Genomic DNA, 55,280 nt, shown 5'->3' on the forward strand with positions numbered 1-55,280 from the left:
GGGGTCGCCTTTTCTTTGCTTACTTTCTTTTGGCGAAGCAAAAGAAAGTGAGTCGCCCGCCGGGGCGAGTCCCGGCCTCGGGAAGCAAAACGACCACCATCCCAAGTCACCCAAAACAACTACATTGCACACAATTCAATTGCGAACTACAATTCACCCCATGCCAACGAAACCCAACACAGACGACCTGCTCAAGCTAGACAACCAGCTCTGCTTCGCCGTCTACTCCGCCTCCTTGGCAATGACCCGCCTCTACAAGCCGCTGCTAGAAAAGCTCCAGCTCACGTATCCCCAATACCTCGTGATGCTCGCCCTCTGGGAGCAAGACGGCCCCACCGTCTCCGCCCTCGGCGAACGTCTCTCGCTGGATTCCGGCACCCTCACCCCGCTCCTCAAGCGCCTCGAAGCCAACGGCTACGTAGCCCGAGTCCGCGACGTCGCAGACGAGCGCCGCGTCCACATCACGCTCACCGCCGCAGGCCGCAAGCTCAAGTCCCGTGCCGCCAACGTCCCCGAGTGCCTCATGGCCGCCGCCGAATGTTCCGTCCCCGAGCTGATCGCCCTCACGCAGCAGATCCAGACCCTGCGCGACCGCATCCGCAAAGCCGCCTGACACACAAATCAGCCAGAGTTAGTTCCCCGGCCTCCCCAGGAAGCCCTTTCACCACCCCCAAGCCCAAAGGAAATCACCATGACCACCAAGCTCGACAAAGTTCTCTACACCGCAGAAGCCCACACCATCGGCGGCCGTGACGGCGCCGGCAAGTCCAGCGACGGCGCCATCGACGTCAAGCTGAGCTCGCCCGGCTCGGGCAAGCCCGGCACCAACCCCGAGCAGCTGTTCGCGGTCGGCTACGCCGCCTGCTTCATCGGCGCCATGAAGGCCGTCGGCCCGAAGATCAGTGTCAAGGTGCCGGAAGAAGTCGCCATCGACTCGAAGGTCTCCCTCGGCCCGACGAACGGCGGCGCGGCCTACGGCATCTCGGTGCAACTGGCGATCTCGCTGCCCGGCCTGGACGACGCACAGAAGAAGCTGCTGGTCGACACCGCCCACCAGGTCTGTCCGTACTCGAACGCCACCCGCGGCAACATCGACGTGGAACTGACGATCGTCTGATTCCGCCCTGACGGTTTCACGAAAAAAAGCGCCCCGGCCCCAAGCCCGGGCGCTTTTTTCATGTCTGTCTCACGGGTGACGCCGAAACGCACGCCGAGATAGCGCCTTTCACCAAGCTTGGCTAATGTGGCCGCACGTCTCGCCCGTCCCGCCACCCGTCTTCAACACACATCCGTGGAGATCGACCCCATGAGCACCACCCACCTCCTGATCCGCAAAGACCAGCTGGCCACCACGCGCCTGCACACCGACACCTCCGACCGGCCGCTGGCCGACGGCCAGGTGCGCGTGCGCATCGACAGCTTTGCGCTCACCTCCAACAACATCACCTACGCCGCCTTCGGCGATGCGATGAGCTACTGGCAGTTCTTTCCCTCCGAGGAAGACGGCTGGGGCAGCATCCCGGTGTGGGGCTTCGCCAGCGTGGTGCAGTCGCAGCACCCGGGCGTGGCCGTGGGTGAACGGATCTACGGCTACTGGCCGATGTCCACGAGCGCGGTGCTCAGCCCCGACCGGCTCTCGCCCTCGCGCTTCACCGACGCGGCGGCGCACCGCGCCGAGCTGCCCGCGGTCTACAACCAGTACTTTCGCTGCAACGCCGACCCGCTGTACACCACCGACACCGAAGACCTGCAGGCGCTGCTGCGCCCGCTGTTCATCACCTCGTGGCTGATCGACGACTTCATGGCCGACAACGATTTCTTCGGCGCCACCACCATGCTGCTGTCGAGCGCCTCGAGCAAGACGGCCTACGGCACGGCCTTCCAGCTGCACCAGCGCGACGGCATCGAGGTGGTCGGCCTCACCTCGCCCGCCAACGTGGCGTTCTGCCAGAGCCTGGGCTGCTACGACCGCGTGGTGACCTACGACGCGCTCGACACCATCGCGGCGGACACGCCCTGCGTGTACATCGACTTCGCCGGCAACGGCGAGCTGCGCACCGCGATCCACGAGCGCTTCACGAACCTCAAGTACAGCAGCTCGATCGGCGGCACGCACGTGGAGCAGCTCGCCGCCAAGGGCGCGGGCAAGAGCCTGACCGGCCCGCGCGCCACGCTGTTCTTCGCGCCGGCGCAGATCAAGAAGCGCACCACCGAATGGGGCGCCGACGAGTTCGGCCGGCGCATGGTGGCCGCGTGGCACCGCTTCCTGGCCACGGTGACCGACGCCAGCAACCCCTGGCTGCACACCGAGCACCACCACGGCGGCGAGGCGGTGCAGGCCGCCTACGCGCAGGTGCTGGCGGGCAAGGGCGACCCGCGCACCGGCCATATCCTTTCGCTTTACAAACAAGCGGGCGCTCGCTGACCCGCACGGGGCCCATGTGGCGACAATCGCCGCATGACCCCTTCTTCTGTCGCGCCCGCGAACACCCATCCTTACGAGAGCCTCACGCCTGACGTGGTGCTCGACGCGCTCGCGACACTCGGCCTGCACGGCGACGGCCGGCTCACCGGCCTGAATTCCTATGAGAACCGGGTCTACCAGGTCTACCTGGAAGACCCGGTGCCGCACCCGGCCGTGGTGCTCAAGTTCTACCGCCCCGGCCGCTGGAGCGAGGCCGAGATCCTCGAAGAGCACGCCTTCTCGCTCGAACTGGCCGCCGGCGAGGTGCCGGCCGTGCCGCCGCTGGCCTTCGACGGCAAGACGCTGCACCACCATGCCGGCTTTGCCTTCAGCGTGAGCCCCTACCGTGGCGGCCGCGCGCCCGAGCTGGACAACTTCGAGGTGCTCGAATGGGTGGGCCGCTTCCTGGCGCGCATCCACACCGTAGGCAGCGCCAAGCCCTTCGAGGCCCGCCCCGCGCTCGACCTGCAGACCTTCGGCCTCGATTCGCGCGACTGGCTGCTGGAGAACGACAAGATCCCGCTCGACATGCAGCGCGACTGGGAAAAAGTCTGCAACGAAGCGCTGGACATGGTCCGCGCCACCGCCCTGGCGCTGCAGCCGCCGGCCTCCGACTTCAAGCCCCGCAAGCTGCGCCTGCACGGCGACGTGCACCCCGGCAACATCCTGTGGACGCCCACCGACCGCCCCGGCGGCGGTCCGCACTTCGTCGACCTGGACGACGCGCGCACGGGCTTCGCGGTGCAAGACCTGTGGATGCTGCTGTCGGGCGACCGCGCGCAACGCACGGCGCAGCTGTCGGGCCTGCTCGACGGCTACGAGCAGTTCCGCGAATTCGACCGCCGCGAGCTGGCGCTCATCGAGCCGCTGCGCACGCTGCGGCTCATCCACTACAGCGCCTGGCTGGCGCGGCGCTGGGAAGACCCGATCTTCCCGATCAACTTCCCGTGGTTCGGCTCCAGCGACTACTGGAAGGGCCAGATCCTCGTGCTGGAAGACCAGTGCGAGCAGATGGCCGAGGAACCGCTCTACGCGTGATCACTGAGCGGCGTTCGCGGCCAGGCTCTGCGCCACGCCGTCGAGCAGCCGCTCGACCAGCACATTGACCGGCCCGGCGCGCCACACGCCGTAAGCCTCCGACTGCGCCACCGCGCGATCGAGCGGGCGGAACACCGCGCCGCGCAGCGCCGAATGCCGCATCGCCTGCGGCACCAGCGCCACGCCCATGCCCTGCGACACCAGCGACACCACGGCCAGCCAGTGCCGCACCTCGTGGCGCACCTCGGGCAGGAAGCCCGCGTCGGCGCAGATCGACAGGATGCGCTCGTGGTAATCGGGTGAGGCTTCGCGCGAGAACAGCACGAAGGGCTGATCACGCAGGTCGGCCGGCGCCAGCACGCGCTTGCGCGCCAGCGCATGGCCCGCGGGCAGGCAGGCCACGAAGGGCTCCGACAGCAGCAGCCGGTGCTGCAGCTCGGCCGGCATGCGGCTGGCGTGAACGAAACCCAGGTCCAGCCGGTCGTGCAGCAGCTCGGCGATCTGCACGCCCGAATTGAGTTCGCTCAGCGTGATGCGCACCGCCGGATGCCGCGCCTGGAACGCGCGCAGCGCGGGCGGCAGGCCGCGGTAGAGCATGGCGCCCACGAAGCCGATGCGCAGCCGGCCCGCCGAGCCGGTGGCCACGTCGCGCGCCTCCAGCGCGGCCTCCTCGGCCTGCAGCAGCACGCGCCGCGCCGACACGCGCAGCGCCTCGCCCGCGGGCGTGAGCCGCACTTCCTTGCTGTTGCGCTCGAACAGGCGCGCGCCCACCGAGTCTTCGAGCTGGCGGATCGCCACCGACAGCGGCGGCTGCGAAATGGCCAGCCGGCGCGCGGCGCGCCCGAAGTGCAGCTCTTCGGCGAGCACGGAGAAGTAGCGCAGGTGCCGCAGTTCCATGAATAGTTAAATCAAATCGTACAAGACCAAATCAATATTAGACACGGATCGTTGCCAACTCAACAATGCGGCGAACCAGGAGACGCCCGCATGCCCACACCCGCTGCTTCCGCTGCCACAGCCGCCGCGCACCCGATCCCCGATCGCCACGGCCAGAACCTCTTCACCACCGACACCGAGCTGCACACGCTGCTCGCGCTGTACCTGCCCGAGGCCCTGCGCACCCACATGCGCCCGCACTTCGAGCGCCTGGGCGGCCTGGCGGGCGGCCTGCTGGACGACCTGGCCGGCACCGCCGACCGCAACCCGCCCACGCTGAAGCAGCGCACGCGCACCGGCATCGACGAGCAGAAGGTCATCAAGCACCCGGCCTATGTCGAGATGGAGCGCCTGGCGCTCAGCGAGTTCGGCCTGGCCGCCATCTCGCACCGCGACGAGACGCTGGGCTGGAGCGGCAAGATGCCGCCGCTGGTCAAGTACGTGCTGACCTACCTGTTCGTGCAGGCCGAGTTCGGCCTGTGCTGCCCGGTTTCGATGACCGACTCGCTCACGCGCACGCTGAAGAAGTTCGGCGCGCCCGAGCTGGTCGCCAAGTACCTGCCGCGCCTGACCTCGCTCGACTTCGACGAGCTGGCGCAAGGCGCGATGTTCATGACCGAGCAGGCCGCCGGCTCCGACATCGCCGCCACCGCCACCACCGCGCAGCGCCAGGCCGACGGCAGCTGGCGCCTGGCCGGCGACAAGTGGTTCTGCTCCAACCCCGACGCCGGCTTTGCGATGGTGCTGGCGCGCGCCGACGACGCGCCCGCGGGCATGAAGGGCGTGTCGCTGTTCCTGCTGCCGCGCGAACTCGACGACGGCAGCCTCAACCACTACCGCATCATCCGGCTGAAGGACAAGCTGGGCACGCGCTCGATGGCCAGCGGCGAGATCCGCCTCGAAGGCGCGGTGGCCTACCTCGTGGGCGAGGAAGGCCGCGGCTTCCAGCAGATGGCCGACATGGTCAACAACTCGCGCCTGTCGAACGGCGTGCGCTCCGCCGGCCTGATGCGCCGCGCGGTGGCCGAGGCCGAGTACATCGCTTCCGAGCGCCGCGCCTTCGGCCGTGCGCTCGAGCAGATGCCGCTGATGCAGCGCCAGCTCGACAAGCTGCGCGTGCCGTCCGAGCAGGCCCGCACCATGGTCTGCCAGACCGCGCAGGCGCTGGCGCGCTCCGACGCCGGCGAGCCCGATGCGTATGCGCTGCTGCGCATCCTCACGCCGCTCATCAAGTTCCGCGCCTGCCGCGACGCGCGCCAGGTCACGGGCGACGCGATGGAAGTGCGCGGCGGCTGCGGCTACATCGAGGAGTGGAGCGACCCGCGCCTCGTGCGCGACGCGCACCTGGGCTCGATCTGGGAAGGCACCAGCAACATCGTGGCACTGGACGTGATCCGCGCCGTGAAGCGCGAAGGCTCGCTGCCCGTGCTGCGCGCGCACGTCGAGTCACTGATCAGCAACGCCACCGAACTCACGCCGGCCTTCGCCGCCGCGCTGCGCGACACCATGGCGCGCGCCTGCGCCCTGGCCGAGACCGCCGCGCGCGAAGGCGGTGACGTGCTCGCGCGCCAGGCCGCCTCGGCGCTGTACCACTGCACGAGTGCCGCCGCGATGGCCTGGGAGGCCTCGGCCGGGGGTTCCGCCGCGCGCCTGCGCTGGGCGCAGCTGGTGCTGCTGCACCGCGTGCTGCCGCGCGATCCGCTGGCGCCCGACGCACTGCCCGCCGACTGGCACGCCGCCCTGGTGCGCACGGCCGCCTGAGCCCCCTTTTCGAGAACAACGGAGACAACCACCCATGCGACAACGACTCAGCCTCATCCTCGGCACCGCCTGCGCCGCGCTGCTGCTGGCAGCCACGCCCGCCGCGCAGGCCCAACCCGGCGCCTTCCCGACCAAGCCCATGACGCTGGTCGTGCCCTTCCCGCCCGGCGGCCCGACCGACGCGATGGCGCGCACGCTCGCCGCCGAGCTGCGCGACAAACTCGGCCAGCCCATGATCGTGGAGAACCGCGCGGGCGCGGGCGGCAACATCGGTGCCGACTACGTGGCACGCGCCGAGGCCGACGGCCACACGTTGCTGTTCGGCACCTCGGGCCCGCTGGCCATCAACGTGAGCCTGTACCGCAAGATCAGCTACGACCCGACCAGGAGCTTCGCGCCCGTGATCCAGGTCGGCTACCTGCCGAACATCCTGGTGGTGAACCCGGCCCTGCCGGTGAAGAACGTGGCCGAGCTGGTCGCCTACGCCAAGGCCAACCCGGGCAAGCTCAGCTACGCCTCGTCGGGCAACGGCGCCTCGTCGCACCTGGCGGGCGTGCTGTTCAACTCGGTGGCCGGCACCGACCTGCTGCACGTGCCCTACAAGGGCACGGGCCCGGCGCTCAACGACCTGCTGGGCAACCAGGTCAGCATGACCTTCACCGACATCCTCACCGCGCTGCCCTACGTCAAGGCCGGCAAGCTGCGCGCGCTGGGCGTGGCCACCTCGGCCCGCTCGCAGGCGCTGCCCGAGGTGCCCACCATCACCGAGCAGCTGCACAAGCCCTACGACGTGAGCGTGTTCTTCGGCATCGTCGCGCCGGCCGGCACGCCGCCTGACCGCGTGACCAAGCTCAACCACGCATTCGCCGAGGTGCTCAACTCGCCGAAGGTCAAGCAGATGTTCGCCGCGCAGGGCCTGGAAGCCACGGCGGACACCTCGCCGCAAAAACTCGCGCAGTTCATCGGCAGCGAAACGGCCAAGTGGAAGGACGTGGTGAAGAAGTCCGGCGCGCAGCTCGACTGACCGCCACGACGCACAAGAAAAAAACAAGGAGACAAGAAGATGAAAACGCAACGGCTGTCACGCCTGCTCGCCCTCGCCGCGCTGTTCACCGCGGCCGGCGCCGCCACCGCGGAGACCTACCCGCAACGCCCCGTCACGCTGATCGTTCCGTATGCCGCGGGCGGGCCCACCGACCAGCACCTGCGCGCCGTCGCCGACGAGGCCGGCAAGGCCCTCGGCCAGCCCGTGGTGCTCGACAACCGCCCCGGCGCGAGCGGCACCAACGGCGCCGCCGCGCTGGTGCGCGCCGCGCCCGACGGCTACACGCTGGCCGTGCTGCCGGCCTCGGTGTACCGCGAGCCCTTCATCAACAAGGTGGCCTTCGACCCCGCGCGCAGCTTCTCGTACGTGGTGATGCTGTCCGACTACACCTTCGGCCTCGCCGTGAAGGCCGACGCGCCGTGGAAGACCTGGCAGGACTTCGCGGCCGATGCCGCACGCCGCCCGGGCAAGCTCAACGTGGGCGCCACCGGCGCCGTGGGCACGCCGCGCATCGTGATGGACGAAGCCGCCGAGATGGCGAAGGTCCAGCTCAACATGGTGCCCTTCAAGGGCGACGCCGAAGTGACCAACGCCATCCTCGGCGGCCACATCGACGCCGCACCGTTGTCGGGCGTGGCCGTGCCGCACATCGACGCCGGCAAGATGCGCTACCTCGTGATGCTCACGCCGCAGCGCGTCAAGCGCTACCCGCAGGTGCCCACGCTGCGCGAACAGGGCGTGGACGCGGTCATCGATTCGCCCTACGGCATCGCCGGCCCGGCCGGCATGGACCCGGCGCGCGTGAAGACCGTGCACGACGCCTTCCGCAAGGCGCTGGCGTCGCCCGCCGGCCTGCGCGTGCTGGAGCAACTGAACCAGCAGGCCAATGCGATGGACCCCGAGCAGTACCGCCGCTATGCACTGGCCACGACCGCGCGCGAGAAGGAGCGCGTGGCGCGCCTGCGCCAGCGCGGCCTGCTCGACTGACCACGGAGTGCGCCGCATGCAGGACCCCGCTTTCATCGACGAGCCCGCCGGCGTGCTGTTCGGCCTGCCCATGCCGATGGCACGCGCCTTCGCGCTGCGCGGCGAAGCCATCGGCGACGAACGTGCGCGCGTGCGCATGCCCTACAGCGCCGACCACACCAACAGCCGCGGCGACGTGCACGGCGGCGCGATCGCCGTGCTGTTCGACTGCGCGCTCTCCAGCGCCGTGCGTTCGCATGCGCCCACGGCCTTCGGCGTGGTCACCGTCGACATCACGGTGCACTACACCGCGCCCTGCGCCGGCGACGTGATCGCCAGCGCCGTGTGCGAGCGGCGCGGCCGTGCGATGTGCTTCGCGCGCGGCGAGGCGCGCAACGCCGACGGCGAGCTGCTCGCGCTGGCCACCGGCACCTTCAAGCTGGTGCCGCGCACCGCTTCTCCTTCTTCCGAGTCCACCCCATGACCACCGCCCCTTCTTCGACCGGCGCCCTCGCGGGCATCCGCGTGCTCGACATCTCGCGCATCCTCGGCGGCCCCTACTGCGGCCAGATCCTCGGCGACCACGGCGCCGACGTGCTCAAGGTCGAGCCGCCGCAGGGCGACGACACGCGCACCTGGGGCCCGCCCTTCAAGGAAGGCGTGGCCTCGTACTACCACGGACTGAACCGCAACAAGCGCGTGCAGCACCTGGACTTCTCGACCGAGGAAGGCCGCGAGGCGCTGCTGGCGCTGGTGGCCGAGGCCGACGTGCTGATCGAGAACTTCAAGACCGGCACGATGGAGCGCTGGGGCATCGGCTACGAGACGCTGTCGCAGCGCTTTCCGCGCCTGGTGTGGTGCCGTGTGTCGGGCTTCGGCGCCGACGGCCCGCTGGGCGCGCTGCCGGGCTACGACGCCGCCGTGCAGGCCATGACCGGCATCATGAGCATCAACGGCGAGGCCGACGGCGGCCCGCTGCGCGTGGGCCTTCCTGTCGTCGACATGGTGACGGGGCTGAACGCGGTGATCGGCGTGCTGCTCGCGCTGCAGGAGCGCCAGCGCAGCGGACGCGGCCAGTTCGTGGAGGCGGCGCTGTACGACAGCGGCCTGTCGCTGCTGCACCCGCACGCGGCCAACTGGTTCATGGACGGCACGGCGCCGCGCCGCACCGGCAACGCGCACCCCAACATCTACCCCTACGACGCACTGGCCACGGGCACCGACCCCATCTTCGTGGCCGTGGGCAACGACCGCCAGTTCGCGAGCTTCTGCCGCTGCATCGGCCTGCCCGCGCTGGCCGACGACCCGCTGTACCGCACCGCTGGCGCGCGCTCGGTGAACCGCGACGGTCTCAAGCAGCAGCTCGAAGCCGCGCTCGCCGCCTTCGACGGCCGCACGCTGGTCGACCAGTTGATGGCCGCCGGCGTGCCCGCCGCGCCCGTGCTGCCGGTGGCGGCCGCGCTGCAGCACCCGCACACGCTGCACCGCGAGATGGTGGTGGAGATGGAAGGCGGCTACCGCGGCATCGGCGCGCCCGTGAAGCTCAGCCGCACGCCGGCCAGCTACCGCCATGCGCCGCTGACGCCGGGCGACGCGTTCCTGCCCAACGACGACGCGGCGCGCTGACCTGTAGCGCGCTCAGTCGAACGAGAGCTTGAGCGCGCGGATCAGCGGATGCCAGCGCGCCGACTCGCGCGCCAGCAGGGTCTCGAACTCGGCCGGCGTGCCACCCACCGGCTCGACGCCGGCCTCGGCGAGGCGGCGCTGCACCACCGGGTTGTGCAGTGCGCTGGCCACCGCACGCTGCAGCCGCACCACCACCTCGGGCGGCGTGCCCGCCGGTGCCACGAGGCCGTGGAAGATCGCGGCCTCGACCTTCGGCAGGCCCAGTTCCGCGAAGGTCGGCACGCCCGGCCATTGCGCCAGGCGCGCAGGGTTCGCCACCGCCAGCACGCGCAGCCGGCCGCCCTGGATGAAGCGGCGCGCCGTGGCGAGCTCGCCCATCGCGAACGGCAGTTGCCCGCCCGCCACCTCGACCAGCGCCGGCCCGGCGCTGCGGTAGGGCACATGCACCATCTCCAGCCCCGCTTCGCGCGCCAGCAGTTCCATCGCGAGGTGCTGCGCGCTGCCGTTGCCGGCCGAGGCAAAACTGAAGCGGCCCGGAAAGGCGCGCGCGTCCTCGATGAAGGCACGTGCATCGCGCACGCCGCTGGCCAGGCCGACCAGCAGCACCATCGGCAGCCGCACCAGCTGCGTGACCGGCGTGAAATCGCGCGACGGGCTGTAGCTCAGGCTGCGGTACAGCGCGGGGTTGAACACCCACATGCCGTTGTCGGCCGACAGCACGGTGTGGCCGTCGGCCGGTGCGCGCGCGGCCTCGAGGGCAGCGAGCGCGGTGTTGCCGCCGGGGCGGTTCTCGATCTGCACCGGCTGGCCCGTGTCGATGGTGAGCTGGGCGCCGATGGCGCGCGCGACGACGTCGGCGATCGCGCCCGTCGGGAAGGGCACGATCCAGCGGATCGGCCGCGCGGTGTCGTCGGGCTGCTGCGCCCAGGCCGTGCCGGCCACCAGACCCAGCAGCGCGGCCAGCCGCCGTCGCCTCAGGTCGGGCAGGCGGCGCTGCTTCACGGGGCGGCCCGGCTGGTCTTCAGGCCCTGCCCCGCGGCCCAGGTCGACACGTCCTCGCGCTTGATGGCCGCGGCCATGAGGCCGGGGAACGCATCCGGCGTGCAGGCGAACGAGGGCACGCCCAGCGCCGCGAGCTTGGCGGCCAGGTCGCGGTCGTACGAGGGCGCGCCCTCGTCGCTGAGCGCCAGCAGCGCGATGAACTGCACGCCGGCCTCCACCAGCTGGTGGGCGCGGCGCAGCAGGCCGTCTTCCACGCCGCCTTCGTACAGGTCGGAGATGAGGATCAGGATGGTGTTGCGCGGCTCGCGCACCAGCGTCTGGCAGTAGCCCACGGCGCCGTTGATGTCGGTGCCGCCGCCCAGCTGCACGCCGAACAGCAGGTCGACCGGGTCCTGCAGCTGCTCGGTCATGTCGACCACGGCGGTGTCGAACACCACGAGCTTGGTCGACACCGCCGGCAGGCTCGCCATCACCGCGCCGAAGATGCTCGAATAGACCACCGACGCGGCCATGGAACCGCTCTGGTCGATGCACAGGATCACTTCGCGCTGCGGCTGGCGCGCCTTGCGCCCGTAGCCCACCAGCGTCTGCGGCACCACGGTACGGTACTCGGGCTGCCAGTGGCGCAGGTTGGCGCGGATGGTGCGGTGCCAGTCGATCTCCGAATGGCGCGGGCGACGGTTGCGCTGGCTGCGGTTGAGCGCGCCGCTCACGGCGCTGCGCATCGGCTCCTCCAGCTTCTTCATGAGCTCGTCGACCACCTTGCGCACCACGGCGCGCGCCGTGTCCTTGGTGCCGGCCGGGATCACGCTCGCCAGCGCGACGAGGTTGGCCACCAGGTGCACGTCGGGCTGCGCGTTCTCGAGCATCTCGGGCTGCAGCAGCATCTGGCGCAGGTTGAGCCGCTCCATCGCGTCGCGCTGCATCACCTGCACCACCTGGCTCGGGAAGTACTTGCGGATGTCGCCGAGCCAGCGCGCCACGCTGGGCGCCGAATCGCCGCGACCGCCGCGCTGCCCGCCCTGGCCCAGGCCGCGCCGGCCGTCGGCTTCGTAGAGCGCGGCCAGCGCCTGGTCGATCTCGCGCACGCGGCCTTCGATGGCGCCGCAGCTGGCGTTGGCCTCGCTGCCGAGCACGAGGCGCCAGCGCTGCAGGCGGTCGGTGGGCGGCAGGGTTTCTTCTTCGTCGATGGGTGTTGGATTCGCGCTCATGCCTTCACTCCCAGCAGTTCCCGCAGCAGCGGCAGCGCGAGCACCGCGCGTGATTCGTCCCAGTCGGTGGCGGCCACGGCAGACGGCAAGGTGCCGCCGACGGCGCCGCGCTTGGCACGTTCACCGAGCGCACGTCGGTCGGCGCCCGAGAAGTCCGCGAAGCTGCGCCGCACCAGCGGCAGCACCTGCACGAAGTGCTCCTCGCCGAGCCCCGCGAGCCAGCCGTCGACCAGCGACCACACGGCATCGTCGTGCAGCAGCACCATCGCGTTGCGGTTGAGAAAGCCTTCGAGCCATGCCGCTGCATCGGTGGGCGGCGCGCCGGCCGAGAGGTTGCGCGCCAGCTGTTGCGAAGCGCCGTCGCTGTCGATCTGCGCGTCGTCCAGCAGCAGCCGGCAGCTCACGCCGCGCAGCAGCGGCGCGCCGGTTTCGCCGAAGGCGATGGCGCGCAATGCGTTGCGCCAGGCGGTGGTCGTTTCTTCGCCGTCGCGCAGGCGCACCGCGTCGTGCGCGCCGATGAGGCGGATGCGCAGCGACTCGGCGGCTTCGGCGTCGAGCGCGCCGCACGCAATCGGCAGGCCGATGGCACCGCGCACGATGAGGCTGTCGAGCACGTGCGAGAGCAGCGCGCTGTCGGTCTGGCGCACGCTGCCGTAGCGGAACACGTTGGCCAGCGGCGGCACGGCGCCGATGAGCTGCACGGCGTCGCCGGTGAGCGCGGCGCGGTCTTCGAGCGCGCGGGTCACGACCTGCACGGCCACGGGCAGGTCGGCCAGCAGCACGGTGTCGACCTGTTCGGCCAGTGCGGTGAGCGAGGTCTCGGCCGCGAGCCCTTCCATCACGCGCGCGCTGGCGGCATGTGCCACGGTGGCGCCGAAGCGGCTGGCCTCGATGACACGCAGCGCGAACTCGGGCTGCCACTGCAGCTGCCACACCTCGTGGAAGGTGCCGCGGCTCGCGCGCTGGCCGGCCGTGACCTCGCCCCATGGCAGGTCGAGCAGGCGCAGGCGGTGCAGCAGGTGGCTGCGTGCCAGGTCGTTGGGCTGGCGCAGGTCGAGGTCGAGCGTCTTCGCAGTGGCCTCGGGCTTGAGGCGCAGGCTTTTCTGCGCCTGTTCGAGGTCGCGCTGCAGCGGCACGGTGGGCACGTCGGCCGGCACCTGGCCCATGCGGTCGCCGACCGTGAGGCGCTCGCGGATGAGCGTGAGCGGCGCCTGCTCGCCCATGCAGATCACGCTGCGCACGGCCTCGTCGAGCTCGGGCAGGCCGGGCGCGGGGCGCTCGCGCAGCGCGGCCAGCGTGTCGGCCAGGCGCGTGGCTTCGATCAGGTGGGCGGAGGAGCAGTCGAGGTCGTGCTCGCGCAGCAAGCGCGCGACGCGTGCGAGCCAGCCAGTGCTGCGCCCCGCCACCTCGCTCCCCTGCTGCCACAGGTGCTCGTACCAGCCCGGCGAATCGATGCCGGCGCCGTAGCCGCTGGCGCTCGTGAGGTGGCGATAGGTCCACGGCACCCAGGTCGCGAGCACCTTGAGCTTGGGCAGGCCCTTGAGCAGCGCCGCATCGGCCTTGGCGGTGGCCGCGCCCTGCAGCGCGGGCACGTGCCACGCACCGCACACGACGGCGATGCGCTGGTGGCCAGCCTTCACGGCCTCGCGGATCGATTGCCGCATGAAGGCTTCACGCCGCTGCTCGCGTTCCATCGCGCGCACGCCGCGCCGGTCTTCGGGCGTTTCGGCGCGCACGGCGGTCATGGCTTCGGCGATGGCGCCGAACAGGTCTTCGCCGTCGCCGCGTTCCTCGACCATGTGGTTCCACCAGCTCTCGCCGTCGGCATAGCCGGCGGCGTGGGCGAGCCAGTCGAAGGGGTCGTCGGGCAGCGTGTTGGCGGCCTGTTCTTCCTCGGGCACTTCAACCGTTTCGGCGACGGGCACCGTGTCGGTCTCGTCATCGCCGAGTGGTGTTTCCTCGGGCGCTTGCGCCTTGGCCTCGTCGGCCGCGCGTGCGGCCTGTTCGATCGCCATGCGGTGCGCCTGCGGCAGGTCGATGAAGCGCGTGGGCACGCCGCGCGCGGCGCCCCACTGCAGCGCCTGCCATTCGGGCGAGAAGGTGGCGAAGGGATAGAACGCGGCCAGGCCGGTGTCGTCGCTCGCGTGGATCAGCACCGCGACCGGCGGTTGCAGGTCAGCATGTGCGAGAAAGGACAGCAGCGGCTCGGCCTCGGGCGGGCCCTCGACGAGGATGCAGTCGGGCTGCAGCGACTCGAAGGCGCGCAGCAGGCTGCGCGCACAGCCGGGGCCGTGGTGGCGGATGCCGAAGTAGTGCAGCGGCGAAGGCGCCGCGCTCGTGCTCATGCGCCGGCTCGCGTCAGAGTTGTTCGCGGCAGGCGCGGTACAGGTCCTTCCAGTCGGCCCGTTCCTTGACGACGGTTTCGAGGTATTCCTTCCACACCACCTGGTCCTGCACCGGGTCCTTGATGACCGCGCCGATCAGGCCCGAGGCCACGTCGGCCGAGCGCAGCACGCCGTCGCCGAAATGGCCGGCCAGCGCCATGCCGCTGTTGATGACCGAGATGGCTTCGGCGGTCGAGAGCGTGGAGGTGGGCGACTTGATGCGCGTCTTGCCGTCCTCGGTCTGGCCGTTGCGCAGCTCGCGGAAGATCTGCACCACGCGGCGCACTTCCTGCAGCGCGGGCGGCTCGGCCGGCAGCGCGAGCGCGCGGCCCAGCTCGCCGACGCGCTTGACGACGATCTGCACTTCCTCGGCCTCGCTCGACGGCACGGGCAGCACCACGGTGTTGAAGCGGCGCTTGAGCGCGCTCGACAGTTCGTTCACGCCCTTGTCGCGGTTGTTGGCGGTGGCGATCACCGAGAAGCCGCGCGTGGCCTGCACCTCGGTGCCGAGCTCGGGCACGGGCAGCGTCTTTTCCGACAGCACGGTGATCAACGAGTCCTGCACGTCGGCCGGGATGCGCGTGAGTTCTTCGACGCGCGCGATCTTGCCCAGGCGCATGGCGTGCACCAGCGGGCTCGGCACCAGCGCCTTTTCAGACGGGCCATGGGCCAGCAGCTCGGCGTAGTTCCAGCCGTAGCGCAGCTGCTCTTCGCTGGTGCCGGCGGTGCCCTGGATCAGCATGGTGGAGTCGCCGCTCACGGCGGCGGCCAGGTGCTCCGACACCCACGACTTGGCCGTGCCCGGCACGCCGTACAGCAGCAGCGCGCGGTCGGTGGCGAGCGTGGACACGGCGATTTCCATCAGGCGCGAATTGCCGATGTACTTGGGGCTGACCTCGAAGCCGTTGGCCAGCTTGCCGCCCATCAGGTAGGTGAGCACGGCCCAGGGCGAGAGCTTCCAGTTGGCCGGGCGCTGGCGGTCGTCGACCTTCTGGAGCGCATCGAGTTCTTCGGCGAATTGCTGTTCGGCATGCTGGCGCAGGACATTGCTCATGGACGGCCTTGGGAAGAGGTTGAAAGTGAGGAAGAGGAAGAAGACAAGGGAAGGGTCGCGACCAGCCGGCGCGCACGCACGATGCGCGCGGTGTCGGCCAGTGCGCTGGCGAGGCCGGGGCTTTCCTCGGCCGCGCGCGGCAGGTCGGCCAGCAGCGCCAGCGCATCGAGGTGCAGCAGCGCGGCGGCGGTGCCGAGCACCTGGCGCAGCACGTAGTCGTTGACGAGGTCGCCGCGCTCGACGCGCATGCGCAGTGCCTGGGCGATGCGCAGCGACAGCGCGGCCGAGGGCGTGTCGCCGGGCGCGCAGGCCTGGTCGGCAAACGCGACGACATCCTGCACGCCCTGCCCGGCATCGCCGAGCTGCGTCGCCCAGTGGCGCTCGCGGCGCTCGCGCGGCAGCAGCGCCAGCAGCGGGCCCACGCCGCCGCGGTGGGCGCGCGGGCGGTCTAGCAGTGCGTCGCACCAGTCGAAATCGGGCGCGGCCAGCACGGCCTCGTTCCAGCCGCGCAGCAGCGCGTCGTGCCAGTCGCCCTTGGCGGCCCAGTCGAGCAATGCAGCGGGCGTCAGGCCGGTGCGCGCGGTCCACCACGCGAGCGGCATCTGGCGCACGAGCTGGTAGAGCCACCACGCGCGCTCGCCGAGGCTGTCGTGCGTGGGGCGCGCGGCGTCGATGGCGTCGTCCTTCCAGCGCGGGTCGGCGGCCTCGGGGGCGTTGAGTTGCCACGTCGCGCCTTGCGACGACAGCAGCGGCGCGAGGAAGGCTTCGACACGCCGCACGTGCGCGCTGGCCGGCAGGCGCTGCAGCAGCTCGACCACGGTCTGGCGCACGTCGCGTGCGCGGTCTTTCAGCTGGGCTTCGAGCAGCGCTTCGTCGTCGGGGCCGAGGTTCTCGGCCAGCGCGCCGATCAGCACGGCGCGCTCCTTGGCGGGCAGCTGCGGCAGCTCGGCGGCGAGGCGTTCGCGCGCGCCGGCCGGGTCGTCGCGGCGTTGCTCGGCCAGCACGGCGCGGCGCTGGTCGATGCTGCCTTCGTCCCAGCGAGTCTGCGTGTCGGCCTGCGCGCTGGCGCCGACGGCGTAGCGCCAGTCGTCGTTGCGCGCGGCCAGCCAGCGCCCGCGCTCGCCGAGCGCGAGCACCACGGCGGGACGCAGCGCGGTGTCGCGGCGGCCGGCATCGAGCGCGGCGGGCAGCAGGCTGGGCGGCAGGCGCCAGCCGGCAGCGGCGAGTACCGCCAGCACTTCGTGCTGCAGGCGCTGCGGGCCGGCGGCGAGTGCATCGGCGATCACGGCGAGCAAGGCGGGGTCGCCGAGCGCGGGAGAAGGATCGTTGGCGGCGGGCGGTGCGTCGTCGGCCGGCAGACCCGGCGCGACGAAGCCCGCGCGGCGGCCCACGGCCACGGCGCCCGCGACGCGCAGCAGCACGCCCTGCGCGGTGTCGGCGGGTTGTTGCAGCGCCTGGAGCAGCGCGCCGAAATCGCCGGCCATGCCATCGGCGGCCGGCACGGGTTGACGTGCGGTGCCGACGAGGGCGGTCTGAAGCAAGGTGTTCCAGTGGCTCATGTCCGCGCTCCGCTCAAGGTCCAGACGGGCGCACCCGCGCCCTCAGCGGCCCACGCGGTGAGCGGCGCGAACTGCTCGCCGTCCCATTCGCCGAACACGCGCAGCGGCGCACCGCCCGAATGCGCCAGCAGCTGCCAGGCTTCCGCCGCGGCCAGTTGCATCGGCAAGGCCTGCGACGCAGCGCCCAGGCGCAGCCACCACTGGTCGCCATGCCGCGCGGGCACGGCATCGGCCCACACCAGGGGCAGCAGCGGCTGCCACGGGTTGGCCGCAATCTGCTGTGCCATGCGTTGCCATTCGCCGGCTTCGTCATTAGCAGCAAGAGGCGCGGCGATCGATGCGGCCTCGGCCGGCAGCTCGGCCACCACCGCGCGCTGCGAGGCGTGGCCGGGATAGAAGCACAGCACGGCCGCGCGTTCGCTGCCGCTGACCCAGCCGGTCTCGAAGCCGCGTCCGCCGTGCGAGTAGTCGAGCAGCAGCGCGCGGCGTCCGCTCGCGCGGCCCTGCAGCCACACATGGCGCTCGACCAGCTTGGTGTCGCGCTCGTCCAGGCACTGGCCCAGCACGAGCCAGTGGTCGTTCACGCGTTCGCCATCGGCCAGCAGCGCCTCGCGGTCCTGCGGCCAGCCGAGGGCGGCGCGCAGATCGGCGCGCGTGGCGGGCGAGAGGCTGTCGCGGCGTGGCACCGCATCGACGATCAGCTGCAGCCGGCCCAGCCGGTCGAGCAGCCGCGCGGGCCAGCCTTCGCCGGCACCGATCAGTTCGGCCGCCTGCGTGATGCGCTGGCCGAGCCCCGGCGCCTGCGCATCGACCATGCGCGCGGCCATGGCGGCCCAGCCTTCGGCCTGCTCGCTGCCGAGCGCGGCCAGGCCGCGCTGGGTCTGGTCGTCGAGCCAGCGCGCGAGCTCCTGCACACCGGCCTCGATGCGCTTCCAGCGCTGCGCGTCGCGCTTGGCGGCCGCGGCGGGATCGGGCGCAGCCGCCGGTTCGGCGGCGCGGGCTTCTTTCTTCTCGGCCTTCTCGCGGCGCGAGGCGAGCCAGTCGGCCACCCACGGCGGCGGCGCGCCGGCGGTGAAGCTGGCTTCGCTTTGCGCGCGCAGCAGCAAGAGCGCCAGGCCGTGCTTGCAGGGGAACTTGCGGCTCGGGCAGGAGCAGCGGAACACCGGGCCCGACAGGTCGACCTGCGTCTGGTAGGGCTTGCTGCCGCTGCCCTGGCATTCGCCCCAGACGGCGTCGTCGGAATGCCCGAGCGTGGGCCACTTGGCGGGTGCGAGCAAGCCTTTGGCGGCCTTCGCGGAGGCGTCGTCCGGCGCGAGCGCGAGGACGGCTTCGGTACTGAGACTCATGGAAAGGGCAGCCTCGCGCCGGGCCGCGGCGCGGTCAGGGGTGGGAGGGGCGCGACCATCAAGGCGCGATGGGGTTGCCGGGCGTGCCTGCTTCGCCGGCCACGACCGCCGTTTTCGCAGCGGGGGCGCGGTAGGACATGCGGGCCGCCGGCACGGGTGCGGCGGCGATCGGTGGCGATGGCTGCGGCGACGGCGACGAAGCCATCGGCCGCGTGACGCCGGCCTTGGTGACGGTGACGGGCGTGGCGGGCGGTGTGCCGACAGGCACCACCACAGCAGGCGTCGCCTGCCCGGGCGCTGGCGCCGCCGTCTCGTACGGGTTGTGCAGCACCACGCTCTTGCCGACGCCCACGCCGGTGCCGATCGGCCCGACACCGACCCCCACACCGACGCTGGCCGAGCCGGTGACGGCGCCGTTGTCGTGCAGCGCCACGCCCGCGCCGAGCGGGCCCCAGCCGGTGTTCAGGCCGACGGAGAAGTTGCCGTCCTTGGTGGCACCGAGCCCGAGCGAGAGCCCGGGCACCAGCGGAATGCCGATGTGATAGTGCGAACAGCCGCCCACCAGAAGCAACAGCAGCAGCGCCGAAGTGGCAGCCGCTGCGCGACGAACGATGCGCGGCCGGGCGTTCACACCAGCAGCGCGTTGACGCGCCTCACGTAGGCGGCCGGGTCGGCCGGCAGGCCGCCTTCGGCCAGCAGGGCCTGGTCGAACAGGATGTTCGCGAGGTCGTCGAAATGCGCGGAGCCTTCGAGCTTCTTCACCAGCGGGTGCTCGGCGTTGACTTCGAGCACGGGCTTGAGGTCGGGCGCGGGCTGGCCAGCCTGCTTGAGCATGCGCGCGAGCTGCGTGCTCATGCCGCCGTCTTCCACCACGAGGCAGGCGGGCGAGTCGACCAGGCGCGTGGTCACGCGCACGTCTTCGGCCTTGTCCTTGAGCGCCTCTTTCAGCTTCTCGAGCAGCGGCTTGAACGACTCGGCGGCTTCCTCGGCGGCCTTCTTCTCGGCCTCGTCCTGCAGCTTGCCCAGGTCGACCGCGCCCTTGGCCACGCTCTGCAGCGGCGTGCCGTCGAACTCGTTGAGGTAGTTCAGCGCCCACTCGTCGACGCGGTCGGTCATGAGCAGCACCTCGATGCCCTTCTTCTTGAAGACTTCGAGCTGCGGGCTGTTCTTGGCGGCGGCGAGGTTGTCGGCCGTGATGTAGTAGATGGCGTCCTGGCCTTCCTTCATGCGCGCCTTGTAGTCGGCGAAGCTCACGCTCGCGACGTCGCTCGTGGTGGAGGCAAAGCGCAGCAACTTGGCGATGCGGTCGCGGTTGCCCATGTCCTCGCCCAGGCCTTCCTTGAGCACCGCGCCGAACTCGGCGTAGAACTTGGCGAACTTGCCCGATTCGTCGGCGTACTCGGCGGCAGCTTCGGCAGCGGGGGTGGTGTTCTTGTCGACCACGTCCGTCACGCCTTCGGTCGGCTCGGGGGCGGGCACCGATTCGCCCGAGCCCACGTCGACCTTGCCTTCGCCGCTCTCGGGCGCGGTCTTCTGCTTCTTCGCGAGGTCTTCGAGCATCGACAGCACGCGCTTGGTGCTGCCTTCGCGGATGGCCTTCACGTCGCGGCTTTCCTGCAGCAGCTCGCGGCTCACGTTCAGCGGCAGGTCGGCCGAGTCGATCACGCCCTTCACGAAGCGCAGGTAGTTGGGCAGCAGCGCCTCGGCGTCGTCCATGATGAAGACGCGCTTGACGTACAGCTTGACGCCCGCGCTCTTGTCGCGGTTCCACAGGTCGAACGGGGCCTTGGACGGGATGTACAGCAGCTGCGTGTACTCGGTGCTGCCTTCGACGCGGTTGTGGCTCCAGGCCAGCGGCGCCTCGAAGTCGTGGCTGATGCTCTTGTAGAACTCTTCGTACTGCTCGGCGGTGATGTCCTTCTTGGGCCGGCTCCACAGGGCGTTGGCCTTGTTCACCGTTTCCCACTCGCCGGTCTTCACCATGTCGCCGGGCTGGTCGTTCTCGCCGTCTTTCCACTCTTCCTTTTCCATCAGGATGGGCAGGGAGATGTGGTCGGAGTACTTGCCGACGATCTGCTTGAGCTTCCAGGCGTTGAGGTACTCGTCGGCGTCGTCGCGCAGGTGCAGCGTGATGCTCGTGCCGCGCGCGGCGCGCGTGATGTCGGCCACCTCGAAGTCGCCGGCGCCACCGCTCACCCAGCGCACGCCCTGGTCGGCGGGCAGGCCCGCGCGGCGCGACTCGACCGTGATCTTGTCGGCCACGATGAAGCCCGAGTAGAAGCCCACGCCGAACTGGCCGATGAGCTGTGCGTCGGCCTTCTGGTCGCCGCTCAGGCGGCTCATGAAGTCTTTGGTACCACTCTTGGCGATGGTGCCCAGGTTGTCGATGGCTTCCTGGCGCGACAGGCCGATGCCCTTGTCGGTGATGGTGAGGGTGCGCGCGGCCTTGTCGAAGGTCAGGCGCACGTCCAGGTCGGGCTGGTCTTCGTACAGCGCGGGGTGGTCGAGCGCCTCGAAGCGCAGCTTGTCGCACGCGTCGGACGCGTTCGAGATCAGCTCGCGCAGGAAGATTTCCTTGTTGGAGTACAGCGCATGCGTGACGAGGTGCAGCAGTTGCGCGACTTCAGCCTGGAACGGGAGTTTGGTATTGGAGGAATCAGCCATGGGAAAGAAAGGGATCGAAGCCAAAAAATTCTAAGGCGAGCCGCCCATGGTGGGCGGCGGCCTTGCCAACTTTATGAACTGGGGTTGTCGCGCCAAAAAACAACGAGCGCAAGGCCGCGCGAACTTTGTCACACGGGTGTCGGCTACGCGCCGCGCTTTCAGCGCGGTTGGGATTCGACTTCGCGCGTCCAGCGGTCGATGAGCCGCTTGCGCTCGGCCGCCTTGCCGTACTTCTCGAAGTCGTACTTGATGAGCTTCACGCTCTCCATCGACGGAATGCGCGGATCGGGCTTGAAGGTCTTGTTGGCCGGCGACTGCAGGCTGCCGGCCTTGGCGCCGATGGACTGGCCCGCGGGGCTCATGAGCCAGTCGTAATACCGCTTGGCGTTCTCCTTGTTGCGCGCGCCCTTCACGAGCGCGATGCCGCCGATCTCGAAGCCCGTGCCCTCGCAGGGCGCGGCGGTCTTCACCGGAAATTTGTCGTGGCGCCAGCGCTCGAAGCCGAAGATGAAGCTCACGCCGATCGCCACCTCGCCCTTGGCCACGTTGGGCGCCTGGGCCTGGCCGCTGCGCGTGTAGCTGGTGACGTTCTTGTGCAGCTTCTTCAGGTAGTCGAACGCGGGCTCCTCGCCCATCTGCTGCACCAGGCCCGCGATGACGGTGTAGGCCGTGCCGCTGGTGGCGGGGTGCGAAATTTCGATCTCGCCCTTGTACTCGGGCTTGATGAGGTCGGCCCAGCACTTCGGCTCGGCGAGCTTCTTTTTCTTCAGCAGCTCGGTGTTGAAGCCGAAGCCCATGGCGCTCGTGTAGAAGCCGCCCACCATGTTCTGCGACATGGCGTACTGGCGCACCGACCAGTCGTGCAGGTCGTTGATGTAGGCCGGGCGGTAGGGCTCGAGCAGGCCCTGCTCGGCGGCCTGCAGGAACGGATCGCCGGTGCCGCCCCACCAGAGGTCGGTCTTGGGGTTGGCGGCTTCGGCGCGCAGCTGCGCACCGATTTCGCCGGTGCCCTTGTGGGCCTGCTGCACCTTGATGCCGGTCTCGCGCGTGAAGGCCGTGGCGGCCGCCTCGCACCAGCCCGCGTCGGTGCTGCACAGCGCGTTGACGGTGCCCTGCGCGGCGGCCTGCGACGCACCGAGCAGGAGCGCCGTGCCCAGGCAGGCGGTGGCAAGGGCACGCACGGTGTGCCGGGGGGCGGATGAAGGCATGGGCAGGTCTCCTCGTTGTTCGACGTTGTATGAAGGCGCAGGATAGCGCCGGCTTGGGTGCTTGAGGTCAGCGCGCCGCCAGCAGCGGCGGCAGGTGTTCCACCAGCCAGTCGATCACCACGCGCGTCTTCAGCGGCAGGTAGCGGCTCGGCGTGCGGATCACGTGCAGCGGAAAACCGAAAGGCTCGGGCTCCTCGAACACGCGCACCAGCGTGCCGGCCGCGAGCGCGTCGGCCGCCAGCCAGGCCGGCAGCCGCGCCAGGCCCATGCCGCCGATGGCGGCCTCCAGCAGCACCTCGGCGCTGTCGCAACGCAGCCGCGAGGGCAGCGTGGCCTCCACCATCGCATCGCCCTCGCGAAAGCGCCAGGGCGACACCTGCCCGTCGCGGGCGTAGTACACGGCCTCGTGCGGCGCGACCAGTGCCGCGATGTCGCGCGGATGGCCGCGCTCGGCCAGGTACGCGGGCGCGGCGCACAGCAGCATCCACTGCACGCCGACCGGCCGCGCCACGAGCCCCGCGCTGTCGTCGAGCTCGCCGCTGCGGATGGCCAGGTCGAGCCCCTCTTCCACGAGGTCGACGCGCCGGTCGTTGAAGGCCAGCTCCAGCGACAGCTGCGGATGCTGGCGCGCCAGGGCCAATAGCAGCGGCCCGACCTTGAGCCGCCCCAGCATCGCCGGCATGCTCAGGCGCACGAGGCCGGCGGCCGTGTGGCGCGCGGCGTCGGTCAGCGCCTCGGCCGCCTCCAGCTCGGCCAGCGCGCGGCGGCAGCGCTCGTAGTAGCCGTGCCCTTCCTCGGTGAGGCTCTGGCTGCGCGTGGTGCGCAAGAAGAGGCGCGTGTCCAGCCGCGCCTCGAGCCGCGCGATGCTCTTGGCAACCGCCGAACGGGTGACGTGCAGGCGCTGCGCGGCGAGCGCGAAGCTGCCCGCCTCCACCGCCGCGACGAACTCCTCGATGCCTTGCAGGCGTTGGCTCATTGGATACTTTCAAGCACCATTCTTCGGAAAATTATCCACCACCGGATCGTTTTCATCGTCAATAGCATCGAGGCCGATCTTTTCCGATGGAGCCTTTTCCGATGCAAGAACCCGATGTGCTGCGCCGCTGGCAGCTTCCCCGACTGGGCCGCGCCCACCTGGAACACACCGAGGCGCCGATGCCCTCGCCAGGCCCGGGCCAGATCCTCGTGCGCGTGGGCGCGGTGGCGCTCAACTACCGCGACCTGCTCATGGTGCGCGACGGCATGGGCATGGCGCTCGACCTGCCCTTCACGCCCGGCTCGGACATGGCGGGCACGGTGGTGGCCGTGAGCCCCGGCGTGCGCCGCTTTGCCGTGGGCGACCGCGTGATCAACACCTTCTGGGGCGGCTGGACCGACAGCCACTGGCACGCCGACACCACGCTGCTCGGCGGCCCCGGGCCGGGCATGCTGGCCTCGCACGTGTGCATCGACGCGAACTGGGCCGTGGCCGCGCCGGCCACGTTGAGCCTCGAGGAAGCGAGCACGCTGCCGTGCGCCGGCCTCACGGCGTGGTTCGCGCTGGTGGAAACCGGCGCCCTGCGCGCGGGCGAGACCGTGCTGGTCCACGGCACCGGCGGCGTCGCGCTGTTCGGCCTGCAGCTTGCGCGGCTGCACGGCGCGCAGGCCATCGTGGTGACGGGCAGCGCCGACAAGCAGGCCGCGGCACGCGCGCTCGGCGCCACGCACGTGCTCGCGCGCGACAGCGACTGGCCCGCCGAAGTGCGCCGGCTCACGCACGGGCGCGGCGCCGATCACGTGCTCGAACTCTCCAGCGGCCCCGACCTCGACCGCTCGCTGCAGGCCGTGAAGCAGGGCGGGCGCGTGTCGATCATCGGCATGCTCGGCGGCGACACGCTGAGCGCGTCGTTCTACGCGATGGTGCTCGGCCGCGTGACGGTGCAGGGCATCGGCGTCGGCCATCGCCGTGCGCTCGAAGAGCTGGTGCGCGCGGTCGATGCGAATGCGCTCAAGCCGGTGATCGCGGCGCGCTACGGCTTCGACGCGCTGCCTGCCGCACTCGACCATCTGGAGCGCGGCGCGTTCGGCAAAGTGGTCGTGACGATGTGATGTCGATGCCGTGTCGATGTGCGGTGGCGCGCCCTTGCCCCACTCATTTGCAAATGACGCACTGCACAAATCCACAGCAATCGTGAACAGTTGCCGCTAAGCGCGCCCGTTTGCTCGACGCCTCCATTTCCCGTTCCTAGAATGCGGCCCGCGTTCGGCTCCCGCCGTGCGTGCTTTCTCAACTTCAGGATGGAGCGTTATGGAACACAGTACCTACAAAAAGTGGTCTGCAGAATTCATTGGTACTTTCTGGCTCACGCTCGGAGGCTGCGGAAGCGCAGTTCTGGCGGCGGCCTTTCCGGGCGTCGGCATCGGCCTGCTCGGCGTCTCGCTGGCCTTCGGCCTGACGGTGGTCACGGGCGCCTATGCGCTCGGTCCGATCTCGGGCGGCCACTTCAATCCAGCGGTGTCGATCGGCCTCGCCGCCGCCGGCCGCTTCAAGGCCGGGCAGCTGCCGGGCTACATCGTGTCGCAGGTGCTGGGCGCCATCGCCGCGGCCGGCGTGCTGTACCTGATTGCCACCGGCAAGCCGGGCGCGGACATCGGCGGCTTTGCCACCAACGGCTACGGCGAGCACTCGCCCGGCAAGTACGGCATGACGGCCGCACTCATCAGCGAAGTGGTGATGACCGCCGTGTTCCTGATCGTGATCCTGGGTGCCACCGCCAAGCGCGCGGCGGCCGGCTTCGCGGGCATGGCCATCGGCCTGTGCCTGACGCTGATCCACCTGGTGTCGATCCCCGTGACCAACACCTCGGTGAACCCGGCGCGCAGCACCGGCCCGGCCCTGTTCGGCCCGTCGTACGCGGTGTCGGAGCTGTGGCTGTTCTGGGTCGCCCCGATCGTGGGCGCGATCATCGGCGCGGTGATCTACCGCGCACTGCTCAGCAGCAACGACGACTGAGCTGGTAGGTCCCTGGCAGCGGAATCAGCTTCCGCTGCCCGACTTCACCATCGGCAGTGAAGTCGATTGCCCGATGGGCTCGGTGCCCGTCGGGTGCGACGCCGCATAGGCGCCGGCCTGGATGTCGGACACCGGGGTCATCCCATTGATCGCCGGCGCCGACGTCGACTGGCCAATGGGCTCCGTGCCGCTCGGACGTGCCGCCGCCATCGCGCCGGCCTGCACCTCCGGGTTCTCCGGCGAATTCAACTGCAGCGGATGGAAGTCCGAACCGTCGGTGGTTTCGGCGGAGGCATTGACCGTGCCCAAGGCCGCGAACGCGGCGAAGGAAGCAACGGCGAGAAGTTGGAACGAAGTGCGCATGGTGTGTTCTCCTGAGGGCAGGTTGTCTCCGGTCCGGTGCCGTCGCGCGGACCGCGCGCAGCAGGACCTGCAGCCACTCTAGGCAGCCTGACTGAGGCCAGCGTGAGCGAAGAATGAGCCGGGAGTGAGCACCGCGCGATGACTACGTCGGCAGCAGCACCCGCGCCCTCAGCCCCGGTCCGTCGTCGCGGTTGCGCAATTCGATGCGCAGGCCATGCCGCTCGGCCGCCGTGCGCGCGATCGCCAGGCCCAGCCCGCTGCCGCCCGCCGCCGCGCCGGGCACGCGAAAGAAGCGGTCGAACACGCGCTCCAGTTCGGCCGGCGGAATGCCCGGCCCGTTGTCGAGCACATCGACCACCGCCTGCCCGTCGACGCGGTGCAGCCGCACATCGACCACGCCGCCTTCGGGCGCATAGCGCAGCGCGTTGTCGATGAGGTTGTCGAACACGCTGCGCAGCTCGGCCGCGGGCGCATGCACCACGGCGGCGGCAAGGCCTTCGAAGCCCACGTCGATGCGCCGTGCGTCAGCCAGCACCATGCGCTGGCCCAGGCTCTCGCGCAGCAGCGCCTCGATGTCGACCCGCTCGCCCGGCGCATCCGAGGGCGGTGCGTCCTGCCGCGACAGCTGCAGCAGCTGCTCGATGAGGTGCTGCGCGCGCGTCACGCCGGCCTCGAGCTGGTTGAAGCGCTCGGTGGCTTCGCCGGCCGGCACGTGCGCGCGCAGGTTCTCGATCTGAAGGCCGATGGCGGCCATGGGCGTTCGCAGCTCGTGCGCCGCGTCCTGCACGAAGCGCCGCTGCGTGGAGAAGGCGCTGCGCACGCGCGACAGCAGGTGGTTGAAGGCGCCCACCAGCGGCGTGATCTCGTCGGGCACGCGCGCCAGCGACAGCTCGGTGGGGCGGCGCTCGTCCTGCGAGGCCACGTCGCGCGCCACGCCGCGCAGCGAGCGCGAGGCAGCCGACACGATGAGCCACAGCACCAGCAACGCCGCCGGCAGCAACAGCGCGATCGGCAGGCCTTCGAGCAGGGCGCGGCGCAGCGCGCGGCGATGGCGGTAGTCCTCGTTCTGCAGCACCTGCACGCGCGGCGCGTCGGCATGCGGCGCGGGCTCGGCCGTGAACACGCGCCAGCGCGAATGCGCGGGACCTTCGGCGTGCACGTCGCTGAAGCCGTTGCCGGGTTGCAGCGGCACCGACAGCGCGGGCCACGAGCTCGCGCGCAAGGTGGCGCCGTCGGCGCTCCATATCTGCACCACGAAGGCGCCGCGCGAGAAGGCCGCCTCGCCGTCCATCGCGCGCGGGGTCTTGGGCGGGTCGTTGCCCGCGTACGACTCGGCCACCAGCCGCATCTGGTCGTCCAGCGCGTTATGCACGAGGTTGCCGTAGGCCAGGAAGGAGAACCACGCCGTGAGCACCGCCGCCACCACATGCAGCGTGACCAGCCACAGCAGCAGCTGGGTGCGCAGCGAACGCGGGCGCCACCAGCGGCGGGCGGCACCGGTCATGCCGCCACTCGCCAGCCTAGGCCGCGCACGTTGCGGATCGCGTCGGCACCGAGCTTGCGGCGCATGCCGTGGATCAGCACATCGATGGCGTTGCTGGTCACTTCGTCGCCCCAGCCGTAGATGCGGTTCTCGAGCTGCTCGCGCGAGAGGATGGCGCCGGGCCGCTCCAGCAGTGCGTGCAGCAGCGCGAACTCGCGTGCGGTGAGTGCTTCGCGCACGCCGTTCACTGCCACCTCGCGCGTCGTGAGGTCCAGCTGCAGCGCGGCGGTGCCGATCAGCGAATGCGCGGCGCCGTCGCGGCGGCGCACTACGGCGCGCATGCGCGCGAGCAGCTCACGGAACTCGAAGGGCTTGAGCAGGTAGTCGTCGGCGCCGAGGTCGAGGCTGTGGATGCGGTCGTCCAGCCCGTCGCGCGCGGTGAGCACCAGCACGGGCGTGGCGTCGCCGCGTTCGCGCGCACGGCGCAGCACCTCGGTGCCGTCCTGGCGGGGCAGGCCCAGGTCGAGCAGCACGCAGGTGTAGCCGCCGTCGCCGAGCGCGCTGTGCGCCAGCTCGCCGTCGCGCACCCAGTCGGCCGACCAGCCCGCGCCCTCGAGCGCCTGCTTCAGGCTGCGCCCGATCATTTCGTCGTCTTCCACCAGCAGCACGCGCATCGCGGCGACTCCTTTGCGCGCAAGGTAGCACGCGACCGGGATGATCGTCAGGGGCCCTGCGCCTCGGCGCAGCGTAGGCGCGAAGACTTAGGCGGGGCTTAGGACGCGAACGGCGTGCTGCTCGTCCTCTGCGTCCGTGGCAAAGGCCAGCAGGCGCAGCGCCTCTTCCTCCACGCCGCGCCGGTCGGCCGCCGACCAGCGCGTGAAGGGTTCCAGAACGACGGTGGCCGCCTGCGTCGCGCGTTCGATCTTCCAGGTGCCCGCCACGAAGCCGTCGAGCAGCACCGTGCCGCGCACGATGCCGTTGATGGTGAAGACGCGCGCGCGGTGCGCCTCGTCGAGCACGCGGCGGCGGTCGGCGTGCGAGAGCAGCAGGTTGTCCCACTCGGCGACCAGGCGCGGCGGCGCGGGCGTGTCGGGGTCGGGGCGCGGCGCGCGCGGCAGGTCGAAAAGCTCCTGGCCCTCGTCGCCGGTGAACACGCGCAGCTGCGGCCGCAGCCGTTCGGCCACGGCCTTCCAGCCCGTGAGGCCCGACCACGCGCCGGCATCGGCCAGCGTCGCGGGGCCGAAGGCGGCGAGGTAGCGCAGCAGCAGGTCGTCCTGCGTGGCGGTGGCGATCTCGGCAGTGGCATCGCCCAGCCAATCGCCGAGCGGCTGCAGCAGCGCGTTCTGGTGCGAGTTCCAGCTGCCCGCGGGCGGCAGGTGGACCAGCGGCACGTTGTTGCGGATGAGCGCGGCGAGCGAGGCCGGCGCGTGGTCTTTCCAGCGCGCGGCGAGCGCCTGGCCGAGGGCGGTGCCGGTGAGCGGCCCGTCGCCCAGCAGCGCGCGGCCCGCTTTCACCACGGCCGCGCGGTCGACGCCTTCGAGGGCCCGCGCATGCAGGCCCGACAGGCCGCGCTGGTGCACGGGCTCGAGCAGCGGCCGCCAGGCCCACGCGTCCGAAGCGGTCATCAGGTGCAGGGTGGCGCGCAGCGTCGACATGCGCACGATGCGGCGGCTTTTCAGCGCGTCGGTCAGCTGCGCGCGGTGAAAGCCTTCGAGCCGGCTCCACAGGCCAATGTAGGGCGGGTTGGGCGCCTGCGCCTGCAACCCGGCCAGCTTCTCGATGGCCTGCACGACGCTCGCCTTGCGCCGCGCCAGCAGCATCTGCCGGGCCAGCGTGGCCCGGTTCAGCGCGCGACGGCTCAGCACCGCGGCCATGGGCCGGTCGTCAGAATTTCTCGTGCGGCGCCAGGTAGCGCCACTGCCCCACCGGCAGGTTGCCGAGCATCACCTTGCCGATGCGCACGCGCTTCAGGCCCACCACCTTGAGGCCGACCAGCTCGCACATGCGGCGGATCTGGCGCTTCTTGCCTTCGGTGAGCACGAAGCGCAGCTGCTCGGGGTTCTGCCACTCCACACGCGCCGGCTTGAGCGCCTGGCCGTCCAGGCTCAGGCCGTGCCGCAGCCGGGCCAGCATGGCGGGCGGAAACACCGCCTGCACGTTGGTGGTGACCGGGTCGTCGTCGTCCAGGCGCACCAGCTGGCCGGTGGGCGCGGGCTGGTCCAGGCCGTGGTAGGCCACGCGCACGAGGTATTCCTTGTCCATCGTCGAGTCTTCGCCGATGAGCTGGCGCGCGATGCGGCCGTCCTGCGTCATCACGAGCAGGCCGGTGGAGTCGATGTCCAGCCGCCCGCACGGCGCCAGGCCGCGCAGCTGCTGCGGGCCGAAGAAGAAGCGCGCGTTGTCTTCCGACCAGCGGTTCTGCGGCGTGAACAGCGTGACCGCCGGCTCGTGGCCGTCCTCGGCCTGCCCGCTCACGTAGCCGATGGGCTTGTTGATGAGGATCGTGACCTGGTTCGCCTGCTGCCCCTTGGCGGCCTTGTCGACCTCGATGCGGTCGCTGGGCGTGACCTTCACGCCCATCTCGGCGGGCTTGCCGTTGACGCGCACCCAGCCCTGCGCGATCCAGTCGTCGGCCTCGCGGCGCGAGCACAGGCCGAGTTCGGCCATGCGTTTGTTGAGGCGCACGGGCGCGTGGGGAGAGGTGGAGGGCTCGGTCATGGGGGGGCAAATCCTAGCAAATGCGCCCTGCGAGTATCTGGCCGTTTGCCATCGGCCGCCCGCCACGTGCGGCAAGGAACGCTTGATCGATACGTCGCACCGGTGCTATCCTGAATCCAGGCGCAAGTTGATTGCGCCCTTTTTGGGGGATTCCCAAGTGAGCATGCCAAACACACGCAAGTTTCAGTACGCCATCGTCATCGGGCGTTTTCAGCCCGTTCATTTCGGTCACCAGCGACTCATCGAAGAAGGCCTTCGCGCCGCCGATCGGGTCATCGTGGTGGTCGGCTCCGACCGCAAGCCCCGCAGCGTCAAAGACCCATTCACCTTCGATGAACGCGAACGCATGGTGCGCGCGTGCCTGCGCGGCAGCGAGCAGATGCGCGTGAGCGTCGTCGGCGTCGGCGACTCGCCCTACAACGACCAGATCTGGATCGCGTCGATCCAGTCTGCCGTCGAGCGGCTGATCCAGCAGGATGGCCATGTGCCCGCGGCGCAGGCCAAGGTCGCGCTGGTGGGACACCTGAAGGACAGCTCCAGCTACTACCTCAAGCTCTTCCCGCACTGGGAGTTCGTGGGCCAGCACAGCGTGGAAAGCCTCAACGCCACCGACGTGCGCAACCTCTATTTCGACCCCGAGAATCGCGGGCAGCTCGCGCGTGCCGACCTGCCCGACGGCACCGCCGCCTTCCTCGACAAGTTCACCGGCACCGCCGACTATGCCGAGCTCTGCAACGAGCGCGCCTTCCTCGTCGACTACCGCGACAAGTACCGCTATGCGGGCAGCGACTTTCCGCCGATCTACACCACGGTCGATGCCATCGTGGTCGAGGCGGGCCACATCCTCCTGGTGCAGCGCAAGTTCCATCCCGGCAAGGGCACGTGGGCGCTGCCCGGCGGCTTCGTCGGCCAGCACGAGCGGCTGCAGGACGCGGCCATCCGCGAGCTGAAGGAAGAAACCCGCCTCAAGGTGCCCGTGCCCGTGCTCAACGGCAGCATGAAGGCCAGCCACGTGTTCGATGCGCCCGACCGCTCGCAGCGCGGCCGCACGATCACGCACGGATTCTTCTTCGAGCTGGCCCACAACCAGTGGACGGGCCTGTCGGATGTGCGTGCCGACGACGACGCGGCCGCCGTGCGCTGGGTGCCGATTGCCCAGTTCCTCGGGATGCCGGACCGCATCTACGAAGACCACTACTTCATCGCAAACCATTTTTTGGGTGGCCTGGGCAAGAACTGAACGACCAGGCTTTGTCAGCAAGAACGGGCTCCGGTTGACGGGGCCCACGTGAAAGGAGCTTTCACATGAACCGCAACCTCACCTCCTCGCCCCTGGGCAACAACCTGCTGCTGCGCACCGACTCCTACAAGGTGTCGCACTGGATGCAGTACCCGCCCGGTACGCAGACCGTGCACAGCTACATCGAATCGCGCGGCGGGCTCTTCAGCCATTCGCTGTTCTTCGGCCTGCAGGCGTACCTGCGCGAGTACCTGCAGACGCCGGTGACGCGCAGCGACGTCGAGGAGGCCGCAGCGATGATGGCCGTGCACGGCGAACCCTTCAACCGCGAAGGGTGGCTGCGGCTGATCGAGAAGCACGACGGACTGATGCCCGTGCGCATCCGCGCGGTCCCCGAGGGCAGCGTGCTGCCGGTGCACAACGTGCTCGCGACCATCGAAAACACCGACCCCGAGTTCTTCTGGGTCACGAGCTTTCTCGAAACCGAACTGCTGCGCGCCATCTGGTATCCGACCACGGTGGCCACGCTCTCGGCCGCTGCACGCACCACGTTGCTGCGCTACCTCGAAGCGACCTGCGACGACCCGCAAGGCCAGATCGCGTTCAGGCTGCACGACTTCGGCGCGCGGGGCGTGTCGAGCCTGGAGTCGGCGGCGCTCGGCGGCATGGCCCACCTGGTCAACTTCATGGGCACCGACACGCTGGCCGCCTTGGTGGCGGCGCGTCGTTACTACGACTGCGACGTGGCGGGCTTCTCGATTCCCGCGGCCGAGCACAGCACCATCACGGGCTGGGGTCGCGACCACGAATCCGACGCGTACAGCAACATGGTCGACCAGTTCGCCAAGCCCGGCACGACCTTCGCGGTGGTGAGCGACAGCTACGACATCTTCAATGCCTGCGCACGCATCTGGGGCGACGAGCTCAAGGCGAAGGTGGTGGCCTCGGGCGCGACGCTGGTGGTGCGGCCCGACTCGGGCGACCCGGCCGAAACCACGCTCAAGGTGGCGCAGATCCTGGCCGAACGCTTCGGCACCACGACGAATGCCAAGGGGTTCCGCGTGCTGAACAACGTGCGCATCATCCAGGGCGACGGCGTGAACCTCGACTCGCTGCGGCTGTGCCTCTCGAACTTCTTCCACAACGGCTTCTCGACCGAGAACATCTCCTTCGGCATGGGCGGCGGCCTGCTGCAGCAGGTCAACCGCGACACCATGCAATGGGCGATGAAGTGCTCGGCGATGCAGGTGAACGGCGAGTGGCGCGATGTCTACAAGTCGCCGGTGGGCGATGTGAACAAGGCCTCGAAGAAGGGGCGGCTCGCGCTGGTGCGCAACGCGCGCGGCGAAGTACAGACGCTGCGCGAAGAAGCGCTGGCGAGCGGCCAGGTCGATCTGCTGCAAACGGTGTTCGAGAACGGACGCATCGTCGCGAACACCACCTTCGAGGCGATTCGCGAGCGGGCGGCCGCTGGCGTGAATCAGCTCGTCACGTCGCGGGCGCCGCTCTGATGCGGTGATCCTTCCAGCACGGCGCGTGTGCACCGGCCGTGCCACATGGCATGTCCATAATCCGGCGACCAGACCGCCGAATCCATGACCAAACTCCTGATCCTCAGTGTGAGCGCCGGCAACGGCCATGTGCGCGCCGCCCAGGCGCTCGAAGCCACCCTCGCCCAGTCGTTCGCGCCGCACACCGCAGTGCATGTCGACGCCATGGCCCATGTGCCGGCGGGCTTTCGCAAGGTGTACACCGACTGGTACCTGCAGCTGGTGAACCGCGCGCCCGAGCTGTGGTCGTACCTGCACCAGCGCACCGACGTCACGCCGCACCACGCGCCCTCGCAGCGGCTGCGCCGCGGCATCGAGCGCCTGAGCACCGGCGCGCTGGTGCGCGAGATCCGCCGCGCCAAGCCCGACGCCGTGATCTGCACCCACTTCCTGCCGGCCGAGCTGCTGATGCGCGAGCGCAACCGGGGCCGCATCGAATGCCCCGTGTGGCTGCAGATCACCGACTACGACCTGCACAACATGTGGCTGGTGCCGGGCATGACGGGCTACCTCGCGGCCACGGAAGAAGTCGCCTTCCGGCTGCGCGCGCGCGGCATTCCGCCCGAGCGCGTGCACGTCACGGGCATTCCGGTGATGCCCGCCTTTTCGGAGCCCGATGCGCCCGAACTCGCGCACGCGGCCTGCGCGAGCGCGCTGGGCCTGGACCCCGCACGGCCGGTGCTGCTGATGGCCTCGGGCGGCGCCGGTGTGGGCGATCTGCCGAGCATGGTCGAGCGCGTGCTGGCGCTGGGCGGCGACACGCCCTTCCAGGTCATCGCGGTGGCCGGCCGCAATGCCGAAGCCCATGCGCGCCTGGAGGCGCTGTCGCAGCGCCATCCGGGCCGCGTGGTGGCCGTCGGCTTCACGAACGAGATGCACAAGATGATGGCCGCGGCCGACCTGGTCGTGACCAAGCCCGGCGGCCTCACGGTGTCGGAGTGTCTGGCGCTGGGCAAGCCGATGCTGCTGATCTCGCCGATCCCGGGACAGGAAGAACACAACGCCGGCTTCCTCATGGAAGAAAGCGCCGCCTGGCTGGCCTACGACGCCATCGGCCTGGACTACAAGGTGGCGCGCCTCATGGCCGACCCCGCCAAGCTCGCGGCCATGGCCGCGCGCAGCCGCGCGCTGGGCAAGCCGCAGGCCGCGCGCGCGGTGCTGCAGCGCGTGCTGGGCCTCGGCGCATGAGCGGCGCAGCCGTGGAGCCGCGGCCCGGCATCGGCCGCACGCTGGTCTACCTCGCGTGGGTCGTGACGATGGCGTTCTTCTTCGCCAACGCCGAGATCCAGATCGAAGGCGGCGCCGGCTGGGCGACCTCGCTGCCCACGTGGCGCATCGAGAACAACATCTGGCTCGACCTGTTCTGGGGCGGGCGCGCGATGACGGGGTACCACGCCTGGGTGTTCACCTTCATGATGCTGGTGTTCTTCTCGCCGCTGGCCTTCCAGGGACGCTGGACCTTGCGCGACTGGGGGTTGGCGCTCGCGGGGCTGATCGTGTTCTGGGTCTGCGAAGACTTCCTGTGGTTCCTCATCAACCCGGCCTTCGGCTTCGAGAACTTCAACCCCGTGAAGGCCTTCTGGCACAAGCACTGGCTGTGGGGCGCGCCGGTCGACTACTGGGGCGGGCTCGCGGTGGCGCTGCTGATCCTGGTGCGTCGCCACTGGCCGCGCCGCGCACGATGAAGCAAGACACCGCCGACCTGCGCCCCGGCCACTGGGCCGATCCGCTCGACGCCCTGCAGGTCGAGAACCTGCACCGCATCACGCCCACGCTGTACCGCAGCGCGCAGCCGCGCCGCGCCAACGTGGCGGCGCTGCAGTCGCTGGGCATCCGCACCGTCGTGAGCCTGCGCTCCTTCAACGACGACCGGAAGGTGTTTGCCGGCAGCGGCATCCGGCTGGTGCGCGTGCCGATCAACACCTGGTCGATCGACGACGCCAAGGTGCTGCGCGCGCTGGTCGCGATGCGCGAGGCCGAAAAGCAAGGGCCGGTGCTCATCCACTGCATGCACGGCGCCGACCGCACGGGCGTGGTGGCGGCCGTCTACCGCATGGCCGTGCAGGACTGGGACAAGGACAGCGCGCGCCAGGAGATGCTGCGCGGCGGCTATGGGTACCACACGCTGTGGCGCAACATCCCGCGCTACATCGAGCGGCTCGATCCGCTGCGGATGCGCCATGCGCTGGCCCATGCCCCGGTGATGCCCATGGTGTCTTGAAGGCGCCAGCAGGCGCGCGCACCCGCTCCTATACTGGCCGCCCCGTGGCCGATGGCCATCTCCGAACGACCTTTCACAGGGGCTTTCCCATGGCACTCCAACTGCGCTCCCTCGTCCGTTCCAACGGCGAACTCGAACTCTCCCTGCACGACGACCCGATGCCCGAACCGCAGGCCCACGAGGTGGTGATCCGCGTCGAGGCCTCGCCGATGAACCCGTCGGACCTGGGCCTGCTCTTCGGCGCCGCCGACATGAGCACCGCCGTGGCCTCCGGCACCGCCGACCGCCCCGTCGTCACCGCCACGGTGCCCGAACGCGCGCGCGCCTCGATGGCGGCGCGGCTCGACCAGTCGATGCCGGTGGGCAACGAAGGTGCGGGCGTGGTGGTCAAGGCCGGTTCGTCGCCGGCTGCACAGGCGCTGCTGGGCAAGACCGTGGCGGCCATCGGCGGCGCGATGTACTCGCAGTACCGCGCGGTGCCCGTGCAGATGTGCCTCGAGCTGCCGGCGGGCACCACGCCGGCCGAGGGCGCGTCGTGCTTCGTGAACCCGCTGACCTCGCTGGGCATGGTCGAGACCATGAAGCGCGAAGGCCACAAGGCGCTGGTGCACACGGCGGCCGCGTCCAACCTGGGCCAGATGCTCAACAAGATCTGCCAGAAGGACGGCATCGACCTCGTCAACATCGTGCGCAAGCCCGAGCAGGAGGCGCTGCTGCGCGGCATCGGCGCGAAGTACGTCTGCAACGCGAGCTCGCCGGACTTCCTCGAACAACTGACCGACGCCTTGGTCGCCACCGGCGCCACGCTGGCCTTCGACGCCACGGGCGGCGGCAAGCTGGCCGGCCAGATCCTCGGCTGCATGGAAGCGGCGCTGAACCGCACAGCCAAGGAATACAGCCGCTACGGCTCGACCACACACAAGCAGGTCTACATCTACGGCGGTCTGGACCGCAGCCCGACCGAGTTCGTGCGCAACTTCGGCATGGCCTGGGGCATGGGCGGCTGGCTGCTGTTCCCGTTCCTGCAGAAGCTGGGCGATGAAGGCACGCAGCGGCTGCGTTCGCGCGTGGTGGCTGAGTTGAAGACGACGTTTGCCAGCCACTACACGCGGGAGGTGTCGCTGGTCGAGGCGCTGCAACTCGATGCGATCGGGGTGTATGGGAAGCAGGCTACGGGGGAGAAATTCCTGCTGAATCCGAACAAGAGCTGATCGGGTGCGCGCTCTCTCGGGAGCGCGCCCGACAAGCGGCGCGGCGCGGTCGGCCCCACTGTGCCGGCCGCTTCGCGGCTGCCCTGCGGTGCTCGCGTTTCGCGGGGTCTCGCAGAACTCGCCTTCGGCTCAAACAGCTGCGAGCCCTGATCCGCGAAACACTGCGCTCCTCGGCGGCACAGAGGGGCCGCCCACACCACACCGCCTGCCGGGCTTTGTGGGTGGTGAAGAGCCCTTCCCTTTGCTTTGACTAGACGACCAGCCGGTACCCCACCGCCGTCTCCGTCAACAGATGCTTCGGCTGCGCCGGATCGGTCTCCAGCTTCTGCCGCAGATGCCCCATGTAGATGCGCAGATAGTGGCTCTGGTCCGTGTGCGACGGGCCCCACACCTCGCGCAGCAATTGCCGCTGCGTCAGCACGCGGCCGGCGTTGGCCACCAGCACCGACAGCAGGCGGTACTCGGTCGGCGTGAGGTGCACCTCGGCGCCGGCGCGGCGCACGATGCGTGCGGCGCGGTCCAGTTCGATCTCGCCGAAGCGGAACACGGCCTCGGCGGCCGGTTCGTCGCCGTTGCCGCCCGCGGCGCGTGGACGGCGCAGGTTGGCGCGCACGCGGGCGAGCAGTTCGCCGGTGCCGAAGGGCTTGGTGAGGTAGTCGTCGGCGCCGGCGTCGAGCGCGGCGATCTTGTCGGCTTCGTCGGTGCGGGCCGAGAGCACGATGATCGGCACCTGCGACCAGCCGCGCACATCGCGGATCAGCGATACGCCGTCGCCGTCGGGCAGGCCCAGGTCGAGCACCAGCAGGTCGGGTTGGCGCGTGCCGGCGGCCGCCAGGCCGTCGCGCAGGGTGCCGGCCTCGTGCACCTGCCAGCCTTCGGCCTCGAGCGCGCCGCGCACGAAGCGGCGGATCTGCGGCTCGTCTTCGATCACGATGGCGGTGGGGGATGGCATGGCGGGTTTCAGAGCTGGGCTTCAGCGGGTTCGGGTGGCTCGCGGCGCGGCAAGGTGACGGTGAATTCTGCACCGCCATCGCGCGCATTCGCCGCGCTGATCTCGCCGCCGTGCGCGCTCACCACGGCGCGGCAGATGGCCAGGCCGAGGCCGACGCCGGGCGTGGCGGATTCGGCCTCGCCGCGCGTGAACTTGTCGAACAGCGTCTGTTCGCGGCCGTGCAGCGCGGCGGGCAGGCCGGGGCCGTGGTCGCGCACGGTGAGAACCAGCGCGGCGGGCTCGGCGCGCGCGCCCACCTCGATGGGCGCGGCGCCGTACTTGGCGGCGTTCTCCAGCAGGTTGACGAGCACGCGCTCGATGAGCACGGCGTCGAACTCGACCAGCGGCAGCTCCGGGTCCCACGCGGTCTGCACGGTCATGCCGCGCAGCGCGGGGCGGGCGGCGCGGATGGCAGCGCCTACCACCTCCTCGACCGACTGCCAGTCGCGCCGCAGGTTGACCGCGCCGCCGGCCACGCCGCTTTCGAGGCGCGCCATGTCGAGCAGGTTGCTGACCAGCGCATGCAGCGCATGGGCCTGCGTGACGATGGCGCGCGCGGCCTCGCCGTGTTCTTCGGCCGGCAGGGTCTGCAGCGATTCGGCCAGCGCGATGAGCGCGGTGAGCGGCGTGCGCACGTCGTGCGAGATGGCGCCCAGCAGCGCGTTGCGCAGGCGCTCCGATTCCATCTCGACCACGGCGCGCTGCGCGACTTCGACGTAGTGCACGCGCTCCAGCGCGATGGCGATCTGGCGCGCGAGCGTGTCCAGCTGCTGCGCCTGCTCGGGAATCAGCAGCCAGCGCGGGCGGGCCGGGCACAGCGCGAGCACGCCGCGCACGCGCATCGGCGCGCGCAGCGGCACGTAGTGCCAGGGCTGGGCGGCGAGCGTGGCGGTGGCCAGGCCGGCGGGCTGGCCGTGGCGGAAGGCCCAGTCGGCCACCTGCGCATCGAAACCGGGCGGCGGGTCGGCGGGGGGCGCGAGCTGGTCGGCCGCATCGGTGACCAGCACGCGCGCATGGCCGCCGAAATGGGCCTGCACGGCGGCGGCGCCGAGCGCGACGACCTGGGTGCTTTCGAGCGCGGCCGAGAGTTCGCGCGTGAGCTCGAACAGCGAGCGCGCGCGGCGCTCGCGGCTGGTCGACACGCCGGCCGCGAAGCGCAGCCCGGCCGTGAGCTGGCCCACCAGCAGGCCGACGCCGAGCATCACGGCGAAGGTCAGCAGGTACTGCACGTCGCTGACCGCGAAGGACAGGCGCGGCGCGACAAAGAAGTAGTCGAAGGCCGCCACGTTGAGCATGGCCGCGAGCGCCGAAGGCCCGCGCCCGAAGCGCATCGCCACGCCCACCACGCCGAGCAGGAACAGCATGACGATGTTGGACAGCTCCAGCACGCCCGTGAGCGGCGTGCACAGCAGCGTGAGCGCGATGCTGGTGGCCGCGGCCCAGGCGTAGCCGGGCCAGCGCGACTGCGCGCGCTCATCGTCGTCGTCGGCCTGCGTGGCAACCAGCGTCGCCTGCGACAGGCGGCGCGCGCTGTCGGCGCGGCCCACTTCGAGGATGTCGAGCGCCGGTGCCCGCTGCGCCAGCGCGCGCGCCAGCGGCACCGCAGACGCACCCCACCAGCGCCGCCAGCCGCGCACGGACTCCGCGCGCCCGATGACCAGCGTCGCGCAGTTCAGGCGCCGCGCCTGCTCGGACAGTTGCTCGGCCACGTCGGCGCCGGTGAGCACGGCCGTGGCCGCGCCCAGTTCTTCCGCCAGCTTGAGCACGGCGAGGATGCGATCGCGCTGAGCGGCATCGAGGCGTTGCAGCCGCGGCGTCTCGACGTACGCGGCATGCCAGCGCACGTTGAGCTGGCCCGCGAGCCGCGCGGCGGTGCGCACGGTCTGCGCCGCGCCCTCGTGCGGGCCGACGCAGGCCAGGATCGCGCCCGAGGTGTTCCAGGCCTGCAGCGCCGCACCGCCCTGCCCGTTGCCGCCGGGGCCCGACTGTTCGACGCGCCAGCCGCGCACGTCGTCTTCGACATGCTCGGCGGTGCGGCGCAGGGCGATCTCGCGCAGCGCGATCAGGTTGCCCTTGCGGAAGAAATTCTGTGCGGCGCGCTCGGCCTGCTGCGGCAGGTAGACCTTGCCGGCCGCGAGCCGCGCCGTGAGTTCGTCGGGCGTGACGTCGACCAGCACCACCTCGTCGGCCTCGTCGAGCACGGTGTCGGGCACGGTCTCGTGCACGCGCACGCCGGTGATCGCGCCGACGGTGCCGTTGAGGCTTTCCAGGTGCTGCACGTTGAGCGCCGACCACACCTCGATGCCGGCGGCCAACAGCTCCTGCACGTCCTGCCAGCGCTTGGCGTGGCGCGAGCCGGGCGCGTTGGTGTGGGCCAGTTCGTCGACCAGCAGCACGGCGGGCCTGCGCGCCAGGGCGGCGTCGAGGTCGAACTCGGCGAGCGTGCGGCCACGGTAGGGCAGCTCGCGCAGCGGCAGCGTGTCGAGCCCCGCGAGCAGCGCGGCGGTCTCGCTGCGGCCGTGCGTTTCGACCACGCCGATGAGCACGTCGCGCCCGGCCTCGCGCTCGCGCCGGGCGGCGCTGAGCATGGCCCAGGTCTTGCCCACGCCGGCACTGGCACCGAAGTAGATGCGCAGCTTGCCGCGCAGCGCGCGCGCCTCGTCGCTGCGCAGTTGCGCGAGCAGGGCGTCGGGGTCGGGGCGGGTCTCGGGCATGGGAGCGCGCAGATTAGCGCATTGGCGGTCCGTTCTTGCGCCGCCGTGAGTGTCGGCGCGCGGTGCGCGACAGCACCCACCAGGCGAAGCCCAGCGGCACGAACAGCGCCGCCATGGCCAGCAGCGCGTGCAGCAGGTCAGTGACCATGGCGCAGGCCGCAGCGCGCGAGGTGATCGCGCCAGCTCATGAGCCGGCCGATCTCGCCCGACGGCACGCATTCGATGAGGCGGTGCAGCACCTCGGCATAGCGCGTGGTCGGAAAACGGATCATCAGGCGCACGCAGGGCGCGTCGCTTTCCTGCGAGCTGCAGGCATGCAGCAGCGGCTCGCAGCGCACCACGCCGGCCTCGGCGCAGGCGGCGATGCTGCGGCGCACGCGCAGCGCGTCGGCGCAGCAGACGGTGACGTCGAGCACATGGAACTGCGTCGTGCGCGGCGCGATCGGACTTCGCACGACGGCGACCGGATGTTCACGGTAGGCGGCATAGGCCATGGTTGTTTTCTCCTCAACGCACCGTCGAAGAAGCATCGAGCGCCAGGTTCAGCGCCAGCACGTTGACGCGCGATTCGCCCAGCACGCCCCACAGCGGCGACTGGGTGTTCTTCGCGATCAACGCGTTCACCTGATCGATCGGCACGCCGCGTTCGCGCGCCACACGGGCGGCCTGGTAGTGCGCGGCGGCGGGGCTGATGTCGGGGTCGAGCCCGCTGGCCGAGGCCGTGACGAGGTCCACCGGCACCGGCGAGGTGTTGCCCGGGTCGGCCGCGCGCAGCGCCTCGACGCGCGCCTTCACCGCATCCGCCAGCGCGGGGTTCAGCGGGCCCTGGTTGGAGCCGCCCGAGGCGCTCGCGTTGTAGGGCTGCGGTGCGGTGGCCGACGGGCGGCCCCAGAAGTGCTTCGGGTCGCTGAAGTTCTGGCCGATGAGCGCGGAGCCGACGGGCTTGCCATCGCGCATCACCAGGCTGCCCGCCGCCTGCGCGGGGAACAGCGCCTGCGCGGCGCCGGTGACGGCCGCCGGGTAGAGCAGGCCGGTGAATGCGCTCAGCAGCGCGAAGAGCACGAGCGCGGGGCGGACGATGCTGCCGTTGTTGTTTTTCATGATGAAGAACTCCTCAGACCAGATGGACTGCAACCAGCAGCCAGTCGATCAACTTGATGCCGATGAAGGGAACGAGCAAGCCGCCCAGGCCGTAGATGGCGAGGTTGCGGCGCAGCAGCGCAGCGGCGCCCACGGGCCGGTAGCGCACGCCCTTGAGCGCCAGCGGAATCAGGAACACGATGACGAGCGCGTTGAAGATCACCGCCGACAGGATGGCCGACGACGGGCTGGCCAGGCGCATCACGTTGAGCGCGCCCAACTGCGGATAGGTCGACACGAAGATCGCCGGAATGATCGCGAAGTACTTCGCCACGTCGTTCGCGATCGAGAAGGTGGTGAGCGAGCCGCGCGTCATGAGCAGCGCCTTGCCGGTCTCCACCACCTCGAGCAGCTTGGTCGGGTTGGAGTCGAGGTCGACCATGTTGCCGGCCTCCTTCGCGGCCTGCGTGCCGCTGCCCATGGCCACGGCCACGTCGGCCTGCGCGAGCGCGGGGGCGTCGTTGGTGCCGTCGCCGGTCATCGCGACCAGCCGGCCTTCGGCCTGGTACTTGCGGATCAGCGCGAGCTTGTCTTCGGGCGTGGCCTCGGCCAGGAAGTCGTCCACGCCGGCCTCGGCCGCAATGGCGGCGGCCGTGAGCTTGTTGTCGCCCGTGATCATCACGGTCTTGATGCCCATGCGGCGCAACTCGGCAAAGCGGTCGCGGATGCCGGTCTTGACGATGTCCTTGAGCTCGACCACGCCGAGCACGCGGTTGCCTTCGGCCACGGCCAGCGGCGTGCTGCCGCGGCGTGCCGCTTCTTCGGCGGCGCGCAGCATCTCGGCCGGCACGCTGCCGCCCAGCGCTTCGACATGGCGGCGCACCGCGTCGACCGCGCCCTTGCGCAGCACGATGGCATCGACGTCCAGGCTGTTCGGCGCGGCCGGCAGGTCGACACCGCTCATGCGGGTCTGCGCGGTGAAGGGCACGAAGCGCGCGCCTTCGACCGACGCCGCTTCGAGGCCGTCGCGGCGTGCCAGCTCGACGATGCTGCGGCCCTCGGGCGTTTCGTCGGCCAGCGAGGCGAGCATGGCGGCGCGCGCGAGGCGGCCCTTGGGCACGCCGGGCGCGGGCAGGAAGGCGCTGGCCTGGCGGTTGCCGTGCGTGATGGTGCCGGTCTTGTCCAGCAGCAGCACGTCGACGTCGCCGGCCGCTTCCACCGCGCGGCCCGAGGTGGCGATCACGTTGGCCTGCATCATGCGGCTCATGCCGGCCACGCCCACGGCCGAGAGCAGGCCGCCGATGGTGGTCGGGATCAGGCACACGAGCAGCGCGACCAGCGCGGTGAGCGACACCACGGTGCCCGCGCCCGCGGCTTCCACGCTGAACACCGAGAACGGCAGCAGCGTGACGGTGACCATGAGGAACACGATGGTCAGTGCGACCAACAGGATGGTCAGCGCGATCTCGTTCGGCGTCTTGTGGCGCTTGGCCGCCTCGACCATGCCGATCATGCGGTCCAGGAACGACTCGCCGGGGTTCACCGAGATGCGCACCACCAGCCAGTCGGACAGCACGCGCGTGCCGCCGGTGACGGCCGAGAAGTCGCCGCCCGATTCGCGCACCACGGGCGCCGATTCGCCGGTGATGGCGCTTTCGTCGACCGAGGCCACGCCTTCGATCACTTCGCCGTCGAGCGGGATCACGTCGCCGGCTTCGACCAGCACGACGTCGCCCTTGCGCAGGTTGGGCGCCTGCTCCGGCAGCCACGGCGCGCCGTGGTGCGGCTGCTGCTGGTCCTTCAGCTTCTTGGCCCAGGTGTCCTTGCGCAGGCCGCGCAGCGAGGCCGCCTGCGCCTTGCTGCGGCCTTCGGCCAGCGCCTCGGCGAAGTTGGCGAACAGCACGGTGAACCACAGCCACACGGTCACGGCCAGCACGAAGGCGGGCTGCATGCCGGTGTCGCCCGGGAAGCTCAGCGCATGCACCCAGAGCAGCGTCGTGAGGATGCTCCCGATGTAGACGATGAACATCACCGGGTTGCGCCACTGGGTGCGCGGGTTCAGCTTGGCGAAGGCGCCCCACAGCGCGGGCTTGACCAGCGCCGCGTCGAACAGCGAGAGGGAAGTTTTGGTTTTGGCAGTCATGGTGCGCTCCTTCTTATTTCCAGAGCACGAGGTGTTCGACGATCGGGCCCAGGGCCAGCGCCGGCACGTAGTTGAGCAAGCCGACCAGCAGCACGGTGCCGATCAGCAGGAAGACGAATAGCGGGCCGTGCGTGGGCAGCGTGCCGCTGGTGACGGGCAGGCGCTTCTTGGCGGCCAGCGCGCCGGCAATGGCGAGCACCGGCACGATCATCGCGAAGCGCCCGAGCCACATCGCCAGGCCGAGCAGGCCGTTGTAGAACGGTGTGTTGGCCGACAGGCCCGCGAAGGCGCTGCCGTTGTTGTTGGCTGCCGAGGTCAGCGCGTACAGCACTTCGGAGAAGCCGTGCGCGCCGGGGTTGGCGATGCCGACCTTGCCCGCGCCCGCGCTCACCGCCAGCGCCGTGCCCGCCAGCACCAGCACCGGCGTGACCAGGATGGCGATGGAGATCAGCTTCATCTCGCGCACCTCGATCTTCTTGCCGAGGTACTCGGGCGTGCGCCCGATCATCAGGCCCGCGATGAACACCGCGAGCATGGCGAACACCAGCATGCCGTACAGGCCGCTGCCGACGCCGCCGAAGACGACCTCACCCAGCTGCATCAGCACCATGGGGACCATGCCGCCGATGGGCGTGAGCGAGTCGTGCATGGCGTTCACCGCGCCGCACGAGGCGGCGGTGGTCACGGCGGCGAAGAGGGCCGAGGCGTCGATGCCGAAGCGCACTTCCTTGCCTTCCATGTTGCCGCCGCTTTGCAGCGCGCTGGCCACCTGGTCCACGCCCAGCGGGCCCAGCAGCGGGTTGCCGGCCTGCTCGGCGGGCGTGACGGCCAGCACCGCCACCACGAACAGCACCGTCATCGCCGCGAGCACGGCCCAGCCCTGGCGCAGGTCGCCGACCACGCGGCCGAAGGCGAAGCACAGCGCCGCGGGGATCAGGAAGATCGCCAGCATCTCCAGCAGGTTGCTGAACGCGGTCGGGTTCTCGTAGGGGTGCGCCGAGTTGGCGTTGAAGAAGCCGCCGCCGTTGGTGCCGAGCATCTTGATCGCTTCCTGCGAAGCGACCGGGCCCATGGCCAGCGTCTGCGTCTGTGTGGTGGCGTCTTCCATCACGGGGGCGCCCTTGTCGTCCTTCAACGGCTGGCCGTCGGGGCCGTTCTTCGGTTGCTGGAAGGCCGTGGCCTCGATCGTCTGCACGCTCTTGTAGGCGTCGAAGTTCTGGATCACGCCCTGCCCTGCCAGGCACAGCGCGAGCACGAACGAGATCGGCAGCAGCACCCACAGCGTGACGCGCGTCACGTCGGCCCAGAAGTTGCCGACCAGGCCCTTGCCGTCACCGCAGCGCACGAAGCCGCGCACCAGTGCGAAGGCGACCGCGATGCCGGTGGCGGCAGACAGGAAGTTCTGCACCGCCAGGCCGAGCATCTGCGTGAGGTAGCTCATGGTCGACTCGCCGGCGTAGCCCTGCCAGTTGGTGTTGGCGACGAAGCTCACCGCCGTGTTGAAGGCCGAGTCGGGCGACACCGCGCCCATGCCGGCCGGGTTGAACGGCAGCCCGCCCTGCAGCCGCTGCATGGCATAGAGAAAGATCGCGCCGATGGCGTTGAACGCCAGCAGCGCCAGCGCGTAGCGCAGCCAGTGCATCGACTGCTCGGGCTGCGTGCCCGCGAGGCGGTACAGCGGCGCTTCGACGCGCTGCATCCAGCGCGGCACGCGCTCGGCGCACAGCGCGGCCAGCAGCTTGCCCAGCGGCCAGGCCAGCACGAGCAGCGCGCCGAGAAAAAGGGCCAGCAAGACCCAGGCCGAGGTTTCCATGTCAGAACTCCTCGGCGCAGATCAGCGCGAACACCAGGTACGCGAACAGGACCACGGCGACCAGCGCGCCGAAGCCGTACAGGACTTCGAGGCCGATCACGATGCATCCCCCGGCGTGCGTGTCGTATCAACGCCCGCGTGCGGCTTCTGCGGCCCTTCGAGCCGGTTCAGCCCGACGACCATGGCCGCCACCACGACCCACAGCGCCAGCAAGGCGCCCATCCAGACGATGTCCATTCATCACTCCTGCAAACAAGATGAAAGGAGTCTCGGCAGGCGTGCGTAAAACCGGGGGAAAGAGTGAGTGGGGGGGCGTAAAGAAAGCGTAAAAACGCGGCCCAATGGGGGACTTTGCGAGCCGCACGCGCCCACGCGAAACAAAAGAATGACAAGGCGATGTGAGCTATTCCGATGCTCCGGCGAAGGCCATCGCCGAAAACAAGTAAACCGCTTCTGACATTCCCTCCTACCGATTTCCGTAGGGATGCTTAGCCTCTCGACACGCCGCAAGCACCGTTGCGAGCGCATCGATCCACAAGCAACCCAAGGGAAATGAAATGGCCGATGTCCTGAACATTGACGACTACCGCGTCGACATCGACGGGGAGCAGTTCTCCCTGATCGAAACACCCAGGTCCGGAACACGGATGGTGATTGCGCAGAAGGCACAGGTTCTCAAGACGCTTCGTCTGGACGACCTCGTGAGCAAGCTGCAGCGCACCGGCGATTTCATCAACCTGGCCTACAACAGCACCCCGGCCAAGTACGGAGAAATCCGCGCGCCGATCGGACGCATCCACGACCGCTTCGGCGTGCTGTGCGGGAAGTGCATGCAGGAGATGGGCGCCATCGAAAGTGCTACGCAGGAACTTCTGCCGACCTTCAACCGCGTCTTCAAGTTCCTGGTCAACGGACAGGACAGCCTCGCACTGGTTTTTCTCGCACGGGCCTCGTCGGTGGCGCAGAAACTTGGGGCGAGCATGGACGTGCTGGCCAGGGAATTCGAGAGCCTTGCGAACGACTCCAGCGATGTGCTGCAGACGACGGAGAAGGCGCGCGGCACCGAGCTGAAGAACGCGGAAGAACTCAGGGTCCGCGCGCAGGATCTGGAAGCCAGGATCGCGGAGGCGGAGGAGTTGAGCAGGCGCCTGGAGCAAAGCCGCAAGGAGCTCGAGAAGCTGTATGAAGAAGCCAAGCGCAAGACGGAAAAGGCAGAGGACCGCTCGTTCGCGCTCAGCATGGTCGGAGCCGTTCTTGCGCCGATCGCGCAGGCCGCCGGTGCGTTCGCAGGCGCATTCGCCGGATCGAAGACACCGGCGAACCCGCAGATTCCACCCGACGCACCGCGCAAGACGGCAGGCGCCGACGCCGGCGTAAAGCAGGACGATGACGCCCTCAAGCAAGAAAAGGAAAAGGCCGCCAAGGCGGCCGATGCCGCACGCCTGAAGAAAAGCGACGCCGAGGCGGCGCTGGCCGCCGCGCAAAAAAAGCAGACCCAGGCCAGCGCCGCGCTTCTCCAGGCACAAGCCGCGGTCGATGAGGCCAAGGACGCCGAGAAAAAGAAGGCGGCGGAGAAAGACCTGTCGTCGGCGAAGCTCAAGGACACCGAAGCGACGCAGGCGGCCACACGGGCCAAGGACGCGATGACCCAGGCCGACAAGACGCTCAGCGACGCCGAGGCACGCCTGGCCACCGCCAGCAAGGCCTTGAGCGACTACCTGCAGAACGTGGCCAACGGTCTCAAGACCGAAGGCGATGGGTATGCAGCGGTCGCCGAGGGGTACCGCCAGGAGAAGCTCAAGTACCTCGACCTGCTGATGCAGAAGAAGGACAAGGAAATCGAGGTCTCGGCCAACCTGCAGAAGTACGCGGTCGAGATGAAGAACGCCCATGCCCAGGAGATGACGGCGGAGCTGACCGCCAAGGCCCTGTTCAATGTGATTGCGGCACTGCGGCAGGTGGTCGGCGTGCTTCGCGACATGACGTTCTTCTGGTCGGGCATGTCCGCCCACTGCGGCAGGCTGGCCGATCCGGGCTTCGCGGCACAGGTCAAGGCGATGCAGTCGGAGTCGGTCGAACTCAAGCGCGAGCTCTACGCCGATCCCGATTTCAAGAAGGACGTGGTGCGCTACGTGGCGGGCTGGGTCGCACTCGGCGACATCGCCAACGAGTACATGCGGGCCACGTCCGGCATCCGGGACCAGGTGAAGAAGGACTACGAGACCTACCTGGACGACGATGGCGCGCGTCGGGTGGCGTCTTCGCTCGGCGCCCGGCTGCTGGGCGACATTCAGGCGGACATGGATGCGGCCAACGACGACAAGCAGGCGCTCGCCGCGGAGAAGACGGCGACGCAAAAAGCTCTCGGGACGAACAAGAAGGCGGCCTGACAGCGAAGCCGCCTTCGGGCCTGAAAAGAGGAAGCAGAAGGAGGAGCCATGGCCATTCTTTCAAGACCTGTCGCTGCGGTGCTGCAGCGTGCGCTGGCCCACGTCGTGCTCGCCGCGGGGCTTCACGCGGCGGCATCGGCACAAGCGCCGGCGCAGGTGCCCGCGCCCCGGCCGCTCGGCGAACTCACCACCGAAGTGCTTCGGGGCCTGGATGCCGCGCAGCAGATGGGAGAACGTGGAGACGTCGCAGGCGCGGACGCGCAACTCAAGACCATCGAATCCTTGACGGGCGAGATCACACGAAGAACCCGACAGTACCTCGGCAACGCCGAAGCAGCGCATCGCACCTGCGCGGCCCGCTCGGCCCGGCTGGAAAAGGAACTCGGCGAGATCCTCCTGGCGCAGGAAGACCTGGGCCGGAAGATCGCGGATGTCGAAGCGCAGATCGCGGCGGCCAGCGCGCGCGAGCGCGCAAGCAGCGACGAGATCCGCCAGCTCAACGATCGCGTGCGTCAACTGGAACGCAGTCTCGCGGAGCGCCGCAAGAAGCTGCGGGAACTCGAGAAGTGGTGGTGGGTTCCCGGCTACGGCACCTATCTGTCGATTCGCACGCTCGCACAGAAGGACATCCAGACGCAGGACCACCTGTTCTCCGCGCTGCAGGATGCCGATCGCATGCACGCTTCCTTGCGCAATTCCCTGGAAGCGGCCAACCGGCTCAGGAGCACGCTGGCCAGCAGCCGAGACCAGTTCCGCGCCAACGACGCGGCGCTGCATGGCATCCAGCAGCAGATCGTCGAGAAGATCACCAAGGCACGCGCGGCGGTCGCCTTTCTCTCGGACGCGGAGGCTTTCTGGATGCGTGTGCAGCGCCTTGGCGTTGCGCGCACCGCCGACGACGTGCAGTTCGTCGCGCGGCAACTGGCGCAGCAGGTGTCGCCCTTGTTGGCGCAGGAGTTCAGCGGGTCGGCGCGGAACTTCAGGGAAGCGCTGATTGCCTTCGGCGATGCCGTGAGCACGAGCCGCTACACCGGACCCGGAAGTGAGTTCCAGTCGTGCGGCCCGACCTAGCCACGCCTTGAGCGGCGTGTTCTTTTCACTTTTTTTGAATGGCGAACGACATGGGCGACAAAGAAGAACTGATGGAAGAAGCCGGATCACTCGACTTCCTGCCGAACGAAATGCTGGTGGAGATCCTGAAGAACCTGGGGGACGACGATCTGCGGCGCGTGGCGAGAACCAACAGGCGCCTGCGCATCTGGGCGAAGGATGTCCTGGCCACGCGCGAAAGGCAGCGCGCCCGGCTGTTCTGGGGTCATGTGAATGACTTCATCGAACGCGCCCGCCAGAACCACCCCGACGATTCCGAGGACGACGGCCCCGACAACGGCGAGTGGGACTGACACGCCGGGTGACCGGCTGCGCGGCGCAGGCGACAGGCTCAGTGCGCCATCCACCGCCCGTCGTCACGCCGGCTGAGGAAATAGCCGGCGCGGCCGACGCCCGGGTCGTCGATTGATTTCTCGTTGACGATGTCCATCTCGGCGCGCGCGATCAGCCAGGTGCCGCCCTGCTTGCCGTTGGACCACTGGAAGCGGTGGAAGCGCGCGTCGGAGCCGATGTAGAAGGTGTGCTGCAGCGGCGACGCGCCGTAGTTGCGGAACGCGGTGACGGGAATCTGCTGCGTCTCGCGGGCGCTGCCACAGCCTGCCGCCGCGAGAAGCGCCGCGACCGCCAGGGCCGCGACGCTGCCGCGCGAAAGAACCCGCGCGGTGCCCATGGCCCGGGTCAGCGGCCGAAGCCGCGGTTGTACGAACCCACGGCGGAGTTGTAGTAGCTCACGATGTTCTTGTACGTCGACGGGAACTTGCTGTCCTTGAACGTGCGCCATTGGCCGATCATGTTCAGCAGGCTGCCGTGCAGCGACTCGTAGTTGTAGTTGGGCGCCTTGCCTGCTTCCCCCTTGGCCTTGGCTGCGGCCTTGGCTTCTTCCAGCGCCTTGGAGAGTTCTTCCAGCGAGGCCTGCAACTCGCTGGCCGCCGCATCGACCTTGGCGACGGCGTCCTTGTTCTTCAGGCCGTCGATCTGGTCGAGGCCGTTGACGAACTTCTTGGCCACAGCCATCGAGGCCAGCGTGTGGTAGTTGAGCATGTCGCCCTCGGCCTTGAGCTTGGCCATGCGTTCGGTGCGCGACGCCTCCTGCACGCGGTCCAGCTCGCCGCCCAGCGTGTCGATGCTGGCCAGCAGGCCCTTGAAGGCGGCGTTCATGTCGGCGTCGGCCGCGCGGCCCTTGACCCACTTGTCTTCGAGAAAACTCTTGGACCGGTAGTACGGGTCCATCGGCGTCCAGACGGCGACGAGCTTCTCGCCCGTGGCCACCACGCCGTCGACGGCCGCGTCGAGCGCCGCGTCGCCCGAGCCGTCGGCGCGGGCCTTCTTCAGGTCGTCCACGATGGACTGCACATCGGAAGGGCTGCCATAGAACGAGTTCCCGCTCGGCGACTTGCCGTTCACGTTCATCTGCACGTAGCTCTTGTACTTGGCACCCACGCTGCGGTTGTCGTCGATGAGCCGGTTGTAGCCCTGGCTGTAGGTGGTGCGGGCCGCGGCCTGCACGCGGGCCGGGTCCTTGGCGGGCTGGGTCTTGCCCGATGCGGACGGCGATGGCGAGGCTGCCGCCGGCGTCGGCTTGTTGTCTTCCTTGCAGGCCGCGAGCACGGCGCAGAAGCAAAGGCTCAAGGCAAACAGGCGCGTGCGCGCCGATCGGTTGTTGTGCGCAGTCATGGCGCTCTCCCTCGGTTGTGGTTGTTCGGTGCCGCGCCCGTCGATGAAGGCCATCGTTCGCAGCGGCAACAGGTGCGGAAAATGATAGCCAGCACCACCGCGCCCGATCGTCGCGAACGCGCGAAAAACGCCCCGCGCAGCGAACTAAATTGTGAGGATTCGCTTCAAGGCATGCCCTGGAAAATCAGAGCGTGCGTTCGAGCTGCCAGGCTTGGTACTTCAGGCTTACCACCGCGCCGATCACGATGCCCGCGATGGCCGGCAGGCTCGCGATGCTCAGCGTCGACAGCGCGCTCAGGCCCTGCCCGATGGTGCAGCCCATGGCCGTGACGCCGCCGATGCCCATGAGCACGGCGCCCGTCGCGTGGTGCGCGAGGTCGCCGGTGCCGGCGAAGCCTTCCCAGCGGAATTCGCGCGACCACAGTGCATGCAGCGCGGCGCCCACCACCACGCCGGCGACCGACACGATGCCCAGCGTGAGCCGTTTGTTGACGTCGCTGTAGAACATGAGCCAGTCGAGCGCGTAGGCCACCGGCGTGACGAAGCTCAGCGCTTCGGCGCGGCCGGAGTTGGTGGCGAGGAACACGTGCTCGAGCGTGAGCGGATGCTCCTCGACCGCCGCCCAGTGGCCGCTGAGCCACCACGCGCCGACGACCAGCGCGCCGATCAGCATGCCGCCGACGAGGCTGCGCACGTCGCGCGTCTCGCGGCCCCATGCGGCCCACACGAGCAGCGCGCCGCCCAGCACGAGGCCGAGCGCGAGGCGCAGCGAAGCCGCGTTCAGTTGGAAAGACGCCGCCAGCACATCGGGCAGCGACGCATTCATCGCCAGGTCGATGTGCACCGCATCGACGGTCGCGACGCGCAGCACCGCGGTGATGCCCTTCAGCGTGGCGAAGGCCGACACGCCCATGAGCACCAGCACCACCAGCGCCTTGAGGTTGCCGCCGCCCAGGCGCACCAGCGTCTTGTTGCCGCAGCCCGAGGACAGCACCATGCCCACGCCGAACAGCAGGCCGCCGACCAGCGCGGCGAGCCAGAGGATCTGGTGCGAGGCGTAGAGCGTGCGGTCGGCATCGACGAGCCCCGTGAACACGAGCGCCGAGAAGCCGATGAGCGCGACGCCGCCGGCCGCGGCCCACTGCTTCACGCGGGTCCAGTCGCCGAGCGCCACCACGTCGCTGATCGCGCCCATGGTGCAAAAGCGCGTGGCGCGCGCGACGGCGCCGAACACCGCCGACAGCACGAAGGCCGCCACGAGCGCGAGCGTGGTGAGAAGGGAAAGCTGCGCGATGGACATGCCCCGATTCTAGGGAGCGCCCTCGCGCACGCGCGGGCTCAATTCAGGCCAGGCCGGGGTTCGGTGCGATGTTCTTCAGCACGGGTTCGTCGAGCCGGCGCGTGGTCACCACCTTGCGCGACTTCAGCCACGGCTCGATGACTTCCCACACCGGTTTGTTGCCGGCGGTGCGCGCCTCTTCGCTCACCGGCGCCCAGCCCGCGACCTTGTAGCTGCGGCTGGCGTCGATGGGCTTGCCGCCCAGGCGCATGTCCTGGATGCGCTGGCCCATGGCGGCCGTCGGGTCGCAGGTGTACTGCAGCCCGCCCACGCGCACCATGTCGCCGCCCTGCTGGTAGTAGGGGTCGGGGTTGAAGAGGTTGTCGCAGACGTCTTCGAGCACGGTCTTGAGCGTCTCGCCGGTCATCTGCGTGACGGTGGCGTACGAATACGTGGTGGCCGTCATGTCCATCAGCCACTCGCGCGTGATCGCCTGGCCGGGCAGCAGCGAGGTGCCCCAGCGGAAGCCGGGCGAGAAGGCGATGGGTGCGTCCTGCACTTCCATGAGCGCGTCGAGCAGCAGCTGGTCGCCGGTGCCGTTGAAGTTGCCGCGCCGGTACAGCGCGCCGTCGGTGTGGGCGAGGGTTTCGGACAGCTTCGCCTCGTAGGGCGCACGCACGCGGGTGATGAGCGCGTCCATCTCCTTGTCGGCCGGAATGAGGTCGGAGAACACGGGCAGCAGGCGGTAGCGGAAGTCGCTCACCTTCTTGCCCTTGACGTCGAAGTCGATCACGCCGAGGAACTTGCCGTTGGAGCCGCCGTTGACCACGATGGTCTTGCCGCCCGCGTTGCTCACCAGCGTGGGCATGGGCGTGCCGTCGTGCGTGTGGCCGCCCAGGATGGCGTCGATGCCGGTGACGCGGCTGGCCATCTTCAGGTCGACGTCCATGCCGTTGTGCGACAGCACCACCACCACCTGCGCGCCCTTGGCGCGCGCCTCGTTCACCACGCGCTGCAGGTTGTCGTCCTGGATGCCGAAGGTCCAGTCGGCCACCATGTAGCGCGGGTTGGCGATGGGCGTGTACGGGAAGGCCTGGCCAATGATGGCGCACGGCACGCCGTTGATCTCGCGCATCACATACGGCTTGAACACCGGGTCGCCGAAGTCGGCGGTCTTGACGTTCTGCGCCACGAACTCGACCTTGCCCGCAAAGTCCTTCTCGATGATCTGCTGCACCCGCGCCATGCCGTAGGTGAACTCCCAGTGGCCGGTCATCACGTCGACGCCGAGCAGCTTGCAGGCGTCGACCATGTCCTGCGCATCGGTCCACAGCGACGTGGCCGAGCCCTGCCAGGTGTCGCCGCCGTCGAGCAGCAGCGCGCCGGGGCGGCTGGCCTTGAGCTGCTTGACCAGCGTGGCCAGGTGCGCGAAGCCGCCGACCTTGCCGTAGCGCTGTGCGGCCTTGTCGAAGTCGAGGTAGGTGAGCGCGTGCGCCATACGCGTGCCGGGCTTCACGCCGGCGGCCTTCAGCAAATGCTCGCCCACGAGGTGCGGCACCTTGCCGCGCATGTTTCCCACGCCGATGTTGACGCCCGGCTCGCGGAAGTACAGCGGCTTGAGCTGCGCGTGGCAGTCGGTCATGTGCAGCATCGACACGTTGCCGAAGGCCGGCACGGTGTACATGCCGTCGAGGCCGGCGGCCATGCTGCTGCCGTGGCGGCCCAGGCCCAGCCCGGCGACAGCGCCGGCACCGAGCATCTGGACGAACTCGCGCTTGGAAAGGTTCATGAAGGAAGAAGCCGGGCGTTCAGCGGTTGACGGGAGACTGGGGGTCGAGCAGCAAGCCCATCACGTCGCGGATCTGCTTCTCGTTGAGGATGCCGGAGTGGCCGACGCGCGGCATGTTCGAGCAGGCGTTGTAGGCGCGCGCGTTCCACAGCTTGCCCCAGGTGTATTCGACGATGGGCTTGGACGCAGCGCTGGCCGGGTCGCTCACGCCGCGCAGCTTGCCGTAGTGGTACAGGCTCGGGCCGAGCGTGCCGAAAGAGATTTCTTCCTTCGACATCTGGTGGCAGTTGTAGCAATTGCCGCCGTTGGCGGCGTTGGCCGCGTCGGTCCAGGTGAGGCCGCGGCCGTTCTGCGCGATCTTCTCGCCCTCGCGCCAGTCGCCGACGAACTTGCCGTCGGAGGGCCAGCGCACGGTCTTCATGTTGGCGGCCTCGATCTCCTTGGTGCGCTGCTCGTCCAGCGGCTTGCCGCTGGCCTCGGCTTCGCTGCACGCGAGGTTGGCCGGGTCTTGCACGAGGCGGTCGACCTTGGCGATGCCCTGGTCGCGGAAGGAGCGCTGCAGCGCGTCGGCGGTGAGCTTGTCGAGCTCGGCGGCGCTGTCGACGGACGCGCAGCCGAACACGGTGAGTGCGCAGGCCACGGCGGCCAGGCCGAAGAAATGATCAGACTTCATGGCGTGGCTCCTTCAGCGCTTGATGGCGGGCGCAGTGGTCTTGCCGCCCTTGCCGTTGACGCCCATGTACACGGCCAGTGCCACGGTCACGTCGCTGGCGTAGCCCGGGTACGGAAAGCGCTGCTGGCGGAAGCAGTCGTTGAGCCGGCGCTGCATGCCCCACAGCTCGCCCGACGACACGCGGTACGCCGGCCAGGCACCGAAGCCTTCACCGGCGCCGGGGTTCTTCGTGAGGTTGGGCAGGTCTTGCAGGCGGATGCGCTTGCCGTCGGCGCCGTGGCAGGTGGCGCAGGCAAAGTCGTGCGGGCCGGCGCGCAGGAAGAACAGGCGCTTGCCCACTTCGTACGCACGGCGTTCGCTCGCATGCGACTGCGGCAGGTTCAGCGGCAGACCCTTCGATTCGGCCGAGATCCATGCCACCAACCCCTCGAGGTTCTTCTGCTCGCCCTGGCCGAACGGCGTCTTGGCGATGGCGGCGGCGTCGAAGCCCTGCAAGGTTTCCATGCAGGTGAGCAGGCGCGACTCCATGTCCTGCACGCGGCCGGTGTCGGGAAAGTAGCGCGGCAGTTCGGCGAACGCGCCCTTCACCACGCCCGGTCCCTTGCCGAGGTCGCACTTTTCCATCGACGCGGCCTTGGGGCCGCGCTTCTGTTTCCAGAGGTCTTCGCCCTTGGCCTCGAACAGTTCGGCGGGGTTGCCGTCCTGCAGCAGCGCGCGGTACTCGGCGATGCCTTCGGCCGTGGTCTTCTGCGCCGCGGCGGGCAGTGCGATGCTGCCGGCCAGCACCAGCAGGCTCAGGCATGTGGTTGTCCTCATGGGGCCGCCTTTTTTTCTCGTGGGGAACACAACACGCGAGCGAGCGCCCGCGTGGGCGAAGAAAGCGTCAGCTGACGGTGGCTTCGTCGGTGCGGGTGTCGCCGCGGTTGTCCTTCCAGGTCACGGCGATCTTGTCGCCGGCCTTCGCGCCCTTCAGCGTGAACTGCATGAAGGGGTTCTTCGACACCGCCGGGCCCCAGTCGGCCGTGAGCACGGTCTTGCCGTTGAGCGAGGCCGTGACCTCCTGGATGAACCAGGCGGGGATGGTCTTGCCGGCGGCGTCCTTGCGCTGGCCGGTTTCCATTTCGTGCGCCATGAGGATGCGCACGGTCGTCTTGTCGCCCGCGGCCTGGGCGCGGATGCGCATGGGATCTGCCATGGTGGTCTCCTTCTTCTCGTCGTGTTCTGTGTGTGAAGCCCGTCGCTCAGCCGCCGCAGCCGCCGAGCGTGACCTTGACTTCCTTCTTGGCGAAGAGCGCCTTGCCGTCGTTCATGACCGCGATCGCGTACACGTCGGACGACTGGCCCAGCTTGGCGCGCGTGGTGAAGTTCGACTCGACGAACTCCGAGGTGTTGAAGATCGCGACCACGGCGTTGGGGTTCTTCTCGACCAGCAGCATGAGCTGCTTCACGCCAGGCAGCGTGGTGGCCACGCTGAGCGGCACCACGGCGCCGTTCTCGGCGATGTCGGGGCCGGTGATGGTGACGTCCTTGCTCTCGGTGGGCGCGCCGGTGACACCGACGGCCTTGAGCGCGTCGGCCACGC

At 69.7% G+C, this 55,280-nt stretch carries 53 protein-coding genes (1 of these 53 running past the window's edge); 20 read left to right on the top strand and 33 right to left on the bottom strand.

All coding sequences use genetic code 11. The annotated features are described in order from the left end of the window. Nucleotides 1-160: 160 nt before the first annotated feature. The 4 genes from AC07YS_RS20160 (at nucleotide 161) to AC07YS_RS20175 (ending at nucleotide 3,502) form a co-directional block, all read left to right on the top strand. The gene (locus AC07YS_RS20160) at nucleotides 161-613 is read left to right on the top strand and encodes a MarR family winged helix-turn-helix transcriptional regulator (RefSeq protein ID WP_159279528.1); all 453 of its coding nucleotides are present in this window, start codon (nucleotides 161-163) and stop codon (nucleotides 611-613) included. Nucleotides 614-691: 78 nt separating this feature from the next. Continuing rightward, entirely contained in the window at nucleotides 692-1,117 is a 426-nt protein-coding gene (locus tag AC07YS_RS20165; protein ID WP_495269760.1) for an organic hydroperoxide resistance protein, read from the top strand. A 189-nt stretch (nucleotides 1,118-1,306) separates the two neighbouring features. After that, a complete protein-coding gene (locus AC07YS_RS20170) occupies nucleotides 1,307-2,425 on the top strand; it encodes a DUF2855 family protein (RefSeq protein ID WP_495269761.1) in 1,119 nt (372 codons plus the stop codon). A gap of 33 nt (nucleotides 2,426-2,458) precedes the next feature. Further along, nucleotides 2,459-3,502: a serine/threonine protein kinase gene (locus tag AC07YS_RS20175; protein ID WP_495269762.1), complete on the top strand. Its 1,044-nt coding sequence runs from the start codon at nucleotides 2,459-2,461 to the stop codon at nucleotides 3,500-3,502. On the opposite strand, the gene AC07YS_RS20180 is transcribed toward AC07YS_RS20175, so the two are convergent. After that, nucleotides 3,503-4,399 (bottom strand): LysR family transcriptional regulator, encoded by an 897-nt coding sequence (locus tag AC07YS_RS20180; protein WP_495269763.1) that lies wholly within the window; start codon nucleotides 4,397-4,399, stop codon nucleotides 3,503-3,505. It lies immediately after the preceding gene. A gap of 90 nt (nucleotides 4,400-4,489) precedes the next feature. Here AC07YS_RS20180 and AC07YS_RS20185 point away from each other — a divergent pair, with 90 nt between their 5' ends. From AC07YS_RS20185 to AC07YS_RS20205, 5 genes are read left to right on the top strand one after another with little or no spacing between them, the layout of a single operon-like run. After that, complete coding sequence (locus tag AC07YS_RS20185) at nucleotides 4,490-6,199, top strand: acyl-CoA dehydrogenase family protein (protein ID WP_495269764.1); 1,710 nt, start codon at nucleotides 4,490-4,492, stop codon at nucleotides 6,197-6,199. A 34-nt stretch (nucleotides 6,200-6,233) separates the two neighbouring features. Next, the gene (locus AC07YS_RS20190; protein WP_070063051.1) at nucleotides 6,234-7,223 is read left to right on the top strand and encodes a Bug family tripartite tricarboxylate transporter substrate binding protein; all 990 of its coding nucleotides are present in this window, start codon (nucleotides 6,234-6,236) and stop codon (nucleotides 7,221-7,223) included. A 39-nt stretch (nucleotides 7,224-7,262) separates the two neighbouring features. After that, a complete protein-coding gene (locus AC07YS_RS20195) occupies nucleotides 7,263-8,231 on the top strand; it encodes a tripartite tricarboxylate transporter substrate binding protein (RefSeq protein WP_495269765.1) in 969 nt (322 codons plus the stop codon). A gap of 16 nt (nucleotides 8,232-8,247) precedes the next feature. Further along, nucleotides 8,248-8,694 carry a PaaI family thioesterase gene (locus tag AC07YS_RS20200; RefSeq protein WP_495269766.1) on the top strand — a complete coding sequence of 149 codons (447 nt, stop codon included), beginning with the start codon at nucleotides 8,248-8,250 and terminating at the stop codon, nucleotides 8,692-8,694. Further along, a complete protein-coding gene (locus tag AC07YS_RS20205) occupies nucleotides 8,691-9,836 on the top strand; it encodes a CaiB/BaiF CoA transferase family protein (protein ID WP_095950285.1) in 1,146 nt (381 codons plus the stop codon). The genes AC07YS_RS20200 and AC07YS_RS20205 overlap by 4 nt, the downstream gene beginning before the upstream one ends. Before the next feature lie 12 nt (nucleotides 9,837-9,848). Here the strand turns inward: AC07YS_RS20205 and AC07YS_RS20210 are convergent, their stop codons facing one another. The 10 genes from AC07YS_RS20210 to AC07YS_RS20255 all read right to left on the bottom strand — a co-directional run bounded on the left by AC07YS_RS20210 (nucleotide 9,849) and on the right by AC07YS_RS20255 (nucleotide 23,240). Continuing rightward, nucleotides 9,849-10,838, bottom strand: a complete 990-nt coding sequence (locus AC07YS_RS20210) for a Bug family tripartite tricarboxylate transporter substrate binding protein (protein ID WP_495269767.1) — start codon at nucleotides 10,836-10,838, stop codon at nucleotides 9,849-9,851. Continuing rightward, the gene (locus AC07YS_RS20215) at nucleotides 10,835-12,049 is read right to left on the bottom strand and encodes a VWA domain-containing protein (RefSeq protein WP_062482648.1); all 1,215 of its coding nucleotides are present in this window, start codon (nucleotides 12,047-12,049) and stop codon (nucleotides 10,835-10,837) included. The genes AC07YS_RS20210 and AC07YS_RS20215 overlap by 4 nt, the downstream gene beginning before the upstream one ends. Beyond that, nucleotides 12,046-14,394: a DUF5682 family protein gene (locus tag AC07YS_RS20220; protein WP_495269768.1), complete on the bottom strand. Its 2,349-nt coding sequence runs from the start codon at nucleotides 14,392-14,394 to the stop codon at nucleotides 12,046-12,048. Before AC07YS_RS20220 ends, AC07YS_RS20215 begins: the two co-directional genes overlap by 4 nt. Nucleotides 14,395-14,407: 13 nt before the next feature. Then, nucleotides 14,408-15,487: an AAA family ATPase gene (locus tag AC07YS_RS20225; protein WP_492730531.1), complete on the bottom strand. Its 1,080-nt coding sequence runs from the start codon at nucleotides 15,485-15,487 to the stop codon at nucleotides 14,408-14,410. Beyond that, nucleotides 15,484-17,046: a DUF5691 domain-containing protein gene (locus AC07YS_RS20230; RefSeq protein ID WP_495269769.1), complete on the bottom strand. Its 1,563-nt coding sequence runs from the start codon at nucleotides 17,044-17,046 to the stop codon at nucleotides 15,484-15,486. The genes AC07YS_RS20225 and AC07YS_RS20230 overlap by 4 nt, the downstream gene beginning before the upstream one ends. Continuing rightward, nucleotides 17,043-18,392 carry an SWIM zinc finger family protein gene (locus tag AC07YS_RS20235; RefSeq protein ID WP_495269770.1) on the bottom strand — a complete coding sequence of 450 codons (1,350 nt, stop codon included), beginning with the start codon at nucleotides 18,390-18,392 and terminating at the stop codon, nucleotides 17,043-17,045. The genes AC07YS_RS20230 and AC07YS_RS20235 overlap by 4 nt, the downstream gene beginning before the upstream one ends. A 58-nt stretch (nucleotides 18,393-18,450) precedes the next feature. After that, nucleotides 18,451-19,023: a hypothetical protein gene (locus AC07YS_RS20240; protein ID WP_495269771.1), complete on the bottom strand. Its 573-nt coding sequence runs from the start codon at nucleotides 19,021-19,023 to the stop codon at nucleotides 18,451-18,453. Next, nucleotides 19,020-21,056, bottom strand: coding sequence for a molecular chaperone HtpG (htpG, locus tag AC07YS_RS20245; protein ID WP_062480665.1), 2,037 nt, complete (start codon nucleotides 21,054-21,056; stop codon nucleotides 19,020-19,022). The genes AC07YS_RS20240 and htpG overlap by 4 nt, the downstream gene beginning before the upstream one ends. Before the next feature lie 158 nt (nucleotides 21,057-21,214). Next, the gene (locus AC07YS_RS20250; RefSeq protein WP_495269772.1) at nucleotides 21,215-22,264 is read right to left on the bottom strand and encodes an ABC transporter substrate-binding protein; all 1,050 of its coding nucleotides are present in this window, start codon (nucleotides 22,262-22,264) and stop codon (nucleotides 21,215-21,217) included. 67 nt (nucleotides 22,265-22,331) lie between these two features. Then, entirely contained in the window at nucleotides 22,332-23,240 is a 909-nt protein-coding gene (locus AC07YS_RS20255; RefSeq protein WP_495269773.1) for a LysR substrate-binding domain-containing protein, read from the bottom strand. Between the two features lie 101 nt (nucleotides 23,241-23,341). Here AC07YS_RS20255 and AC07YS_RS20260 point away from each other — a divergent pair, with 101 nt between their 5' ends. Both AC07YS_RS20260 and aqpZ read left to right on the top strand, forming a co-directional pair. Next, nucleotides 23,342-24,352: a zinc-dependent alcohol dehydrogenase family protein gene (locus AC07YS_RS20260; RefSeq protein ID WP_495269774.1), complete on the top strand. Its 1,011-nt coding sequence runs from the start codon at nucleotides 23,342-23,344 to the stop codon at nucleotides 24,350-24,352. A 199-nt stretch (nucleotides 24,353-24,551) separates the two neighbouring features. After that, nucleotides 24,552-25,256 (top strand): aquaporin Z, encoded by a 705-nt coding sequence (aqpZ, locus tag AC07YS_RS20265; protein ID WP_095747097.1) that lies wholly within the window; start codon nucleotides 24,552-24,554, stop codon nucleotides 25,254-25,256. Between the two features lie 24 nt (nucleotides 25,257-25,280). Here aqpZ and AC07YS_RS20270 read toward each other — a convergent pair whose 3' ends face one another. The 5 genes from AC07YS_RS20270 to AC07YS_RS20290 form a co-directional block, all read right to left on the bottom strand. After that, nucleotides 25,281-25,619 (bottom strand): hypothetical protein, encoded by a 339-nt coding sequence (locus AC07YS_RS20270; RefSeq protein ID WP_487847462.1) that lies wholly within the window; start codon nucleotides 25,617-25,619, stop codon nucleotides 25,281-25,283. Nucleotides 25,620-25,761: 142 nt separating this feature from the next. Then, nucleotides 25,762-27,123 carry a sensor histidine kinase gene (locus AC07YS_RS20275; protein WP_495269775.1) on the bottom strand — a complete coding sequence of 454 codons (1,362 nt, stop codon included), beginning with the start codon at nucleotides 27,121-27,123 and terminating at the stop codon, nucleotides 25,762-25,764. Then, the gene (locus tag AC07YS_RS20280) at nucleotides 27,120-27,776 is read right to left on the bottom strand and encodes a response regulator (protein WP_062480678.1); all 657 of its coding nucleotides are present in this window, start codon (nucleotides 27,774-27,776) and stop codon (nucleotides 27,120-27,122) included. Before AC07YS_RS20280 ends, AC07YS_RS20275 begins: the two co-directional genes overlap by 4 nt. An 87-nt stretch (nucleotides 27,777-27,863) precedes the next feature. Next, a complete protein-coding gene (locus tag AC07YS_RS20285) occupies nucleotides 27,864-28,976 on the bottom strand; it encodes a winged helix DNA-binding domain-containing protein (protein WP_495269776.1) in 1,113 nt (370 codons plus the stop codon). A 10-nt stretch (nucleotides 28,977-28,986) separates the two neighbouring features. Continuing rightward, nucleotides 28,987-29,820, bottom strand: a complete 834-nt coding sequence (locus tag AC07YS_RS20290; RefSeq protein WP_495269777.1) for a pseudouridine synthase — start codon at nucleotides 29,818-29,820, stop codon at nucleotides 28,987-28,989. Nucleotides 29,821-29,983: 163 nt separating this feature from the next. Between AC07YS_RS20290 and AC07YS_RS20295 the strand changes: the two genes are divergently transcribed. From AC07YS_RS20295 to AC07YS_RS20320, 6 genes are all read left to right on the top strand, one after another. After that, nucleotides 29,984-31,060 carry a bifunctional nicotinamide-nucleotide adenylyltransferase/Nudix hydroxylase gene (locus AC07YS_RS20295; RefSeq protein WP_495269778.1) on the top strand — a complete coding sequence of 359 codons (1,077 nt, stop codon included), beginning with the start codon at nucleotides 29,984-29,986 and terminating at the stop codon, nucleotides 31,058-31,060. A gap of 65 nt (nucleotides 31,061-31,125) precedes the next feature. Next, entirely contained in the window at nucleotides 31,126-32,571 is a 1,446-nt protein-coding gene (locus AC07YS_RS20300; RefSeq protein WP_139700490.1) for a nicotinate phosphoribosyltransferase, read from the top strand. Nucleotides 32,572-32,655: 84 nt separating this feature from the next. Further along, nucleotides 32,656-33,798: an MGDG synthase family glycosyltransferase gene (locus AC07YS_RS20305; protein WP_070063033.1), complete on the top strand. Its 1,143-nt coding sequence runs from the start codon at nucleotides 32,656-32,658 to the stop codon at nucleotides 33,796-33,798. Then, nucleotides 33,795-34,295 carry a hypothetical protein gene (locus tag AC07YS_RS20310; RefSeq protein ID WP_062480692.1) on the top strand — a complete coding sequence of 167 codons (501 nt, stop codon included), beginning with the start codon at nucleotides 33,795-33,797 and terminating at the stop codon, nucleotides 34,293-34,295. Before AC07YS_RS20305 ends, AC07YS_RS20310 begins: the two co-directional genes overlap by 4 nt. Then, entirely contained in the window at nucleotides 34,292-34,831 is a 540-nt protein-coding gene (locus AC07YS_RS20315; RefSeq protein ID WP_495269779.1) for a dual specificity protein phosphatase family protein, read from the top strand. The genes AC07YS_RS20310 and AC07YS_RS20315 overlap by 4 nt, the downstream gene beginning before the upstream one ends. A gap of 89 nt (nucleotides 34,832-34,920) precedes the next feature. Then, a complete protein-coding gene (locus tag AC07YS_RS20320; RefSeq protein ID WP_495269780.1) occupies nucleotides 34,921-36,042 on the top strand; it encodes a zinc-binding dehydrogenase in 1,122 nt (373 codons plus the stop codon). A 250-nt stretch (nucleotides 36,043-36,292) separates the two neighbouring features. On the opposite strand, the gene kdpE is transcribed toward AC07YS_RS20320, so the two are convergent. The 9 genes from kdpE to AC07YS_RS20365 are packed head-to-tail and all read right to left on the bottom strand — an operon-like array spanning nucleotide 36,293 to nucleotide 45,020. Then, nucleotides 36,293-36,994, bottom strand: coding sequence for a two-component system response regulator KdpE (gene kdpE / locus AC07YS_RS20325; protein WP_495269628.1), 702 nt, complete (start codon nucleotides 36,992-36,994; stop codon nucleotides 36,293-36,295). 8 nt (nucleotides 36,995-37,002) lie between these two features. After that, complete coding sequence (locus AC07YS_RS20330; protein WP_495269627.1) at nucleotides 37,003-39,747, bottom strand: DUF4118 domain-containing protein; 2,745 nt, start codon at nucleotides 39,745-39,747, stop codon at nucleotides 37,003-37,005. A gap of 13 nt (nucleotides 39,748-39,760) precedes the next feature. Next, on the bottom strand, nucleotides 39,761-39,895 hold the full coding sequence (locus AC07YS_RS20335; protein ID WP_307581936.1) for a hypothetical protein: 135 nt from the start codon (nucleotides 39,893-39,895) through the stop codon (nucleotides 39,761-39,763). Further along, a complete protein-coding gene (locus tag AC07YS_RS20340) occupies nucleotides 39,885-40,241 on the bottom strand; it encodes a hypothetical protein (protein WP_492686932.1) in 357 nt (118 codons plus the stop codon). The genes AC07YS_RS20335 and AC07YS_RS20340 overlap by 11 nt, the downstream gene beginning before the upstream one ends. 13 nt (nucleotides 40,242-40,254) lie before the next feature. Continuing rightward, the gene (kdpC, locus tag AC07YS_RS20345; RefSeq protein WP_495269626.1) at nucleotides 40,255-40,848 is read right to left on the bottom strand and encodes a potassium-transporting ATPase subunit KdpC; all 594 of its coding nucleotides are present in this window, start codon (nucleotides 40,846-40,848) and stop codon (nucleotides 40,255-40,257) included. Between the two features lie 13 nt (nucleotides 40,849-40,861). After that, the gene (gene kdpB / locus AC07YS_RS20350) at nucleotides 40,862-42,970 is read right to left on the bottom strand and encodes a potassium-transporting ATPase subunit KdpB (protein ID WP_307581941.1); all 2,109 of its coding nucleotides are present in this window, start codon (nucleotides 42,968-42,970) and stop codon (nucleotides 40,862-40,864) included. A gap of 13 nt (nucleotides 42,971-42,983) precedes the next feature. Next, a complete protein-coding gene (kdpA, locus tag AC07YS_RS20355) occupies nucleotides 42,984-44,783 on the bottom strand; it encodes a potassium-transporting ATPase subunit KdpA (protein WP_495269625.1) in 1,800 nt (599 codons plus the stop codon). 1 nt (nucleotide 44,784) lies between these two features. Further along, entirely contained in the window at nucleotides 44,785-44,883 is a 99-nt protein-coding gene (gene kdpF / locus AC07YS_RS20360) for a K(+)-transporting ATPase subunit F (protein ID WP_056576794.1), read from the bottom strand. Then, nucleotides 44,880-45,020 (bottom strand): hypothetical protein, encoded by a 141-nt coding sequence (locus AC07YS_RS20365; protein WP_172438440.1) that lies wholly within the window; start codon nucleotides 45,018-45,020, stop codon nucleotides 44,880-44,882. Before AC07YS_RS20365 ends, kdpF begins: the two co-directional genes overlap by 4 nt. A gap of 320 nt (nucleotides 45,021-45,340) precedes the next feature. Here AC07YS_RS20365 and AC07YS_RS20370 point away from each other — a divergent pair, with 320 nt between their 5' ends. The 3 genes from AC07YS_RS20370 to AC07YS_RS20380 are packed head-to-tail and all read left to right on the top strand — an operon-like array spanning nucleotide 45,341 to nucleotide 48,576. After that, nucleotides 45,341-47,173, top strand: a complete 1,833-nt coding sequence (locus tag AC07YS_RS20370) for a hypothetical protein (RefSeq protein WP_495269624.1) — start codon at nucleotides 45,341-45,343, stop codon at nucleotides 47,171-47,173. Between the two features lie 48 nt (nucleotides 47,174-47,221). Then, entirely contained in the window at nucleotides 47,222-48,244 is a 1,023-nt protein-coding gene (locus AC07YS_RS20375) for a hypothetical protein (RefSeq protein ID WP_495269623.1), read from the top strand. A 38-nt stretch (nucleotides 48,245-48,282) separates the two neighbouring features. Continuing rightward, the gene (locus tag AC07YS_RS20380; RefSeq protein ID WP_495269622.1) at nucleotides 48,283-48,576 is read left to right on the top strand and encodes an F-box protein; all 294 of its coding nucleotides are present in this window, start codon (nucleotides 48,283-48,285) and stop codon (nucleotides 48,574-48,576) included. A gap of 38 nt (nucleotides 48,577-48,614) precedes the next feature. Here the strand turns inward: AC07YS_RS20380 and AC07YS_RS20385 are convergent, their stop codons facing one another. The 8 genes from AC07YS_RS20385 to soxY form a co-directional block, all read right to left on the bottom strand. Next, entirely contained in the window at nucleotides 48,615-48,953 is a 339-nt protein-coding gene (locus tag AC07YS_RS20385) for a hypothetical protein (RefSeq protein ID WP_495269621.1), read from the bottom strand. Between the two features lie 8 nt (nucleotides 48,954-48,961). Beyond that, nucleotides 48,962-49,957 (bottom strand): DUF3829 domain-containing protein, encoded by a 996-nt coding sequence (locus AC07YS_RS20390; RefSeq protein WP_390348045.1) that lies wholly within the window; start codon nucleotides 49,955-49,957, stop codon nucleotides 48,962-48,964. Nucleotides 49,958-50,141: 184 nt separating this feature from the next. Beyond that, nucleotides 50,142-51,257, bottom strand: a complete 1,116-nt coding sequence (locus AC07YS_RS20395; protein WP_495269620.1) for a YeeE/YedE family protein — start codon at nucleotides 51,255-51,257, stop codon at nucleotides 50,142-50,144. 43 nt (nucleotides 51,258-51,300) lie between these two features. Then, entirely contained in the window at nucleotides 51,301-53,025 is a 1,725-nt protein-coding gene (soxB, locus tag AC07YS_RS20400) for a thiosulfohydrolase SoxB (protein WP_495269619.1), read from the bottom strand. Nucleotides 53,026-53,044: 19 nt separating this feature from the next. Continuing rightward, nucleotides 53,045-53,698, bottom strand: a complete 654-nt coding sequence (gene soxX, locus AC07YS_RS20405; protein ID WP_095747116.1) for a sulfur oxidation c-type cytochrome SoxX — start codon at nucleotides 53,696-53,698, stop codon at nucleotides 53,045-53,047. A 12-nt stretch (nucleotides 53,699-53,710) separates the two neighbouring features. Continuing rightward, complete coding sequence (soxA, locus tag AC07YS_RS20410; protein WP_062473848.1) at nucleotides 53,711-54,514, bottom strand: sulfur oxidation c-type cytochrome SoxA; 804 nt, start codon at nucleotides 54,512-54,514, stop codon at nucleotides 53,711-53,713. 67 nt (nucleotides 54,515-54,581) lie between these two features. Beyond that, on the bottom strand, nucleotides 54,582-54,893 hold the full coding sequence (soxZ, locus tag AC07YS_RS20415; protein WP_172438442.1) for a thiosulfate oxidation carrier complex protein SoxZ: 312 nt from the start codon (nucleotides 54,891-54,893) through the stop codon (nucleotides 54,582-54,584). Between the two features lie 46 nt (nucleotides 54,894-54,939). Continuing rightward, nucleotides 54,940-55,280 carry the 3' portion of a thiosulfate oxidation carrier protein SoxY gene (gene soxY, locus AC07YS_RS20420; protein WP_495269618.1) on the bottom strand. It continues 118 nt past the right edge of the window, so only the last 341 of its 459 coding nucleotides appear in the window; its start codon lies beyond the right edge, outside the window; it ends in the stop codon at nucleotides 54,940-54,942.

This window comes from Variovorax sp. GW458-11-26-14-LB1 (assembly GCF_059423965.1).

Coding starts and splice junctions, on each gene's coding strand:
- AC07YS_RS20160 (WP_159279528.1), top strand. CDS start 161: ATGCCAACGAAACCCAACACAGACGACCTGCTCAAGCTAGACAACCAG.
- AC07YS_RS20165 (WP_495269760.1), top strand. CDS start 692: ATGACCACCAAGCTCGACAAAGTTCTCTACACCGCAGAAGCCCACACC.
- AC07YS_RS20170 (WP_495269761.1), top strand. CDS start 1,307: ATGAGCACCACCCACCTCCTGATCCGCAAAGACCAGCTGGCCACCACG.
- AC07YS_RS20175 (WP_495269762.1), top strand. CDS start 2,459: ATGACCCCTTCTTCTGTCGCGCCCGCGAACACCCATCCTTACGAGAGC.
- AC07YS_RS20180 (WP_495269763.1), bottom strand. CDS start 4,399: ATGGAACTGCGGCACCTGCGCTACTTCTCCGTGCTCGCCGAAGAGCTG.
- AC07YS_RS20185 (WP_495269764.1), top strand. CDS start 4,490: ATGCCCACACCCGCTGCTTCCGCTGCCACAGCCGCCGCGCACCCGATC.
- AC07YS_RS20190 (WP_070063051.1), top strand. CDS start 6,234: ATGCGACAACGACTCAGCCTCATCCTCGGCACCGCCTGCGCCGCGCTG.
- AC07YS_RS20195 (WP_495269765.1), top strand. CDS start 7,263: ATGAAAACGCAACGGCTGTCACGCCTGCTCGCCCTCGCCGCGCTGTTC.
- AC07YS_RS20200 (WP_495269766.1), top strand. CDS start 8,248: ATGCAGGACCCCGCTTTCATCGACGAGCCCGCCGGCGTGCTGTTCGGC.
- AC07YS_RS20205 (WP_095950285.1), top strand. CDS start 8,691: ATGACCACCGCCCCTTCTTCGACCGGCGCCCTCGCGGGCATCCGCGTG.
- AC07YS_RS20215 (WP_062482648.1), bottom strand. CDS start 12,049: ATGAGCGCGAATCCAACACCCATCGACGAAGAAGAAACCCTGCCGCCC.
- AC07YS_RS20220 (WP_495269768.1), bottom strand. CDS start 14,394: ATGAGCACGAGCGCGGCGCCTTCGCCGCTGCACTACTTCGGCATCCGC.
- AC07YS_RS20225 (WP_492730531.1), bottom strand. CDS start 15,487: ATGAGCAATGTCCTGCGCCAGCATGCCGAACAGCAATTCGCCGAAGAA.
- AC07YS_RS20230 (WP_495269769.1), bottom strand. CDS start 17,046: ATGAGCCACTGGAACACCTTGCTTCAGACCGCCCTCGTCGGCACCGCA.
- AC07YS_RS20235 (WP_495269770.1), bottom strand. CDS start 18,392: ATGAGTCTCAGTACCGAAGCCGTCCTCGCGCTCGCGCCGGACGACGCC.
- htpG (WP_062480665.1), bottom strand. CDS start 21,056: ATGGCTGATTCCTCCAATACCAAACTCCCGTTCCAGGCTGAAGTCGCG.
- AC07YS_RS20250 (WP_495269772.1), bottom strand. CDS start 22,264: ATGCCTTCATCCGCCCCCCGGCACACCGTGCGTGCCCTTGCCACCGCC.
- AC07YS_RS20255 (WP_495269773.1), bottom strand. CDS start 23,240: ATGAGCCAACGCCTGCAAGGCATCGAGGAGTTCGTCGCGGCGGTGGAG.
- AC07YS_RS20260 (WP_495269774.1), top strand. CDS start 23,342: ATGCAAGAACCCGATGTGCTGCGCCGCTGGCAGCTTCCCCGACTGGGC.
- aqpZ (WP_095747097.1), top strand. CDS start 24,552: ATGGAACACAGTACCTACAAAAAGTGGTCTGCAGAATTCATTGGTACT.
- AC07YS_RS20270 (WP_487847462.1), bottom strand. CDS start 25,619: ATGCGCACTTCGTTCCAACTTCTCGCCGTTGCTTCCTTCGCCGCGTTC.
- AC07YS_RS20275 (WP_495269775.1), bottom strand. CDS start 27,123: ATGACCGGTGCCGCCCGCCGCTGGTGGCGCCCGCGTTCGCTGCGCACC.
- AC07YS_RS20280 (WP_062480678.1), bottom strand. CDS start 27,776: ATGCGCGTGCTGCTGGTGGAAGACGACGAAATGATCGGGCGCAGCCTG.
- AC07YS_RS20285 (WP_495269776.1), bottom strand. CDS start 28,976: ATGGCCGCGGTGCTGAGCCGTCGCGCGCTGAACCGGGCCACGCTGGCC.
- AC07YS_RS20290 (WP_495269777.1), bottom strand. CDS start 29,820: ATGACCGAGCCCTCCACCTCTCCCCACGCGCCCGTGCGCCTCAACAAA.
- AC07YS_RS20295 (WP_495269778.1), top strand. CDS start 29,984: ATGCCAAACACACGCAAGTTTCAGTACGCCATCGTCATCGGGCGTTTT.
- AC07YS_RS20300 (WP_139700490.1), top strand. CDS start 31,126: ATGAACCGCAACCTCACCTCCTCGCCCCTGGGCAACAACCTGCTGCTG.
- AC07YS_RS20305 (WP_070063033.1), top strand. CDS start 32,656: ATGACCAAACTCCTGATCCTCAGTGTGAGCGCCGGCAACGGCCATGTG.
- AC07YS_RS20310 (WP_062480692.1), top strand. CDS start 33,795: ATGAGCGGCGCAGCCGTGGAGCCGCGGCCCGGCATCGGCCGCACGCTG.
- AC07YS_RS20315 (WP_495269779.1), top strand. CDS start 34,292: ATGAAGCAAGACACCGCCGACCTGCGCCCCGGCCACTGGGCCGATCCG.
- AC07YS_RS20320 (WP_495269780.1), top strand. CDS start 34,921: ATGGCACTCCAACTGCGCTCCCTCGTCCGTTCCAACGGCGAACTCGAA.
- kdpE (WP_495269628.1), bottom strand. CDS start 36,994: ATGCCATCCCCCACCGCCATCGTGATCGAAGACGAGCCGCAGATCCGC.
- AC07YS_RS20330 (WP_495269627.1), bottom strand. CDS start 39,747: ATGCCCGAGACCCGCCCCGACCCCGACGCCCTGCTCGCGCAACTGCGC.
- AC07YS_RS20335 (WP_307581936.1), bottom strand. CDS start 39,895: ATGGTCACTGACCTGCTGCACGCGCTGCTGGCCATGGCGGCGCTGTTC.
- AC07YS_RS20340 (WP_492686932.1), bottom strand. CDS start 40,241: ATGGCCTATGCCGCCTACCGTGAACATCCGGTCGCCGTCGTGCGAAGT.
- kdpC (WP_495269626.1), bottom strand. CDS start 40,848: ATGAAAAACAACAACGGCAGCATCGTCCGCCCCGCGCTCGTGCTCTTC.
- kdpB (WP_307581941.1), bottom strand. CDS start 42,970: ATGACTGCCAAAACCAAAACTTCCCTCTCGCTGTTCGACGCGGCGCTG.
- kdpA (WP_495269625.1), bottom strand. CDS start 44,783: ATGGAAACCTCGGCCTGGGTCTTGCTGGCCCTTTTTCTCGGCGCGCTG.
- AC07YS_RS20365 (WP_172438440.1), bottom strand. CDS start 45,020: ATGGACATCGTCTGGATGGGCGCCTTGCTGGCGCTGTGGGTCGTGGTG.
- AC07YS_RS20370 (WP_495269624.1), top strand. CDS start 45,341: ATGGCCGATGTCCTGAACATTGACGACTACCGCGTCGACATCGACGGG.
- AC07YS_RS20375 (WP_495269623.1), top strand. CDS start 47,222: ATGGCCATTCTTTCAAGACCTGTCGCTGCGGTGCTGCAGCGTGCGCTG.
- AC07YS_RS20380 (WP_495269622.1), top strand. CDS start 48,283: ATGGCGAACGACATGGGCGACAAAGAAGAACTGATGGAAGAAGCCGGA.
- AC07YS_RS20385 (WP_495269621.1), bottom strand. CDS start 48,953: ATGGGCACCGCGCGGGTTCTTTCGCGCGGCAGCGTCGCGGCCCTGGCG.
- AC07YS_RS20390 (WP_390348045.1), bottom strand. CDS start 49,957: ATGACTGCGCACAACAACCGATCGGCGCGCACGCGCCTGTTTGCCTTG.
- AC07YS_RS20395 (WP_495269620.1), bottom strand. CDS start 51,257: ATGTCCATCGCGCAGCTTTCCCTTCTCACCACGCTCGCGCTCGTGGCG.
- soxB (WP_495269619.1), bottom strand. CDS start 53,025: ATGAACCTTTCCAAGCGCGAGTTCGTCCAGATGCTCGGTGCCGGCGCT.
- soxX (WP_095747116.1), bottom strand. CDS start 53,698: ATGAAGTCTGATCATTTCTTCGGCCTGGCCGCCGTGGCCTGCGCACTC.
- soxA (WP_062473848.1), bottom strand. CDS start 54,514: ATGAGGACAACCACATGCCTGAGCCTGCTGGTGCTGGCCGGCAGCATC.
- soxZ (WP_172438442.1), bottom strand. CDS start 54,893: ATGGCAGATCCCATGCGCATCCGCGCCCAGGCCGCGGGCGACAAGACG.